The organism is Anaerolineae bacterium (genome assembly GCA_025062375.1).
In the GTDB taxonomy this organism is placed as follows: Bacteria; Chloroflexota; Anaerolineae; order SpSt-600; family SpSt-600; genus SpSt-600.
In genome coordinates this window covers 1-48,245 of the sequence record JANXAG010000009.1, presented here as the reverse complement: position 1 = coordinate 48,245, position 48,245 = coordinate 1, and the positions used below count along the sequence as shown (strand labels likewise).

59 protein-coding genes, 1 tRNA gene and 2 pseudogenes are annotated in these 48,245 nt (G+C 52.9%); 9 read left to right on the top strand and 53 right to left on the bottom strand.

Going from position 1 to position 48,245, the window contains the following annotated elements; translation table 11 throughout:
- The 12 genes from NZ653_04270 to NZ653_04215 form a co-directional block, all read right to left on the bottom strand.
- Positions 1-249 (bottom strand): hydrogenase iron-sulfur subunit (locus tag NZ653_04270; protein ID MCS7286332.1); only part of this gene is annotated, 249 nt, incomplete at its 3' end.
- An 8-nt stretch (positions 250-257) separates the two neighbouring features.
- Positions 258-902: a CBS and ACT domain-containing protein gene (locus NZ653_04265; GenBank protein MCS7286331.1), complete on the bottom strand. Its 645-nt coding sequence runs from the start codon at positions 900-902 to the stop codon at positions 258-260.
- A gap of 15 nt (positions 903-917) precedes the next feature.
- Positions 918-1,553, bottom strand: coding sequence for a CBS and ACT domain-containing protein (locus tag NZ653_04260; protein ID MCS7286330.1), 636 nt, complete (start codon positions 1,551-1,553; stop codon positions 918-920).
- Between the two features lie 17 nt (positions 1,554-1,570).
- Entirely contained in the window at positions 1,571-4,552 is a 2,982-nt protein-coding gene (locus NZ653_04255) for an FAD-dependent oxidoreductase (GenBank protein MCS7286329.1), read from the bottom strand.
- A gap of 17 nt (positions 4,553-4,569) precedes the next feature.
- Positions 4,570-4,995, bottom strand: coding sequence for a HEPN domain-containing protein (locus tag NZ653_04250; GenBank protein MCS7286328.1), 426 nt, complete (start codon positions 4,993-4,995; stop codon positions 4,570-4,572).
- Positions 4,992-5,438 (bottom strand): nucleotidyltransferase domain-containing protein, encoded by a 447-nt coding sequence (locus NZ653_04245; GenBank protein MCS7286327.1) that lies wholly within the window; start codon positions 5,436-5,438, stop codon positions 4,992-4,994. The genes NZ653_04250 and NZ653_04245 overlap by 4 nt, the downstream gene beginning before the upstream one ends.
- Before the next feature lie 63 nt (positions 5,439-5,501).
- Complete coding sequence (locus tag NZ653_04240) at positions 5,502-7,694, bottom strand: glycosyltransferase family 39 protein (GenBank protein ID MCS7286326.1); 2,193 nt, start codon at positions 7,692-7,694, stop codon at positions 5,502-5,504.
- Positions 7,695-7,702: 8 nt separating this feature from the next.
- Positions 7,703-9,394: a CoB--CoM heterodisulfide reductase iron-sulfur subunit A family protein gene (locus NZ653_04235; protein ID MCS7286325.1), complete on the bottom strand. Its 1,692-nt coding sequence runs from the start codon at positions 9,392-9,394 to the stop codon at positions 7,703-7,705.
- A gap of 11 nt (positions 9,395-9,405) precedes the next feature.
- Entirely contained in the window at positions 9,406-10,707 is a 1,302-nt protein-coding gene (locus NZ653_04230) for a CoB--CoM heterodisulfide reductase iron-sulfur subunit A family protein (protein MCS7286324.1), read from the bottom strand.
- Positions 10,697-11,620 (bottom strand): cation diffusion facilitator family transporter, encoded by a 924-nt coding sequence (locus NZ653_04225; GenBank protein MCS7286323.1) that lies wholly within the window; start codon positions 11,618-11,620, stop codon positions 10,697-10,699. The genes NZ653_04230 and NZ653_04225 overlap by 11 nt, the downstream gene beginning before the upstream one ends.
- On the bottom strand, positions 11,607-12,488 hold the full coding sequence (locus NZ653_04220; GenBank protein ID MCS7286322.1) for a CoB--CoM heterodisulfide reductase iron-sulfur subunit B family protein: 882 nt from the start codon (positions 12,486-12,488) through the stop codon (positions 11,607-11,609). Before NZ653_04220 ends, NZ653_04225 begins: the two co-directional genes overlap by 14 nt.
- A gap of 84 nt (positions 12,489-12,572) precedes the next feature.
- Positions 12,573-12,983, bottom strand: a complete 411-nt coding sequence (locus tag NZ653_04215; protein ID MCS7286321.1) for a 4Fe-4S dicluster domain-containing protein — start codon at positions 12,981-12,983, stop codon at positions 12,573-12,575.
- Positions 12,984-13,149: 166 nt separating this feature from the next.
- Between NZ653_04215 and NZ653_04210 the strand changes: the two genes are divergently transcribed.
- Together NZ653_04210 and pbpC are read left to right on the top strand one after the other, a co-directional pair.
- A complete protein-coding gene (locus NZ653_04210) occupies positions 13,150-13,923 on the top strand; it encodes a type III pantothenate kinase (GenBank protein MCS7286320.1) in 774 nt (257 codons plus the stop codon).
- On the top strand, positions 13,920-16,331 hold the full coding sequence (gene pbpC / locus NZ653_04205) for a penicillin-binding protein 1C (GenBank protein MCS7286319.1): 2,412 nt from the start codon (positions 13,920-13,922) through the stop codon (positions 16,329-16,331). Before NZ653_04210 ends, pbpC begins: the two co-directional genes overlap by 4 nt.
- Here the strand turns inward: pbpC and NZ653_04200 are convergent.
- Positions 16,303-17,373, bottom strand: a complete 1,071-nt coding sequence (locus tag NZ653_04200; GenBank protein MCS7286318.1) for a dipeptidase — start codon at positions 17,371-17,373, stop codon at positions 16,303-16,305. The two genes, pbpC and NZ653_04200, sit on opposite strands and share 29 nt — an antisense overlap.
- Positions 17,374-17,779: 406 nt before the next feature.
- On the opposite strand from NZ653_04200, the gene NZ653_04195 reads away from it, so the two are divergent.
- The 6 genes and pseudogenes from NZ653_04195 to NZ653_04170 all read left to right on the top strand — a co-directional run bounded on the left by NZ653_04195 (position 17,780) and on the right by NZ653_04170 (position 23,068).
- Positions 17,780-18,895, top strand: coding sequence for a hydrogenase small subunit (locus tag NZ653_04195; protein ID MCS7286317.1), 1,116 nt, complete (start codon positions 17,780-17,782; stop codon positions 18,893-18,895).
- A pseudogene (locus tag NZ653_04190) lies at positions 18,873-20,591 on the top strand (nickel-dependent hydrogenase large subunit). Before NZ653_04195 ends, NZ653_04190 begins: the two are co-directional and overlap by 23 nt.
- The gene (locus NZ653_04185) at positions 20,588-21,073 is read left to right on the top strand and encodes a HyaD/HybD family hydrogenase maturation endopeptidase (GenBank protein ID MCS7286316.1); all 486 of its coding nucleotides are present in this window, start codon (positions 20,588-20,590) and stop codon (positions 21,071-21,073) included. The pseudogene NZ653_04190 and the gene NZ653_04185 overlap by 4 nt, the downstream one beginning before the upstream one ends.
- 8 nt (positions 21,074-21,081) lie before the next feature.
- Positions 21,082-21,960: a 4Fe-4S dicluster domain-containing protein gene (locus NZ653_04180; GenBank protein ID MCS7286315.1), complete on the top strand. Its 879-nt coding sequence runs from the start codon at positions 21,082-21,084 to the stop codon at positions 21,958-21,960.
- The gene (locus tag NZ653_04175) at positions 21,957-22,670 is read left to right on the top strand and encodes a cytochrome b/b6 domain-containing protein (protein MCS7286314.1); all 714 of its coding nucleotides are present in this window, start codon (positions 21,957-21,959) and stop codon (positions 22,668-22,670) included. Before NZ653_04180 ends, NZ653_04175 begins: the two co-directional genes overlap by 4 nt.
- A 20-nt stretch (positions 22,671-22,690) precedes the next feature.
- Positions 22,691-23,068 (top strand): response regulator, encoded by a 378-nt coding sequence (locus NZ653_04170; protein ID MCS7286313.1) that lies wholly within the window; start codon positions 22,691-22,693, stop codon positions 23,066-23,068.
- A gap of 79 nt (positions 23,069-23,147) precedes the next feature.
- On the opposite strand, the gene NZ653_04165 is transcribed toward NZ653_04170, so the two are convergent.
- From NZ653_04165 to NZ653_04140, 6 genes and pseudogenes are all read right to left on the bottom strand, one after another.
- Complete coding sequence (locus NZ653_04165; GenBank protein MCS7286312.1) at positions 23,148-24,287, bottom strand: hybrid sensor histidine kinase/response regulator; 1,140 nt, start codon at positions 24,285-24,287, stop codon at positions 23,148-23,150.
- Between the two features lie 11 nt (positions 24,288-24,298).
- Entirely contained in the window at positions 24,299-26,275 is a 1,977-nt protein-coding gene (locus NZ653_04160; GenBank protein MCS7286311.1) for a cache domain-containing protein, read from the bottom strand.
- Between the two features lie 27 nt (positions 26,276-26,302).
- Positions 26,303-27,469: a hybrid sensor histidine kinase/response regulator gene (locus NZ653_04155; protein MCS7286310.1), complete on the bottom strand. Its 1,167-nt coding sequence runs from the start codon at positions 27,467-27,469 to the stop codon at positions 26,303-26,305.
- Between the two features lie 75 nt (positions 27,470-27,544).
- Positions 27,545-27,910, bottom strand: coding sequence for a response regulator (locus NZ653_04150; GenBank protein ID MCS7286309.1), 366 nt, complete (start codon positions 27,908-27,910; stop codon positions 27,545-27,547).
- Positions 27,911-27,958: 48 nt separating this feature from the next.
- A pseudogene (focA, locus tag NZ653_04145) lies at positions 27,959-28,804 on the bottom strand (formate transporter FocA).
- 48 nt (positions 28,805-28,852) lie between these two features.
- Positions 28,853-30,886, bottom strand: a complete 2,034-nt coding sequence (locus NZ653_04140; GenBank protein MCS7286308.1) for a heterodisulfide reductase-related iron-sulfur binding cluster — start codon at positions 30,884-30,886, stop codon at positions 28,853-28,855.
- A 209-nt stretch (positions 30,887-31,095) separates the two neighbouring features.
- On the opposite strand from NZ653_04140, the gene NZ653_04135 reads away from it, so the two are divergent.
- Positions 31,096-31,169 (top strand) — tRNA-Val (locus tag NZ653_04135).
- A gap of 78 nt (positions 31,170-31,247) precedes the next feature.
- On the opposite strand, the gene rpsI is transcribed toward NZ653_04135, so the two are convergent.
- The 34 genes from rpsI to NZ653_03965 form a co-directional block, all read right to left on the bottom strand.
- Complete coding sequence (rpsI, locus tag NZ653_04130) at positions 31,248-31,649, bottom strand: 30S ribosomal protein S9 (GenBank protein ID MCS7286307.1); 402 nt, start codon at positions 31,647-31,649, stop codon at positions 31,248-31,250.
- Between the two features lie 14 nt (positions 31,650-31,663).
- Entirely contained in the window at positions 31,664-32,098 is a 435-nt protein-coding gene (gene rplM / locus NZ653_04125) for a 50S ribosomal protein L13 (protein MCS7286306.1), read from the bottom strand.
- A 2-nt stretch (positions 32,099-32,100) separates the two neighbouring features.
- Complete coding sequence (gene truA, locus NZ653_04120) at positions 32,101-32,886, bottom strand: tRNA pseudouridine(38-40) synthase TruA (protein MCS7286305.1); 786 nt, start codon at positions 32,884-32,886, stop codon at positions 32,101-32,103.
- On the bottom strand, positions 32,849-33,202 hold the full coding sequence (gene rplQ / locus NZ653_04115; protein MCS7286304.1) for a 50S ribosomal protein L17: 354 nt from the start codon (positions 33,200-33,202) through the stop codon (positions 32,849-32,851). The genes truA and rplQ overlap by 38 nt, the downstream gene beginning before the upstream one ends.
- A 1-nt stretch (position 33,203) precedes the next feature.
- On the bottom strand, positions 33,204-34,139 hold the full coding sequence (locus NZ653_04110) for a DNA-directed RNA polymerase subunit alpha (GenBank protein MCS7286303.1): 936 nt from the start codon (positions 34,137-34,139) through the stop codon (positions 33,204-33,206).
- 31 nt (positions 34,140-34,170) lie between these two features.
- Positions 34,171-34,806, bottom strand: coding sequence for a 30S ribosomal protein S4 (rpsD, locus tag NZ653_04105; GenBank protein ID MCS7286302.1), 636 nt, complete (start codon positions 34,804-34,806; stop codon positions 34,171-34,173).
- A complete protein-coding gene (gene rpsK, locus NZ653_04100) occupies positions 34,806-35,198 on the bottom strand; it encodes a 30S ribosomal protein S11 (GenBank protein MCS7286301.1) in 393 nt (130 codons plus the stop codon). The genes rpsD and rpsK overlap by 1 nt, the downstream gene beginning before the upstream one ends.
- Positions 35,199-35,348: 150 nt before the next feature.
- The gene (gene rpsM / locus NZ653_04095; GenBank protein MCS7286300.1) at positions 35,349-35,738 is read right to left on the bottom strand and encodes a 30S ribosomal protein S13; all 390 of its coding nucleotides are present in this window, start codon (positions 35,736-35,738) and stop codon (positions 35,349-35,351) included.
- Positions 35,739-35,750: 12 nt separating this feature from the next.
- Positions 35,751-35,867, bottom strand: a complete 117-nt coding sequence (rpmJ, locus tag NZ653_04090) for a 50S ribosomal protein L36 (GenBank protein MCS7286299.1) — start codon at positions 35,865-35,867, stop codon at positions 35,751-35,753.
- 14 nt (positions 35,868-35,881) lie between these two features.
- The gene (gene map / locus NZ653_04085; GenBank protein ID MCS7286298.1) at positions 35,882-36,631 is read right to left on the bottom strand and encodes a type I methionyl aminopeptidase; all 750 of its coding nucleotides are present in this window, start codon (positions 36,629-36,631) and stop codon (positions 35,882-35,884) included.
- Complete coding sequence (locus NZ653_04080; GenBank protein MCS7286297.1) at positions 36,618-37,307, bottom strand: adenylate kinase; 690 nt, start codon at positions 37,305-37,307, stop codon at positions 36,618-36,620. The genes map and NZ653_04080 overlap by 14 nt, the downstream gene beginning before the upstream one ends.
- Positions 37,308-37,311: 4 nt before the next feature.
- Positions 37,312-38,613: a preprotein translocase subunit SecY gene (gene secY, locus NZ653_04075; protein MCS7286296.1), complete on the bottom strand. Its 1,302-nt coding sequence runs from the start codon at positions 38,611-38,613 to the stop codon at positions 37,312-37,314.
- A 3-nt stretch (positions 38,614-38,616) separates the two neighbouring features.
- Positions 38,617-39,075 carry a 50S ribosomal protein L15 gene (gene rplO, locus NZ653_04070; GenBank protein MCS7286295.1) on the bottom strand — a complete coding sequence of 153 codons (459 nt, stop codon included), beginning with the start codon at positions 39,073-39,075 and terminating at the stop codon, positions 38,617-38,619.
- Positions 39,072-39,266, bottom strand: a complete 195-nt coding sequence (gene rpmD / locus NZ653_04065; protein ID MCS7286294.1) for a 50S ribosomal protein L30 — start codon at positions 39,264-39,266, stop codon at positions 39,072-39,074. Before rpmD ends, rplO begins: the two co-directional genes overlap by 4 nt.
- On the bottom strand, positions 39,247-39,798 hold the full coding sequence (gene rpsE, locus NZ653_04060) for a 30S ribosomal protein S5 (GenBank protein ID MCS7286293.1): 552 nt from the start codon (positions 39,796-39,798) through the stop codon (positions 39,247-39,249). The genes rpmD and rpsE overlap by 20 nt, the downstream gene beginning before the upstream one ends.
- Positions 39,799-39,813: 15 nt before the next feature.
- On the bottom strand, positions 39,814-40,182 hold the full coding sequence (gene rplR / locus NZ653_04055) for a 50S ribosomal protein L18 (GenBank protein MCS7286292.1): 369 nt from the start codon (positions 40,180-40,182) through the stop codon (positions 39,814-39,816).
- Positions 40,179-40,739, bottom strand: coding sequence for a 50S ribosomal protein L6 (gene rplF / locus NZ653_04050; protein ID MCS7286291.1), 561 nt, complete (start codon positions 40,737-40,739; stop codon positions 40,179-40,181). Before rplF ends, rplR begins: the two co-directional genes overlap by 4 nt.
- 10 nt (positions 40,740-40,749) lie before the next feature.
- Positions 40,750-41,148 carry a 30S ribosomal protein S8 gene (gene rpsH, locus NZ653_04045; GenBank protein MCS7286290.1) on the bottom strand — a complete coding sequence of 133 codons (399 nt, stop codon included), beginning with the start codon at positions 41,146-41,148 and terminating at the stop codon, positions 40,750-40,752.
- A 15-nt stretch (positions 41,149-41,163) separates the two neighbouring features.
- Positions 41,164-41,346 (bottom strand): type Z 30S ribosomal protein S14, encoded by a 183-nt coding sequence (locus tag NZ653_04040; GenBank protein ID MCS7286289.1) that lies wholly within the window; start codon positions 41,344-41,346, stop codon positions 41,164-41,166.
- A 24-nt stretch (positions 41,347-41,370) separates the two neighbouring features.
- A complete protein-coding gene (gene rplE / locus NZ653_04035) occupies positions 41,371-41,910 on the bottom strand; it encodes a 50S ribosomal protein L5 (GenBank protein MCS7286288.1) in 540 nt (179 codons plus the stop codon).
- Between the two features lie 28 nt (positions 41,911-41,938).
- The gene (rplX, locus tag NZ653_04030; GenBank protein ID MCS7286287.1) at positions 41,939-42,295 is read right to left on the bottom strand and encodes a 50S ribosomal protein L24; all 357 of its coding nucleotides are present in this window, start codon (positions 42,293-42,295) and stop codon (positions 41,939-41,941) included.
- Positions 42,296-42,302: 7 nt separating this feature from the next.
- On the bottom strand, positions 42,303-42,671 hold the full coding sequence (gene rplN / locus NZ653_04025; protein MCS7286286.1) for a 50S ribosomal protein L14: 369 nt from the start codon (positions 42,669-42,671) through the stop codon (positions 42,303-42,305).
- A 14-nt stretch (positions 42,672-42,685) separates the two neighbouring features.
- A complete protein-coding gene (gene rpsQ, locus NZ653_04020) occupies positions 42,686-42,940 on the bottom strand; it encodes a 30S ribosomal protein S17 (protein MCS7286285.1) in 255 nt (84 codons plus the stop codon).
- Positions 42,941-43,153 carry a 50S ribosomal protein L29 gene (rpmC, locus tag NZ653_04015; protein MCS7286284.1) on the bottom strand — a complete coding sequence of 71 codons (213 nt, stop codon included), beginning with the start codon at positions 43,151-43,153 and terminating at the stop codon, positions 42,941-42,943.
- A gap of 3 nt (positions 43,154-43,156) precedes the next feature.
- The gene (gene rplP, locus NZ653_04010) at positions 43,157-43,582 is read right to left on the bottom strand and encodes a 50S ribosomal protein L16 (protein ID MCS7286283.1); all 426 of its coding nucleotides are present in this window, start codon (positions 43,580-43,582) and stop codon (positions 43,157-43,159) included.
- Between the two features lie 17 nt (positions 43,583-43,599).
- Positions 43,600-44,283: a 30S ribosomal protein S3 gene (gene rpsC, locus NZ653_04005; protein MCS7286282.1), complete on the bottom strand. Its 684-nt coding sequence runs from the start codon at positions 44,281-44,283 to the stop codon at positions 43,600-43,602.
- A gap of 11 nt (positions 44,284-44,294) precedes the next feature.
- On the bottom strand, positions 44,295-44,642 hold the full coding sequence (rplV, locus tag NZ653_04000) for a 50S ribosomal protein L22 (GenBank protein MCS7286281.1): 348 nt from the start codon (positions 44,640-44,642) through the stop codon (positions 44,295-44,297).
- 13 nt (positions 44,643-44,655) lie between these two features.
- A complete protein-coding gene (rpsS, locus tag NZ653_03995) occupies positions 44,656-44,943 on the bottom strand; it encodes a 30S ribosomal protein S19 (GenBank protein ID MCS7286280.1) in 288 nt (95 codons plus the stop codon).
- A 19-nt stretch (positions 44,944-44,962) separates the two neighbouring features.
- Complete coding sequence (rplB, locus tag NZ653_03990; GenBank protein ID MCS7286279.1) at positions 44,963-45,787, bottom strand: 50S ribosomal protein L2; 825 nt, start codon at positions 45,785-45,787, stop codon at positions 44,963-44,965.
- A gap of 2 nt (positions 45,788-45,789) precedes the next feature.
- Entirely contained in the window at positions 45,790-46,077 is a 288-nt protein-coding gene (rplW, locus tag NZ653_03985; protein ID MCS7286278.1) for a 50S ribosomal protein L23, read from the bottom strand.
- Positions 46,078-46,089: 12 nt separating this feature from the next.
- The gene (rplD, locus tag NZ653_03980) at positions 46,090-46,716 is read right to left on the bottom strand and encodes a 50S ribosomal protein L4 (GenBank protein ID MCS7286277.1); all 627 of its coding nucleotides are present in this window, start codon (positions 46,714-46,716) and stop codon (positions 46,090-46,092) included.
- 13 nt (positions 46,717-46,729) lie between these two features.
- Positions 46,730-47,383, bottom strand: a complete 654-nt coding sequence (rplC, locus tag NZ653_03975; GenBank protein MCS7286276.1) for a 50S ribosomal protein L3 — start codon at positions 47,381-47,383, stop codon at positions 46,730-46,732.
- 24 nt (positions 47,384-47,407) lie between these two features.
- Positions 47,408-47,716, bottom strand: a complete 309-nt coding sequence (gene rpsJ / locus NZ653_03970; GenBank protein MCS7286275.1) for a 30S ribosomal protein S10 — start codon at positions 47,714-47,716, stop codon at positions 47,408-47,410.
- Between the two features lie 32 nt (positions 47,717-47,748).
- The coding region (locus NZ653_03965) for an EF-Tu/IF-2/RF-3 family GTPase (protein ID MCS7286274.1) at positions 47,749-48,245 on the bottom strand (497 nt) is incomplete at its 5' end.

The following is a 48,245-nucleotide window of genomic DNA, read 5'->3' as shown; positions in this document are numbered from 1 at the left end:
GCGACGGCGGGCTTTGTAATTGCCGTTCAGGTAGTGGCAATCGCCTGGATGGCACCCAGCGATAAGGATACCATCGGCTCCTTCCAGGAAAGCCCTCAAGACATAGATGGGGTCCAGTGCTCCCGTGCACATGAGCCTTATTATCCTTATGTTGGGTGGATACTGAATCCTGGAAGTCCCAGCCAGGTCGGCCCCGGCGTAAGCACACCAGTTGCAGAGAAACCCAACGATGCGAGGCTCAAACTCCATGAGCTTCCTCAGAGTTCTCTGACGTCCAGAACTTCCAGAATCTGGCTGCGAATGGCGTTCAGGAGTTTGTCCTTGTTTACGTCTTCAACTTTAATGGTGACGATCCGGTTTGTGGGGTCCTCGCCCTTAAAGGTGCCCAGCGCTATGATGTTCCCCCCAAGCTCAGCGATGGTTCCAGTGAGGGAGGCCAGGACCCCCTTAGCTTCGGGGACCAACAGGGTAAGGCGCAGCCCCCTTTCGCGAGCTCCCAGAAGCTCCAGGAAAACTTTGAAGATGTCGGTTTCCGTGATGATTCCTACAAGCTGTTCCCCTCTCATTACCGGGAGCGCCCCAATTTTGTTGTCCACCATTATCCTGGCAGCCTCTTCTAAGGGCGTAAATTCGGTAACGGTTATAACGTTGCGGGTCATCACATCGCCGACGGTGAGTTTTGCCAGGAGGTATTGGAGTTCGTAGACGTTGAGGGCTTTAGCCGAAGAGGGGGAAGCGTAAAGCAGGTCCTTTTCCGCCACAATGCCCACCAGCCGGTCGTTCTCGTCAAGGACCGGAAGGCGGCGTATTTTCTCCCTCCGCATTATCTGCAGAGCCTCATGGATTGTAACATCGGGCCTGATGGTTATTGGATGACGGCTCATTCGGTCGCGAACCAGCATGTAACACCTCCTTCCTTAGCGTATATCCAGAACTTTTATCCCTTCCTGAGAGACAGCCTCTTCCAGGGCCTCTTTTGAAATGCCTGAGACCTTAATTGTTACGGTGCGGGTGGTAAGGTCCTCTCCCCAGAATTGCCCCAGGCTTACAATGTTACCCCCTCTGGCCGCAATGGCTTTCGTTATAGAGGCCAGAACCCCTTTCCTTTCCGGAACCATGAGGGTTATGCGAAGCCCTTCCTCTCTGGCAGCCATCATTTCGGTGAAAACTTTGAAGATGTCCGATTCTGTGATTATCCCCACCAGCTCTCCACCCCTGGTCACAGGAAGCCCTCCGATTTTGTTGTCGGCCATGAGGCGGGCAGCTTCCTCTATAGGTGCGTTCTCATCTATGGTGATGACGGGGGATCTCATGATCTCCCGGACCTTGAGTTTGGAAAGCATGTAGTGCATCTCCTGAATGGAAAGGGTCGTGGCCGGGGAGGGCGAAGCATAGAGAAGGTCCCGCTCGGTAACTATACCCACAAGCTTCTTGCCTTCCACCACCGGGAGACGACGGATTCTGTTTTCCCGCATGATGCGGAGGGCATCCTGAATGGAGGTTTCAGGGCCTATGGTTATCACTGGCTTGTTCATCCTTTCCTTTACAAGCATGGGTTTACCTCCTTGAATTAGCTTGCTAAGGCCGCATCCACCACGGCCATCAGCGCTCTTTTGTCAAAAGCTCTCATCTGGGTAGCTCCGTTGGGGCAAACCATAGCACATATTCCGCAACCCCGGCAGAGTTCTTCCTGAACTCTGGCTACTCTCACCTCGTAATCCATAAATCTGGCCTTATAGGGACAGGCTAAAACGCATATCTCACATGCACTGCACAGCCTTTCATTAACGGTAGCAATGGTCTCAGGAAGGCCACGCATCTGGCGGAGGTAAAGGGCGGCTTTGAGAGCCACTCCCCTGGCCTGCCCAATGGTCTCTTCCATAAGGTGGGGCCCCTGGGCAAGCCCGCAGACGAAAATGCCCGGCTCTGAAAGTTCAAGGGGGCGCATTTTGGTGTGCTCTTCAGCGAAGAAACCGAACTCATCAAGTTTGACCCCCAGCTTCTCCGCCAGCGAGGCGTTGTCACCAGGTTCTATCCCCACACTGAGGACCAGCCAGTCCACTTCCAGCTTTATTTCCCCGGCAGTGGGCTCCTTGAGGCTCACCAGAAGCTTATCTTCACCCTCGGGCTTTACCTCTGGTTTATTGTCAGGAGTGTAAGGGATGAAGATGACCCCCTTTTCCCTGGCTCTGGTGTAAAGTTCCTCGTATTGTCCGAAGGTCACAACATCGCGGTAGAAGACGCAAATTTCAGCATCAGGGTTGGCCTCTTTGAGGATAAGAGCGTTCTTCACAGCATTGTAACAGCACACACGGCTGCAGTAGGGGTGGGAATCATCCCGGGAGCCCACACATTGAATCATGGCCACACGCCCGAAGGAAGTGGTGGATTCTTTAAGGAGTTTTTCCAGCTCAAGCTGGGTAATGACCTTCGGGTGGGAACCCCTCAGGTATTGAGTGGTTTGAGCTTCCTTGCCACCCGTGGCCACCACTATGGCTCCACAGAGGATTGTCTCAGAGCTGGGGGAAAGTTCCACAAGGTAGCTGTTCCCGGCCTTCACCGCCCGCGCCACCTCAGAATTCAGGTGCAGGGTTATAAGGGGATTGGATTTCACCTTTTCCACCAGAGTTTCAAGGGTCGCGGCGGGGTCAATACCGTCCAGCACAACCCTCGGAAGCCGCAGGAGGCCTCCCGGCTCCGCTTCCTTCTCCACCAGGTCTACCCTGTATCCGAGCTGGGCCAGGGAAAGAGCAGCGGTCATACCCGCAAGCCCCGCTCCAACAACTACCACTCTCTCTTCGGGAGCGAAGGAGTTAAGGGAAACTTTGGACAGAAGCCGGGGGTAGAGGTAAAGGAGCCTGGCGAGAGCCATCCCAATGATAGCTTTGGCCCGGCGGGTGGCGTTTTCTCTATCTCCTCGAAGGGGAGCCACTGCTTCCTCAAAGAGGGGGACAATCTCATATGGGCCAAGGGTTCCGAGCTTCTGGTGCACTTCCAGGGTGGGGCGAAGGCCACATGGGGCTACTACTATACGGTTCAGGCCTTCGGCCCTGGCTCTCTCTATTAATCTCTCCCAGCCATTAGAGGAGCTTTCCAGAACATGCAGAGAGGCTCCATAGGTAGAATAGGCAAAGGCTCTGAGGGCTTCAAGGTCCAGCTCATCACCCAGTTCGGGGCAAGAGAAGATGAAAACTCCAGGGCGCGGTTCTGCTTCAATGAGGTCGGGATAAGATGGGAGAATGGGGTAAGGTGACGAGATGGGCTGAGAGAAGAGAGAGCGGGCGTGGAAAGCTGCCGCAGCTGCATCCACCACGGTATCGGGTATGTCCATCGGGCGACGGGCTGCTCCGGCCACAAAGACACCCTCACGGCTGGTCTTTAAGGGTTCATCGGGCCGGGTCAGCGGGAACCCCCACCTATCCAGCTTAATTCCCAGCCTGTCAAGCCCTCTGGGAGCCTCAAATCCCACCGCCAGGACCACCAGGTCAAAGGTTTCCTCTCGGATTTTTCCGTCCTCGGCCACATAGCGGATGAGGAGGTCCTTCTCGGGGTGGCGCTCAAATACCCCCGAGATCATGCTCCGGATGTAGCGAACTCCTGGGGTTTCCTGAACCCGGCGGATATACTGGTCGTAGACCTTGCCGATGGGCCTTATGTCCATGTAGAAGACAGCGATTTCAAGGTTGGGGTTGCGCCTCCTGGCCAGAGTGACCTGCTTGGCTGTATACATGCAGCAGACCGAAGAACAATAACCATTGCCGATAGCGGGGTCACGGGAGCCCACACAGTGGATGAAAGCGATTTTCCTGGCAGGTTTCCCATCGGAAGGACGCACTACCTGGCCGTGGGTGGAGCCGGAGAAACTGACCATTCGCTCGAACTCAAGGCTGGTAAGCACATTGGGGAAAATCCCGTGGCCGAATTCAGCCCTCCTCTGGGGGTCAAAGGGTTCGTAACCAGCAGCTATGACCACTGAGGCAACGCTAAGTTCCGAAGTTCTGGGCTTCATGTCAAGGTCAATGGCTGCGGTGGGGCAAACCTCAACGCACCTCCCGCAGCGGGTGCAATAGTTCATGTCTATGACGTAAGTGGGAGGAATTGCCCTGAGGTGGGGTCTGTATATGGCCTTCAGAGGTGAAATTCTTCCCTCGTATGGATGAGGTCGCTCCTCGGGGCAAACTTCAGCGCAGCGGTTGCAGAGGATGCACTTTTCTTCGTAGACATAGCGAGGTTTGTGGAGGATTCTGGCGGTGAAAGCCCCAGCCTGGCCCTCAAGGGCTTCTACTTCGGCATAGGGTATAAGGTGTATGTTGGGGTGCCTGGCGCTTTCAAAAGTGGGGCAGAACCGTGGGGACAAATATGGTTCAAGGTAGCAAAGGCCGCAGGAATCCGTTGGGAACGTGTAATCCAGGAGGTGGAGGGAGCCTCCTATTCCTGGCTCCTTATCCAGGAGGTAAACCTCAACCCCCGTTTCAGCCAGAAGCAGAGCTGTCTCCATGCCGGCTATCCCGGCTCCGATAACGAGAACCCTGTTGTGGTTTACCGCGCTCATGACCTCCTCCATTGCTGTTATGTGGTGAACTCTTCAAGCAAGCGCTTTGAATGCTCTAAAACGAATTGGGCATTTTTAAGGGCTTCTTCCGCATCAAATTTTGAAAAAATCAAATCAGGCGGCAAAGCCATCTCTTCGTCCCTGTAGAGGCTGAGCTCCCGATCTTTGCGCAGCCCACGGGATATGTAAGAAAGCTTATCAGTCTGGACCTGAAACCAGCTGGGAAATCGGCTCCGATGCTCCATCAGGAAGAAGCTTACATCATGAACCCGCAGGACTTCCAATCCCAGAAGGCGTAGAACTCCCTTTAAGGCCGGCTCAACGCTTTCCTGAGACCTGCGAACTGCTAAATGCCACAGCCCATCATCGTAAGCCAAGCGGGCCTGTTTAAGGGAATGTTCCGCTGTTCTAATGTAGCTCTGGGCCATCTCCTTCGTGGTCATAATTCCAGAGTTTCTCCCCATTTCAGGTCCGGCTTTAGCTCCCAATACCAGACCTTATCTTTCCAAATTCTCCAGGCTCCCAGTTCTTTCAGTCTGCTGCAAAGGCGTTCCAGCACTCCTTCAAAGAACCCCCCTTTTTCAAGGTATAGAGGGGAAAATCTGAGAGCCTCCTCAGGAGTTTTGATCCTGGTGGAATGCCGATGCAGAGCTGCCAGGGTGGATGAGAACTCTTTCTCTTCAATTTCTACAAGGATGCGGTTGCGTTCCCGCCGCGATTCGGGCAAGCTCTCTGCAATGATGAGCAAATCAATATCGGAGTTGGTGGTATGGTTCCCGCGAGCTACGGAACCGTAAAGCACCACAGAGACCAGTCGCTCTCCAAAGTAGCGCTGGAGGGCCTCTGCATATTGCCTAGCGAGCTCCAAAGGGTTGAAATCTATCATTTTCAGCCGCTTTTGTGCGCTACTATTGTAATAACAAAAGGTCTGGCCGTCAACAATTACCACTCAATACACTTCTCCCAGAGGCACTGCACGGTCCAAAAGTTCAACGCCTTCCTTGCTCCTGACCTTTAGCCTTTCCATAGTCTCAAGGGAGTATAGCCCCACCAGAAGCTTGATTTTACCCTCATAGTCCTGTGGTACTGTTAATGGATGCGAATCAACTATTATCTCCTTCGGTGACCAGACGGAAGTTGGATACAGACCTGAACGGGGCGGGCTATCATGCTGGGCTATCAATTCCCCTTTCTCGTTCAAAGCGTGAACGAAAACGTGATAGTTAAATTCCACAGGTTTCTCCGCCTTCCAGTAAAGGGTTACAGTAATAGTTCCCCCTGCCCTGACAGGCTCACCATGAAGGGTGTAGCCTAACAATCGGATCATTTCATCGCCGAAAACGGCTTCCAGCTTTCTTTCAGGCTCATCCGTGGGTCCCCTTCGGGTCCCCACCGTTATCCAGGTAATTTCAGCCTTGTTTTCTCTGGAACCCTCCGGCCTGTCAAGTCTCGGCACAGGTTGAGCATTGTGTCCCTGAAGCACAAAGAGGGTGAGCGGAGCTGTTACTTGCTCTACATCCTCTTCTATGTGCAGGCGGTATTCGTCTTTCACAATCATCCCATGTTTCCATAGGGGCACAGGATAGCGCCTGAATAGGAACGATTCTGCCGTAGGAATGACGCATTCACCGGTAAAAGTATAGGCCGTAACTTTGACCCGGTAAGCTACTGACGAGGGGACATCAAGTTTCCAGTAAAGGGTAAGCTTCAAAGAATCCCCTGGTTTAAACTTTTTCAACGGGAGCTCGTAGCCGATGAGGCGCAAGCCACCCTCAAACGGTATATCAATTCGGTTCCGAAGGCTAATATCTGCGGGTAAAAATTGAGGGGGCAAGTAAACCGGTAAGATCAAAGCCACAAGGGCGTAAATGGTTAAAGACGTCCCTGCACCGGTAACCAGCAGGGAAAGAACCTGGTCTCTTTTACTTAACCAGTAACGCCAACCAGCTATGAAGGCCACGGCCACAACCGAAACGGCTGGGAAAAGAAAACGCCCTTGCCAACCTGATGAATTCGCGATCCTGTTGTAGTTGAGGAAAGAGACCAGCAATCCCGCCCACGATAACCCAATTATCCAGGCTTCTGGTTTGTTCAGCAAGCCCTTGAGCTTCATTATTATCCCTGCAGCGGCTACTACATGCGCAATAAAAATGGCGAGGAAAATCCAGTCGAGCATAGGCAAAGTTAGCCATCCAAAGTAACCCCAACTGCTTTTGAAGGTTTGCTCAAACATGGGACGCAACAGCCGGATAAGCTCTGAGATTCCCAAGGGGCTTTCGTAGTAATTACGGGCAAGGGTTACCCTTAGCATGTTGAGCCCGGTTAAATCCCCATAGAGTTTCAGGTTCCGCACAAACCACCACCCGCTCAGAAGCGCGGGGACTGAAATTAAAATAGCCAGAATCTGCATTCTGGATCGTGCGGAAAGGCGACGCCAGCTCAAGATGAAAGCGAGGATAAGGGCAGGGAGCATGGCCACAGCTGTGAGTTTGGCAAGAACAGCCAGAGATATAGCAATAGCTGAGAAAAGGGCATTAATAACCGTGGGTCTATGGTAAAAGTTCAAAGCAGAAAAAACCAGCAGTGTTCCTGCCAGGGTAGCAAGGACATCATTGGTAACATAGCTGTGCAGGTAAATGAACTGCGGATTTAACCCCACATAAGCTACGCAGGCCACTGCCGCCCATTCGGAGCCCAAAAGTCTACGTCCTGCAAGGTAAATTATTCTCAGGCTGACCAAACCCAGCGCCAGAGAAATAAACCTCGCAACATGCCAGGCTAAATGGTCGCCGCGCCATGGAAACGAATGTTCCGGCCCTTTGATAAAATGTGTGGCTTTCCACCCCCAGTCAAATAAAGGGTTACGGTAAAGGCGCAGATTGCCATCTATGAAGGGACTTGTTAAAGCTGCTACAAGGACGTAGTAAGCGGGGGGATGATGTGCAGCAACCGTCTCATTTTCTTCATACTTTGGCTTGAGGACGGGGAGTTTCTGTTCGAGAGCCACGTAGCGAACATAAGTGAAATGCCCCGGTTCATCAGGGGCTTCTCCCAGGGGGAAAATCACAGCAAAAGTAACTCCCATTACGAGGTATAACGTTAGAACGAAAACCAAAAGTTTCTTCGGAGTGATTGGCCCCATTGTTAGCTCTACCCCACCACTTTTTCCACCATCGCCAGATACTGGACTGGCGTGAAGTTGCGCACACGAGAAGCTTTGTTAGGACATACCATGGCACAAGCTCCACAGCCCTGGCAGAGAGCAACGTTCACTGTAGCGATGCCTCTCCAGGGATGGAGAGCTCGGGCTCCATACGGGCAGGCTTCCACGCACAGGCTGCAACCTGAACAAAGGTCCTCTATTACGTAAGCCACCGTTGGCTCCTGCACCAGCTCCCGCTGAGCGAAAAGCCCCAACACCTTGGCGGCTGCACCAGAAGCCTGGGCCACCGTTTCCGGAATATCCTTGGGGAACTGGGCAGCCCCGGCAATGAAAACTCCTGCCGTCAAGCTTTCCACCGGACGAAGCTTCGGGTGAGCTTCCTGGAAAAAGCCGAAGGCATCAGTGGAGACCTTTAGTTTCTTCGCCAGCTCCTCCGCCCCCGGCGAAGCCACCGCTGCGCTGGCCAGAATGGCCAGATCCACCTCTGCCTCCACTGGCCTCCCCGAAAGGGTATCCACACCCCGCACAAAAACCCTGCCACCTTCCTGGTAAACCCTAGCCACTTTACCCCGAATGTAAAGCACACCATAGTCCATTATGGCTCTCTGGACAAACTCTTCATAGTTTTTCCCCTGGGAGCGAATGTCTATGTAGAAAACCAGAGCCTGCCCATCGGGAACCCTCTGTTTGAAGAGAGAGGCCTGCTTGGCAACATACATGCAACATATCTTGGAACAGTAAGGCCTGTGGCGCTGGGGGTCCCGAGAGCCCGCACACTGAACGAAAGCCACGCTCTTTACTTCTCTCCCATCAGAAGGACGATGCAGTCCATCCTTCAGCATCCGTTCAAACTCCAGGGCGCTGATCACATCAGGATAGCGGCCTCCACCGTATTCCCCAAGAGCCTGAAGGGGATAGAGGTCAAAGCCCGTAGCCACCACTATTGCCCCCACATCAAAGGCCCTTTCCCCGGAAGGGGTATCCACCTTGACAGTGAAGTTCCCCACATATCCCCCAACCTCTTTCACTTCCGATTGAGTCAAGAGGGTGATACCGGGGTGCTCAGTTGCGGCCTTAACCTTCTGCTCCAGAAAGCCATCGGGAGCTTCAAAGTTTATGTATAAACCCGAAAGGCGGCGCATCTTCCCCCCGAGCTCCTTTTCCCGCTCCACCAGCACCACCGGATACCCGGCGTTAGCAATGTCTAAGGCGGCTGTGATGCCGGCGATACCTCCACCGATGACCAGAGCCTTTTTGATAACGGGAATGCCAAGAGGAACAAGGGCTTCGTCGTAACGAACTTTTTCAATAATGGTGCGGATGATTTCAATTGCTTTGCGGGTAGCTTCCTTCGGATAATCCCTGTGGGGCCAGCTTACCTGCTCCCGGATGTTAGCTATTTCAGTGCGATATGGATTGACCCCCGCCGAAGCCGCCGCCCTGCGGAAGGTAACTTCGTGCATGGATGGAGAACAGGCGGCTACTACAATCCCATCCAGTTTGTATTCTTCAGCCGCTTTCTGAATCAGATTCTGGCCCGGATCAGAGCACATGTATTTGTAATCGGTGACGAAAACCACTTCCGGAAGCCTGCCAATTTCCTCCGCTACTTGCTTTACATCAACCACTCCGGCTATGTTAAACCCGCAGTGGCAGATGAAAACCCCTATGCGAGCCATCTTTCTCTACCTCAACTCCATTGTGAAAAGAGAGCCAGCACTTTGCCTGCCGCCCCACTGGCCTGGGATACGGTCTCCGGTATATCCTTGGGGCCTGTGCCAGCCCCAGCCAGGAAAATCCCTGGGCGGCCACTTTCCAGCGGGGCAAGGTTTCCATCGGCTTCTACCAGAAAGCCATGCTGGTCCACCTTTATCCCCAGTTTCTCAGCTAATTCCGTGGTGGTAGGGCGTGGGATCATAGCCACAGCCAGAACTACTAAATCGGCAGCTACTTCCACCTGCCTGCCCGAGAGGGTATCCGCACCCCGCACTATGATTTTATCGTTTTCGCGGTAGATGCGAGCTACCTTCCCCCGAATGTAAAGGACTTGGTCCTCCATCACCGCCCGGTGGATGAACTCCTCATAGCCTTTCCCTGCCGAGCGTATATCTATGTAGAAGACAATGGCTTGACCATCGTGGACCCGGTGTTTGAAGAGCATGGCGTGCTTTGCGGTGTACATGCAGCATATCTTAGAGCAATAAGGCTTATGGCGCTCGGGATCGCGGGAGCCGGCGCATTGGACAAAAACCACCACCTTTGGCTCTTTCCCGTCAGAAGGGCGCACAACTTTTCCCCCCGTGGGGCCTGATGCTGAGAGAAGCCTCTCAAAGGCCAGAGAATCTATTACGTCCGGTATGGTCCCGGCCCCGTATTCCCCGAGCTCCGAAAGGGGTAAAAGCTCGTAACCGGTGGCTATGACTATAGCCCCTGCTTCTTCTTCAAAAGTTTTCTCCTTCTGGCTATAATCAATGGCCCCGACGGGGCAAAAGCGCTCGCACACCCGACACTTGCCCTGAGTGAAATAAAGGCAATTTTCAGCGTCTATAACCGGCTTATTGGGGACAGCCTGAGGGGACAGGGTGTAGATGGCCTTGCGTTTGCCTATTCCCCTCTCAAAATCGGTGGAAACCACCCTTTTGGGGCACTTCTCCTGACACACCCCACAACCGGTGCAGAGGTCCCAGTCCACATAAGCCGGATAACGGCGGATGCGCACTTTGAAATTCCCGAGCTCGCCTTCAATTGATTCAACCTCTGAGTAAGTGTACAACTTAATCCTGGGGTGGCGACCCACTTCCACAGTGCGAGGGGTGAGGATGCACTGGGAGCAGTCCAGCGTGGGAAAAGTTTCGGAAAGCTGAAGCATATGTCCCCCAATGGACGGGAGCCTTTCCACCAGGATTACTTCATAACCAGCATTGGCAATGTCCAGGGCAGCCTGTATCCCAGCTATGCCTGCTCCTACTATCAAAGCCCGCTTAATGGGCATGGTTTGATTCTCCCTTTTCTCTTGACCAGGGCGACATCCCTACAACGCAAACAGACGTTCCCTGTCCGCAGCTTTGGCATTCAAATTGAATCGTTGTATGCTCAATCCCGAACCTGGCGGTCAGAAGGTGTTTCAGTTCCTCCATAATGCTCTGAGCCTGGCTGAGGGCCTGGTCAGCCAGGACCACATGAGCGCTTAGGGCCACGAACCCGGGACTGATGGTCCAAACATGTAGATCGTGCACCTCCTGCACTCCCTCCACTTGAAGCATAGCCTCGGCCACCTGGGAAGCTCTGATGCCCGCCGGCATCCCTTCAATAAGGATTGGCACTGTTTCTTTCAGCAGCCTTCCAGATCCTGCCAGGATGATCAACACAATGAACACACTGATGAGGGGATCCACCCAGAACCACCTGGTGAAGAAAATGATCGCTCCAGCGGCGATAACACCAATAGAGGAAAGGGTATCGCCCAGGACGTGAAGGAAAGCGCTGCGGACGTTAAGGTCGTGGTGGTCGTGGCGCCGAAGGATGAGGATTACCAGAAGGTTAATGCCAAAACCTATCAATGCCACCACAAGCATGGGGCCTGCCAGTATATTCTCCGGATGGAGGAACCGTTCCCAGGCTTCGCGCAAAATACCGAAGGCCACCAGGACCAGGGTGGCTCCGTTTACCAGTGCGGCCAGCACCTGCACCCGGTGAAACCCATAAGTGTAACGGTCGTCAGGAGGCAGTGAAGCCAATCGCAGGGCGAGGTAGCTGAAACCCAGTGCCAGAATATCAAAAAAGACATGAGCAGCATCGGAAAGCAAAGCCAGGCTTCTGGTCCACAGCCCTCCTGCAACCTCAGTGGCCAGAATCACGCTGGTCAGGATAAGGGCCCAGGCAAGGCGCTGTTTAGCCTGATTCATTCCACAACCCCTTTGCCCTGAGCAGGGGCCTTGGGTCAACGTAATGCTTATCCAGTTCATAATGGTTGGGGTCAAGGCCAAGGGCTAAAGCCAAAAGCTGGGTGAAATAAAGCACAGGCATGGGCCTGAAGCCCCCCCTAGTTACCATCAGGTCCTTTTGCCACCGATCCAGGTTAAATTGACACAGCGGGCAATTGGTTGCAATAACCTCGGCCCCTGCCCGGAAGGCAGAAGATATAATCCTGTAACTCATCTCCATAGCCACTTCAGGCTTGATAGCCACCAGATAATTACCACAGCATTCCACTTTCCCGCCCCACAGGATAGGCTCAGCTCCCAAGGAAGCCATGAGGTCGTCAAGGGCATGAGGGTTTTCGGGGTCATCGTAGGCTACTTCGGCCGGAGGGCGAAGGACCATGCACCCATAATAACAGGCCACCCTCAAACCTGCGAGGCCCTTCTTTACTTCCCACTTTACTCTTTCAAATCCAACCTCATCTCTGATGATTTGAAGCACATCCAGCACTTCCACCTGGCCCTGGTAATCGGCTTCAAGGAAATAATTGAGCCTCTCCCGCTTCTCCTGGTCCAGGCGAAGCACCCGGTTTGTCCGCTTAAGGACGTTGTAACAGGTGGTGCAAGCGGTGGTGAGTTTCTCCCCCCGGGCAGAAGCAGCTACGAGGATTCTGGCCGGGCCTGCCAGATCCAGCAAATTGTCCACAAGGAGGGGAAAAGAGGCCCCACAACAGTTCCAATCGGGAAGCTCCTCCAGTTCAACCCCCAGGACAGCCATCGCCTCGCGGACTGAGCGGTCAAACCCTTTGCCCTTGGTGTTAAGGGTGCATCCCGGAAAATAGCTGACTTTCACGAACCCTCCTCCATTTGCGCGGTTTCGGGAGCAAACTCCAGAAGGGTTCTGCGCCGGTTCTAAGGACAGTCATCGGGAAAACTCCTAAAGGGTATATTTTCTGAAGCCCGCGATTATTGCCTGCTGAGGAAAAGAATCCAGTTCTTCTTCGGGAATTTGATTGTATTTGAGGCGTTCTCCATCCCTTTCCATCGCCAGTTCCCTCAGGGCTTCCATAATCCTTGATAGGTCCACCCCTTTGGGACAACGGGCGTAACAGGCCTGGCAAGCCGCGCAGAACCAGATAGTGGCCGATTTAAGGACATCTTCAACCTGGCCCAGCTGGAGAAGACGAATAACCTGACTTGGCAGGAGATCCATGGCGAAAGCAGCAGGGCACCCGGCTGAACATTCTCCGCACTGATAACAGGCCAGAAGATCCTGGCCGCTCAGCTCCTCAACCCTCCTGGCCAGTGGATTGAGGAAAATTTTCTCCAGAGAAATTACCGCTCCCATATCCTCAACCTCAAAGAAACCTCCTCCTGGCGCGCTACCAAATATTACCTCAGCTCAGTTTTTTTGTCAACGGTTTTTGAAGGTTCTGCAGGCTCATTTGCGGGTTTGCCTTTTTCCAGAAGTTGCCCTATCATTCAATCAGTGCAAACTGTTGAGGAAAGGCGCTATGGGCGCGCTCCTGGCGATAGACATAGGCAATACCAAGATAACTGTCGGCCTGTGGGAAGGGGAGAAACTGGCCTCTCATTGGTGCATATCCACTCAGCATCACCGAACCGCAGATGAATACGCCATCCTTATCCTCTCCCTCTTCTCCCAGGCTGGTCGCTCCCCCCAAGAGGTGGAAGGTCTGGTCATTTCCAGTGTGGTCCCGCCCATAACTTCAACTTTTGAAGAGATAAGTCGCCGTTATTTCAACCTCACTCCTCTGGTAGTGCGAGCAGGGGTTAAAACAGGGGTTCGGATCCGCTACGAAAACCCCAGAGAAGTGGGAGCTGACCGGGTGGCCAATGCTGCTGCTGTCTTCCGTCTTTACGGTGGCCCTGCCTGCGTGGTGGATTTCAGCACTGCTACCATCTTTGACGCTATTTCCAAAGAAGGGGATTATCTGGGAGGCGCTATTGCTCCCGGTATCGCCATAGCCGCGGAAGCCCTTTTCCTCCACGCAGCTAAATTGCCCAGAGTTGAGCTGGAACGCCCCCCAAAAGCCATAGGCACTAACACCACCCACAGCATCCAGTCGGGCTTAATTTTCGGGTATGCGGGGCTTGTGGAAGGAATGGTAGCCCGCTTCCGGGAAGAACTGGGGCCTGATATGAAGGTTATTGCCACCGGTTCTCACGCGCCCCTGATCGCCCGGGAGACCAAGGTTATCCAGGTAGTAGACCCGTGGCTTACCCTGAAAGGGCTTCGGATTATCTATGAGTTGAATCGGAAATGAAGCGCTGGCTCTCTTTAGTTTTTCTGATCCTTTTGCTGGGTTTTCTCGCCTGGCTCCTCAAAGGTTTACCAGCTCCCACCCTCCCCTCAGAAGTTCCCGGCCTTTCCAGCGTGAGGTTTTACGACCGGAAAGGACGGCTCCTTTACGAAGCCCCCGGGCCTTATAGTGGTAAATACTCACCTTTGCCTCTGGAAGAAATACCCCTTTTCATCCGCCAGGCCACCATCGCTACTGAAGACGCATCTTTTTACTCCAATCCTGGCTTTGACCCCAAAGGAGTGCTGAGGGCTATCATCGCCAACATAAGAGGGCGGGATATTATAATGGGGGGAAGCACTATTACCCAGCAGGTGGTGCGAAACTTCATCTTGACTCCCGAAGAAAGATACGAAAGGACCCTCCGCCGTAAGCTCCGGGAGGTATTCCTGGCCTGGCTTTTAACCAGGCGTTATGCCAAGGATGAGATCCTTTCCTACTACCTCAACCACGTTTATTACGGTAACTTTGCTTATGGAATCCAGGCCGCCGCTGAAGCCTACTTTGGCAAAAAGGTTAGAGAGCTCTCTCTGGCGGAGGGAGCGTTGCTGGCAGGCTTACCGCAGTGCCCATCGGCCTGTAATCCTCTGCAGAATCCGGAGGGGGCAAAAGCCAGGCTCAAAGTCGTGCTGGATTTGATGGTGAAAAACGGATTCATTACCCGGGAAGAAGCTCAGCTCGCCCTGAACGAAGAATTGCGATTTGCTCCAGTCCCTTTCCCAATCCAGGCTCCCCATTTTGTCTTCTTCGTTCAGGAAAAACTGGAGCATCTGCCTCTTCCTCCTACCTCCGGAACCCTCCATGTGTATACCACCCTTGACCTGGATCTCCAGCGCGAGGCAGAGGAAGTTATCAGAAGGCACCTGGAACGCCTGACCGATGAAAGACCTCCTCATAACGTTAAGAACGCCGCGCTCGTGACCCTTGACCCCTTTACCGGTGAAATTCTGGCGATGGTTGGGAGTCCGAACTTCTTTGATTCTTCCATAAGCGGTGCAGTGAACATGGCTCTCGTTCCGCGTCAGCCAGGTTCAGCCTTTAAGCCTTTCACCTATGCTGTAGCTTTAGCCGAAGGTTACACTCCTGCCACCATGCTTCTGGATGTCCCCACAACTTTCCTCACTGCTGAAGGCAGGCCTTACACGCCTGTAAACTACGACCGTCAGTTTCACGGCCCCGTTTCCCTGAGAGAAGCTCTCGGCTCATCCCTCAACGTGCCAGCCGTCCGGGTCATCCACGAGATAGGGGTGGAAAAGGTTTTGAAGTTAGCAAGAGAGCTGGGCATCACCACCTTAAAGGATGCAGAGCGATATGGCTTATCCTTAACTCTGGGCGGAGGAGAAGTTTCCCTGCTGGAGCTTACCGCCGCCTATGCCGCTTTTGCCAACGGTGGCTACAGGGTTATGCCTTTCGCTCTTGTCAGAATAGAAGACTCCACGGGCAAAACCCTTTGGGAAGCTGAACCCCGCCCAGGCCTTCGCGTTTTAGATGAAAGGATAGCCTATCTTATAACACACATCCTTTCAGACGATGAAGCCCGGGCCATAGGCTTCGGCCGGGGAAGCGTTCTTAACCTTAGCCACCCCGCCGCCGTAAAGACCGGCACCACGACCGATTGGCGCGATAACTGGACCATAGGCTACACCACAAGGCTGGTAACGGGGGTGTGGGTGGGCAATGCGGATCATTCCCCTATGTATGAAGTCAGCGGAATAACGGGAGCTGCGCCCATATGGCACGATTTCATGGAAAAAGTTCACCGAAACATTCCTTCCCGGAATTTTCCGAGGCCCCATGGGATAGTGGAGGTGGAAGTCTGTTCTCTTTCAGGAAAGCGGCCATCCTCTCACTGTCCCCATCGCCGCAAAGAGCTTTTTATCTCCGGGACTGAACCCACTGAAACCTGCTCTTTACACCAGCTCGTGCGGATTGATCTCCTTACAGGCCTTCCTGCTTTGCCTTCCACACCACCGGAGAGGGTGATGGAAAAAGTGGTAATCGTTTTTCCTCCCGAGGCCCATGCCTGGGCAAGGGAGCAGGGGCTTCCTGTATTCCACCAAAAGTCAGCAGAAGAGGGGCCCATCTTAATCGTGAATCCGCGACCCAATTCCCGCTATCGTCTGGTAAGCTCAGTTCCTGTGGAAGAGCAGAGGGCTGAGATCCTCGTGGAAACAGCGCTCCTGCTGGATAAAGTTGAGATAGTAATTGATGGGGTAAGGGTTGCCTCTCTCGAAAGCCCGCCGTATCGCTTTATGTGGCCCCTGCAAGAGGGGAAACACCGGCTCTGGGCCCTGGGGTATCTGGGGGGTAAGGTTCTAAAGAGCCAGGAAATAGAGTTTGAAGTTATCCCACCACCTCCTCGAAAACCCTGAGGAAATTGCCCCCCATGATTTTTTCCACCTGGTCTTCACTGTAACCTCTTTTCAGAAGGCCATCGGCAATGCGGGGAAAACAGGTGGCATCCTCAAGCCCCTTGGGGGGAGGATCGGTGAAACCATCAAAATCTGAACCTAATCCTGCGCAGTCTACCCCCCCAACTTTAACGATATGTTCAATGTGGTCCAAGACGTCTTCAAGGGTGGCTTTTTCAGGCCTCGGGGTAAGGAAACGAGGCACAAAATTTATTCCTATCACCCCACCTTTTTCAGCAATGGCCCTAATCTGAGCATCGGTCAGGTTGCGGTGGTGAGGGCAGAGGGCATAAGCGTTAGAGTGCGATGCCACCACAGGGTGCTTGCTCAATTTAAGGACTTGGGCTACCCCTTTGGGAGCAAGATGACTCACATCGATGACTATGCCCAGACGGTTTAGCTCTCTTACCAGCTCCACGCCGTAGGGGGTAAGCCCTTCATCAAGTCCCTCCTCGGTAACTCCATCGGCAGCCTTGTTGCGGCGGCTCCAGGCAATCCCCAACATCCTTAACCCGAGACGATATAGCATCTTTAACACGGAAAAATCCTCTTCCAGACCTTCAGCTCCTTCCATGGAGAGGATAATGGTGAGCTTCCCCTCCTCTTTCGCCCTCTTTATGTCCGCCGCTTTAGTGGCCAGAATAACCTGTCCGTTGCTTTCTTCTATGGATTTGAACAATATATCCATGAGGTGAAGGGTGTAACGCAGGGGCCCTGAAGAGAGCTCATCGGTTGGAATGAAGAGGGCCAGAACCTGAGCGCTCACTCCCCCCTCCATAAGCCTCGGAATGTCTGAATGGCCCTTGTTGCTCCTTTTGAGGATATTGATGGAGCTCACGAAAGCCCTGTGGAGGAGGTCATTGTGGGCATCAAAAATCAAAAACCCTTTTCCCACGCTTCCACCCTCAAACCGCAAATCGTAACACAGGATAACACAACCCCTTGGTTTCCGCAAAACTTCCAAATTCAGGAGCAAATTCCAGAGGATGGACAACCAAGACACGCGGGAGTTCACCGACCTGGGGGATAACTTGACGGTTTTTGTTATATTTGATATAATGCTATCAAGCCGGGCGAGGCATAGACGGGGCTAAAATGGCAGAGGCCCACGCGTTAAAGGTAAAGCTACATCGTTGTATAGCCGAGCGAGTGAATACAAAGGAAATAGCCTTACTCAGTTGGGCTATCCTCCTGATGTGTGCGTCTGAGGGAACCCAAATTTTCCCCCTGGCCCTTTCGTGGAAAGGGATAAGAAACCCCCCAGCATTAGTTAAAGATCCCGCGCTGAATTTCAACCTTTGCTCTTTTCCTCCTGCCGATGCGTGGGATGGGCGGGTTTTGATTTGGCAATTCAGAAATTATATTGCATAATAGTGGCAGTTTAGCGACTTTTACAAAGGAGGGCTTCTATGAGTTCCAGAGTTAACATCGCCGATGAACTGGCTGCTCGGGGCATTACTCGCCGCGAATTTATGAAGTTCTGCACGGTTATGGCTGGAATATTAGCTCTCCCGGCAGACCAGGCCCCTAAGATTGCCCAGGCATTAGAAAGTGCCCGCCGACCATCTGTTATCTGGCTGGAATTTCAAGATTGTGCGGGCTGCACTGAGTCCCTCCTGCGCGCTAACCGACCCACCGTCGCTGAACTGGTGCTGGATATTATCTCCCTGAACTACCATGAAACGGTCATGGCTCCCTCAGGCCACGCCGCTGAAAAGTCCCTCCACGATACTATTCGGGAAGGCGGATACATTACGGTCGTGGAAGGCTCCATCCCAGTCAAAGATGACGGGGTATACTGCTGCATTGCCGGGCGATCAGCGCTGGAAATTCTAAAAGAAGCAGCAGCAAACACAGCAGCTATCATCACCGTAGGAGCCTGCGCTTTCTACGGCGGCTGGCCAGCGACACCTCCTAATCCCACCGGAGCTAAGGGTGTAAAAGACATCATTTCCGGAGTGCCCATCGTCAACTTGCCGGGGTGCCCTATGAACGCGGATAACCTGACGGCTACAATAGTTCACTATTTGACCTTCAAAGAACTGCCTGCTTTGGACGATTTGGGACGGCCTCTCTTCGCCTATGGCCGCCGCATCCACGATAACTGCGAGCGACGCGGCCACTTTGATGCTGGAGAATTTGTAGAAGCTTGGGGCGATGAGGGCCACCGCAACGGCTGGTGCCTCTACAAGATGGGCTGCAAAGGGCCTGTAGCTTTCCAGAACTGTCCTTCCATCCGGTGGAATGAAGGAACCAGCTGGCCGGTGGGCGCAGGCCACGGCTGTATTGCCTGTGCTGCTCCTAACTTCTGGGAGATGCCTGCCTACGAGCCCGTTCCTATCCACGTCCTGACGCCACCGACAGCCTATCCTGAAGTAAAGCCTGTCGTAGAAATATCCCCAACTGCGGCAGGAGCTATTGGTGCTGCCGTGGGAGTAGCGGCCGGCGTGGCCGGAACTGTTGCACTCTACCAGCTGACAAAGAAGAAAGAGGAGGAGTCCCATGGCTCAGAAAATAGTGATTGATCCTATCACCCGTATTGAAGGCCACCTGCGCATTGAGGCTCGCGTGGAAGACGGCCGCGTCACCGAAGCATGGGCTTCCGGCACAATGTTCCGGGGACTGGAAATCATTATGAAAGGCCGTGACCCACGCGAAGCCTGGCTGATGGCTCAACGGATATGAGGGGTCTGAACGACGGTGCACGCCCTCGCTTCCGTGCGAAGCGTAGAAAATGCCCTTGGAATATGGATTCCGGATAACGCCCGCATTATCCGGAACCTGATCGCTGGAATTCAGTATGTTCAGGACCACGTCATTCACTTTTACCATCTCCATGCCCTGGATTGGGTGGATATTACCAGCGCCCTCAAAGCTGATCCAGACAAGACAGCCCAGCTGGCACAGTCCATTTCTGATTGGCCCAACTCCAGCCCCGACTATTTCCGAACAATCAAAGAAAAGCTGGATGCTTTTGTGCGAAGCGGCCAGCTGGGTCTCTTCGCCAACGGTTACTGGGGCCACCCCGCTTACCGTCTGCCGCCCGAAGCCAACCTGATGGCTGTGGCCCATTACCTGGAAGCACTGGACTGGCAGCGGGACGTTATCCGGGCCCATGCTATACTGGGAGGAAAGAACCCCCATCCGCAAACTTACCTGGTGGGCGGCATGGCAATCCCGGTGGACCCCGACAGCGAAACTGCACTGAATGCCGATAAATTGGCTTTTCTGAAGAAACTCTTCACCAAAGCCCTCACCTTCGTCCAGCAGGTCTATATCCCCGACCTCCTGGCTATCGCTTCTTTCTACAAGGACGAATGGACGAAACTCGGTGAAGGGTTGGGCAACTTCCTGTCCTACGGCGAGTATCCCGACAGAGCAGGGAACTTCTTCCTCCCTTCAGGCGTTATCCTCAACCGGGATCTGAGCAGGGTCTACCCGCTGGACCAGCAGAAGGTCGCCGAATATGTGACGCACTCCTGGTATCAGTACACCGAAGGGGACACTGTCGCCAAACATCCCTGGGAGGGGGAGACCATCCCCAACTACACTGGTCCCAAGCCGCCTTACGAATACCTCAACACCGACGGCAAATACTCCTGGCTCAAGGCCCCACGGTATGATGGAAAAGCTATGGAAGTTGGCCCGCTGGCCCGAATGCTGATCGCTTACGCCTCTGGCCACAAGCGCGTAAAGGAACTGGTGGACAGTGTCCTTACGCAACTGGGGGTAGGGCCTGAGGCTCTCTTCTCCACCCTGGGCCGGACAGCGGCGCGCGGCATTGAAACTCTAGTTATCGCTGAGCAATTAAATGCGTGGGTTGACGAACTCGCCGATAACATCAGCCGGGGTGACCTTCAGATCCACAACGGGGAAAAGTGGGATCCTGCCACCTGGCCTAAGGAAGCGCAGGGGTGGGGGCCTCACGAGGCGCCGCGCGGATCCCTGGGCCACTGGGTGCGCATCGTAAACGGCAAGATAGCCAATTACCAGGCAGTCGTGCCTTCTACCTGGAACGCATCCCCACGAGACGCCCAAGGGCAGCCTGGGGCTTATGAAGCCTCACTGGTGGGAACCCCCGTAGTTGACCCGGAGCGGCCCATAGAGATTCTGCGCACCATCCATTCCTTTGACCCGTGCATGGCCTGCGCCGTCCACGTGACGGATGCCCAGGGCCGGGAGGTAACCCGGATCCGCCTGAATGACTGGGCCTGTCCATGAAGACTCTGGTCTTAGGTTTAGGTAACCTCCTCCTGAGCGACGACGGGTTCGGGGTTCACGTAGTCCACCTCTTGCGGGAACGGTATCAGTTCCCGCAGGAGGTGGAAATCCTGGATGGCGGAACGCTGGCGTTGGACCTTTTACCTTACGTGGAAAAAGCGGACCGATTACTTATCGTGGATGCTGTTCAGATAGGAGCTCCCCCGGGCACAGTGGTTCGTTTGGAAGGAGAAGAAATTCCAGCTGTTCTAAGCCTGAAGTACTCTTCACACCAGATGGGATTGAGCGACCTCCTGGCAACGGCTCGTTTCCTGGATCGCTATCCTTCCGAACTGGTCCTCTGGGGAGTTCAGCCCGCTTCCCTGGAAGTAGGGCTGGAACTCACCCCGATCGTCGCCGCTCAGATGGAAACGGTGATCCGGAACATTTTGGCCGAGTTAGAACGCTGGGGAATTCAACCCGCTGAGGGAGGTGAAAAATGAGCGGAACCATGACCCGTCGGGAATTCTTGGGCCTCTCAGCTCTGGGTCTGGGTGCCTTGCTAACAAATCCACGCTCCGAGACGGTATCAACTTCAGCGGTCTCTCCCGAGCGCTTAGCAATTCTCTTTGATCCATTGAAATGCGTCGGCTGCCGGGCTTGCCAAATGGCCTGCAAACGGTGGAACAAGCTCCCCCCAGAAAGCACAGACCCCATGAGGATTTATGAGTCCCCTTTGGGCCTTTCAGCTATCACCTGGAATATCATCAAATTAAAGCGGACAGAAAAAGGGTGGCACTTTTTCAATTATCAGTGCATGCATTGCACTAACGCCGCATGCGTAATCGTTTGCCCAACAAGTGCGCTCTCACATGACCCGCTGGGATTTGTTTCCTTAGATCGGGATAAGTGCAACGGTTGTGGCTACTGCACTCAGTTCTGCCCCTATGGTGTTCCGCATCTTCAGGTTGTAAATGTATTCACCGGAAGAGCAAAATCCGCCAAATGCACTTTCTGTCAGGACCGTATCTGGAGGGGCATTGGTGGGCCATCCTGTGCGGAAATTTGCCCGGTGGGCGCCCTGAACTGGGGCAAACGGGTAGAATTGCTGGAAAAAGCTCGGGCACGGGTGGCCGAGTTACAGGCTCAGGGGATAAATGCCCGCCTCTACGGGGAAAAAGAGGCAGGTGGGCTGCACCGGCTTAGCATTCTGCTGGATGAACCAGAACAATATGGATTGCCCTCTGTTCCACGCACACCGGAGCTTGCCTCCATCTGGCAGAAGCTGATCCAGCCCCTGGGAGAAGTAGCCTTTGGAGCCGCCATTTTGGGGATAGTGGTCGTTTTCCTCATTGCCCGCCGTTATATCCGAATGGAGGAAGTGAAATGAGCGTTCAAATCAAAGGTAAGCCCGATATTATCACCATTCAGTGGATTCCCAAATACACCCTTATGGAGAGAATAGTCCACTGGGTTCACACCGCAGCCTTTGTACCCCTGGCCATTACCGGGATGATCATGTATTTTCCCTTCCTCCAGCCACTGGCTCAGGGAGAAGCAGGCATATTTATTCGCCTCGTCCACAGAATTGCGGCGGTCTTTTTTGGCCTCGTGCCCATTGTCTATGCTATCTTGCAGCCCCGCCGCTTCATAATGCTTGTCCGGGACTTCTTACCAGAAAAAGAGGACATAGGCTGGCTGAAGGGAGCTATACCTTATTATCTTTTCGGCAGGCATGAGGCCATGCCCCCTCAGGGCCGATTCAACGCCGGCGAGAAACTCTTCGGGCTGGTGACAATGATAACATGGGCAATATTTGGGGTAACCGGTTTGACGATGTGGTTTGGGAAAGGGTTTGTTTCTCCCAGCATCTTCCAGTTGGCAGTGGTGCTTCATGACCTGGCAATGATTTTATCCGTGAGCATGTTGATGGTTCACCTTTATCTGGCAGTAGCACATCCTTTGATGTGGGGTGCTTTGGTAAGCATGCGCTTTGGGGTAACCTCAGCAGATTACGCTGCTGAACACCATGCCAAGTGGTTCTATGGACCCAGGCGAGCGATGGAAATCTGGGAAGCTAAGAAACGGGGTAAGCATTAATAGGGGAAGGAGGATTAAAAATGGCCAGGATTCTGGTAGTGGACGATGATCCGGACTTTATAAAGCTGACGCAACGGATTCTAAAATCCAAGGGCCATGAAGTCCTTACGGCTGCCAGCGGAAGAGAGGCGCTCCGGGTGATGCGGAGGGAAAAACCAGACTTGGTCCTCCTTGACATCATGATGTCTTACATCCTGGACGGGCTTGACGTCAGCCGTGAGATGGCCAAAGACCCAGAGTTAAAAGATATTCCGGTTATTATGGTAACATCGCTCACCGGAGCGCGTGCTCAGGGGGTGGTCCCTGCGGGCGAGTACGCCCCAGCGGATGAGTGGATCCACAAACCAATTGACCCGGATAAATTGCTGGCGTTGATAGAGGAAAAGCTGAAAAAGTAGCCCTATCTGGTGTTCTGGTGAACGCAAAGAGCGCCAGGCATCACCTGAAGCTTGGCGCTCTTTTAATGGCCAAAATTTCTCAGCTCTCGGAGGCAGGTAGCCGGAACACGAAACTGCTGCCGCGTCCCAATTCCGAGTTCACTGTAATATTTCCGCCATGCGCTTCTACAATGGACTTGACCAACGGGAGCCCCAATCCTGTCCCGCGAGGTGCAATTTTCTTAGCCTGAGGGGTACGGTAAAATTCCTCAAAAATGCGATCCAGATCTTGAGGTGCAATGCCGATACCAGTGTCTTCCACTGTTCCAATAGCCCACCCATCCCGCTCTTCCAGTATTACTCGTATCTGCCCTCCAGGCAACGTGTATTTTACTGCGTTAGATATGAGGTTACTCCAAACCTGAGCCATCTGGTCTGGATCAGCTTGGACTATCGGACGCTGGCGGATTTCCAGAACGCACTTAATACCTTTGGCCTCAGCCTCAGCTTTGAAGAGAGGGAATACTTTCTCCAGGACTTCTGCCAGAGAGACCGACTCCCGTTTTTCTAACCCTTTTTCGCTTTTCGCTGCCGCCAACTTGAGTAAATCATCCACCAGATTTAGCAAGTCCTGCGTCCTCTGGACAGCACGTTCCAGCACTTCTTTCCACTCATCAGGTGGGATGTATCCTTTGATAATGGCTAAAAGGAAACTCTGGAGAGCATTTAAGGGCGCCCGAAGCTCATGGGCCACTGTAAACATAAACATGGTTTTGAAACGGTCCAACCGCTCAAGCTCCTCTTTAGCTCGCGCCAGTTCACGCGCCTCCTCTTCAAGTTTCCGCAGGCGCTTTGCCTCCAGAGAAAGCCGGCGCCGCTCCAGGCCCTGGGCTACCGTTAACCGCAGCACATCACCGGAAAAGGGCTTGGAGAGAAAATCATAAGCTCCAGCCTTGATAGCATGGACCGCCAGTTCTATAGTAGCATACCCGGTGATGATTATGCATATAACGTCGGGGTCCTTTTCCAGCATAGGCTTTAAAAGGTCAATGCCACGCATATCAGGCAGGAATATATCAATTAAGACCAGATCAAAACTGCCCTCTAAGAAACGTCGTAGCCCTTCCTGGCCTGTAGCGGCGGTCTCTACGATGTAACCTTCTGGTTCCAGAGCTCTCTGACAGCCTGCCCGAATGCCCTCCTCATCGTCTATAACCAGAATACGCGGAGGCTCATTCATCTTTCATCACCTTAACCGATGATCTCCTCTGAAGCCGGGATAGCGCGTTCCATTTTACCCATCCACTTTTCTGGCAAAGTAATGGTAAAAGTCGTCCCCTTGCCCACCTGGCTCTGGACAGAAATTTGCCCACGATGCATTTTAATTATGCCATAAACTATGGAAAGGCCTAAACCCGTGCCTTTTCCTGGAGGCTTTGTGGTGAAGAAAGGGGTGAAAAGCTTGCTCATGTTTTCTTCAGGGATGCCGCATCCGGTATCAGAAATAGAAATTTCTACCTGTCCGTCTAATGCTCGCGTAGTGATAGTGATGGTGCCCGGCCCATTTATGGCCTCTGCAGCGTTTGTAAGGAGGTTAATGAACACTTGCTGCAGTTGAGCGGGATCTGCCTGAATAATGCGGACTTTTGGATCGTAGCACCGGACTATTTCTACTTCGGCAAAAATGGGCTGGTGCCGGAGATTCTCCACCACCTGGTCCAGAAGAGCATGCAAGTTAGTGTCCTGAGCTAAGATTTCCTGCTGGCGAGCGAAGTTAAGAAGGCCGGCAACTATTTTTTTAGCCCTGTCAGCCTCTTGCAAAATCATCTTCACATCTTCCTGATGGTGGTCATCGGGCGGAAGCTCCCGTTGAAGTGCATCGGCAAAGAGCATAATGGTGCCCAGAGGGTTATTTAACTCATGAGCCACGCCAGCGGCCAGTTGACCCATAGAAGCCAACTTCTCTTTGTGGAGCAATTCCTGCTGGGTGCGGTGGAGTGTTTCAGCCATAACATTGAACGAATGACCCAATGCCGCTAATTCGCCATTTCCGTGGATCTTAACCCGGACAGACATATCCCCTGACGCCAGACGGCGGTGCGCTACTACTAATTCAGTAATTGGCAAAGTAAAGAGGTAACTGATAGGGAAGGCTATAACTACCGCCAGCAGGATACAAATGATGGCTATCAGCGCAACCCGCTGGTTAAATTTTTGCACCAGCGCCTGAAAGTTAGCCTCTCGCGCGCCCACATACAGACTACCAACCACATTGCCCATATGGTCCCGCAGTGGTTCATAACGAGTTATATACCATTCTTTCACAACAAAGGCACGCCCAACGTACTCCCGTCCTTCCTCCAAAACAACTTTACGGACAGCTTGAGAAATACGGGTGCCAATAGCACGTCGCCCCTCTTCATCAGTCACATTGGTAGAAACCCGCAGGTCACCCAAAAAGATAGTGACAGTATCTATCCCGGCAACCTCTTTGATCCGGTCCACCAAAGTATAGTCGTTATTGAACATGTAAGCCGAAAGAATTGCGCCAATGAGTTGCCCCGACTTGTCTCTGAGCGGAGAAATTCCCACCAGGGCCAATCCCGCTGTTCCTTCGCGAGGGTCAAAGGGCTCCGGGGCGGCTAATGGGGTTTCCAGCAATGGTATATAAGCCTGCTTATCTAATCCTACCTGAGCCAGGACTTCCGCAGGAATAATCTCAGTAGAAGCCAGAGGCTTGCCTTTTTCCAGCACAGTGCGGACTATAGGAAGGTCACCAAAGTAGCCATCAGTCAGAGGGGGAGAGATCTCTCCATCAGGCCAGAGGACTTTCCCGGTCACCAGGTTTCCCTTGGTATCCAGGATGGCAATAAGATGAGTGCCACCCAGAGCCAGCACTATGATTTTATTGGTAATCTGCCGGTCAATGATCTGGATCGCTTCAGGATCTCCTTTAGCTGCAGCTGCGAAGTTTTCCACCACCCAAGGGTCCAGCGCCAGTCGGTGGCTGATAGCAGCAATCTCGTCCAGTTTGAGCTGATATAGAGTCTCGGCCAATTTCATATCCCGTGCTATCCTTTCCGCCTCAGCAGAGACCAAATACTCATGGATCACCCAGGAAACAACCAGGGCGTTCAATCCTACCGTCAACGCCGCCACGAGCGCAAAGGAAATAGTCAAAGTTGTCCGCAACCGTCCACCTAAGAGCCGCAAGAAAATTTCCCTCATTTTCCACCCCTTTCTGCCAAAAAACCTTTAAGCAAGCTTAATTTCATCCTGATCCTCTACCAGAGGAAGCATAAAGCGAAAGGTGCTCCCCCGGCTCACTTCCGATTCCACCTCAATGGTTCCGCCGTACAGTTCCAGCACCTGCCGGACAATTGGCAGACCCAGGCCCGTGCCCGTTTCTCGCATGCGTTTTGCCTCCTGAGCCCGATAAAATTCTTCAAATATACGGGGAATTTCGTCTGCTGGGATGCCAATTCCGGTATCAGAGACAGCTCCAATGGCCAGGCCCCGCTCCTTGTCCGCCCACAAGGAGATGGTTATATGACCACCAGAAGGGGTGTAACGGATCGCATTATCTATAAGGTGTTTCCACAGGGCTCTGATATGAGCCGGATTAGCCCGCACCTTTGGGGAATCCTGCACATCCACCTTCATGGTCAACCTCTGGCGATCAGCGTTGGGCTTCAAGCTGACTAAAACCTCGTTCAGGACCTCCGCCAGGGAAGTTATCTCTGTTTGGCTCAGGCCAATTCTTTCTTTGAGGTGGGCCAGGAGCAATAAATCATCCAGTGTTTCCAGCAACTCTCCTGCCCTAATTTCAAGCCGTTCCAGAGTCTCCGGTATTTCCTCTGGCGGTATGTAACCCTTTCGGATAAGCTGGAGCGTATTTTGGATAACAGCCACGGGAGCTCTCAGTATATGGACTAGAGAGACCATAAAACGGCTTTCCACTGCTTCCAGCTTCTGAAGTTCCGCCTTGGTGCGAGCCAGTTCTCGGGCTTCCTCTTCAAGAGCTTTAAGCTTCTCTGCTTCTTTGCGCAGAGCTCGGCGTTCCAGCTCCCGGTTAATTACCTGCAATAGATGATCAGCGGAAAAAGGCTTGGCAATAAAGTCATGAGCACCCTCACGAATCGCTTGAACTGCCAACTCTACAGTGGCATAGCCAGTAATAACAATGCATATGAGCTCGGGGTCTATCTGACGAGCCTGGTGGAGGACTTCCATGCCACTCATGCCAGGCATTATTATATCCAACAAAAGGACATCATAGCGGGATTCTCTGAGTTTCCGGAGGCCCACAGGGCCATTTTCCGCTACATCTACTTCAAACCCCCGGGGACCAAGAACCCGCCGACATCCTTCACGGATACCAATTTCATCATCTACAACTAAAACACGCACCGGAGCATTCATCTATTAGCTCCAAAAAGAATTTTACAACTTGACGGAAGAAAGCGCCAGGCACCTTAAGGCGCCTGGCGCCCCCCTTTATCGGCCCTTTACGAAGCGACGGACAGTGCGCAAAAGATGGTCCGGATCTATAGGCTTGCTGATCCAGGCATCCACCGGTATGTGCACATCATCGGGAAGAAGGCTCGCATACTGGCTGCTATCAATGCTGGAAACGATGACCACGGGGAGTGTCTTAAGGTTAGGATCGGAAGCAATTTCCCGCGCCACTGCCACGCCTTCAAGAGGTGTTGCCATCATTATGTCCAGCAACACCAGATCTGGCCGCTCATTCCGCATCATCTGCAGGGCTTGCTGTCCGTCGCTGGCTGCACTGACCTGGTATCCCTCCTTTGTGAGGATCATGCGGCACAGGTCCACAAAGTCTGCGTCGTCATCAACCACCAGAATTCTCGGTGCTACTCCTGGCACAAGCTCCACCTTCTTCTTCGGGCGCAGGTAGACAAACCAGTAGGTTAGTCCTACGAAACCAGAGCCTCCGATAATGTTCCCAATGGTGACAGGCAACAGGTTTTTGAGGAAGAAAGCCGCCCAAGTAAGATGGACAAAGTCTGCAGGGGTCTTACCGATGGCTTCCCAAAAAGCAGGAGGCGCCCAAGATTTGATAAAGAGGCCAATGGAGATAAGATACATGTTGGCGATGCTGTGCTCAAATCCGGCGGCGACGAAGGCGGTGATGGGGAAGATTATGGAGAGTATCTTATCAGTGGTGGACCGAGCCGAAGCGCATAGCCAGACAGCCAGGCACACCAGAGCATTGCACATAATGCCCAGCGCAATAGCCTGGATGAACCCCAGGTTGCACTTGGCATCGGCAATGGAAAGGGCATTCAATCCGAGCGCACCAGAAGCAAACATGTATTGACCCGTCAGGAACATTACCAGAGCGGTAAGGATAGAGCCGACGAAGTTCCCCGCATACACAATAACCCAGTTGCGCAGAAGCTGAGCGGTTGTTACCCGGCCACTGGCATATGCCATTATGATGAGGTTATTGCCAGTGAATAGCTCCGCTCCGGCTACAGAGACCGCAATCAGGCCGAGGCAGAAAACCAGGCCCCCTATCAAACGAACCAGGCCAAAAGGCACACCAGCCGCACTCAATCCGGTTGTTACCGTGGTGAGGAATATGCCCCCCGTGCCAATGAACGCCCCCGCCAGAATAGCAAGGGCGAACATGGTCCAGAAATCCATGTTGGCTTTGGTAACCCCAACTTCTTCCATGCGGCTGGCCATTTTAGCCGGTGGATAGGCATCAATCTGCAATTCGTTACTCATGGCTCCCTCCTGATTTCTTTGATTTTAGGGCAAATTAATGCCCCAGTGCTATAAAACCTGTTGTGCCACAAGCTCCACCACGTCCATCACCCGGATGCGGACTTTTTCCTGGCGAGCCGCGGCGGTCAGAGTGCGCTTGCACTGCTGGCAGGCTGAAAGAATTATTCTGGCGCCTGCCGTCTGAGCCTCCTTCAGGCGCCGCCGCGCTACCGCAGTCACCAGCTCCTTGTCCGCCATCTCCACATCACCACCTCCGCCGCAACAGAGAGAATATTGGTGGTGGTGCTCCATCTCCACCAGTGTGATCCCTGGAATGGCCCGGATGACCTGACGTGGTGCTTCGTATACCCCACTCGTTCGCCCCAGATCACAGGGATCATGGTAGGTAACTGTTTCCTCCAAGGGGCGAAGCGGAAGATGTCCCCCCTCGAGCAACTCTACTAATAGCTCCGTCAGATGCAACACCTCAAAACCCAGGGGTTCTCCTGAAATACGAGGATAATCGTGCTTCCAGGTGTGATAGCAGGATGGACACCCCGTAACCAGCCGCTTTGCCCCTGTCCGACGTATGGCTTCCAGATTATGGCGCACGGTCTCTACCACCGCCTCACCCATTCCAGCGATGATCAGGGGAAAACCGCAGCACCACTCCTCATCCCCCAGCGTCATGTAATCCACTCCAGCCCTATCCAGAAGCTGCACCGCGTTCTGAGGGATGGAATAACACTGGGGGTAAAATGAGGCAACGCACCCGACAAAATATACCACCTCAGCCCGGTCCTTCCTGATAACACCTTCCGGGATCCCGGGCAGGTTCTGGCTCCATATGAGCCGATTAGCGTTATCATCACCTGAAATGTTGTGAGATGTCAGGAAAGTCTCCCGAAGCCGGTCAAAGATGGCCGGATAAACACCCTGCTTAACCAGGTCTTCACGCATAGCAATCCACAGAGGACGAGTCTGGATGTAAGCCGGGCAAACCACAGCACAGCGCCCGCAAAGGGTGCAATCATATGTTCCACTCGAATGAACCCTGAGTTCCTCCGGCCCGGGCGGACGAGGCCCCAGGAAACGCGCGATAAGGCCATACTGCCGCCGCACAAACCGCCGGACCGTTTCAATCTTACGCAGAGGAGTAATTGCATCCAGCTCTGGCTTTTCGGCGAAAGTGGGACACCACCGCACGCACTCCCCACACCGGGTGCACGCATCCAGGGCCACCAGTTGCTGAAAAGTAAACGTAACAGGGCTATCTGCAGCGTGGCCCCTTGCCGTTTCCTGCTGAACTCCATCCCACGTAGCCATTAGAGCCGTGGCAACAGCGTGGAAGAATTTGGAATAGGGAATTGTGACAATGACAACGGAAACAAATAGGCCATGAGCCAGAAAGAGCCACTCAAAGAGACTCTTCCAGGGAAGATTCAGCCCGGAGACCAGGCGGGAAAGCGGGTAGCTAATGAAAGCCAGATATGGGGCAGTCCCTTCGTATCCAGCGTTCAGACGAACGATCTCCGTTATCCAGCCGGTGAGGAGGATAACCCCAAGAGCGACTACCATCCAGGTATCCATAGGGCCGGTGCGGAGTTGCGGGGGGCGAACCACGTAGCGGCGGATGGTGTAAAAAAGCAGTCCCACTGTCATCATTATCCCCCCGATTTCGTTCAAGAACGCTATAAGCGGGTGGTCGGCAGTGTACCACATGGAAATCCACGGGATGTGCCCAAGGTGGAATAAATGGTAGAGGACTTTTTCCGAAAGAGCTGCCAGAGCTGAAAGAGCTGTCAAGAGGAGGAAGCCATTGAGGAGAAGGAAATGGTTAAGCCAGCGCCAGCGGCTGGTCTGCCAGAGGCGACGGTTAAACCAGGCTTCTGTTATAAACGCTTTCAGGAAAAGGAGAAAGCGGCGGCTGAAAATGGTTTTAATTGCCCGGCCCAGCAGGGTGATGAACTTCCTTTTAACCGGAAGATCCCCAACACCCTCTACCCTACCCCGAAGCCAGACTCCTACGACATCGGCCAGGCCGATCAGGAAAAGAACCATAAGCGGTATGTGAATTGCCCAAAACAAAGCTTCGGTTTTCATAGGACCTCTCTTTTTAAAGCACCATAGGGCTTACCCTGAATTTTGTACTTTTTTTCACAAATATTTTACCTCCTGAGGCCCTCTGTTGTCAACTTTTACCCCTTTTGGTTTTCGGGCCCTGCTTGTGGGCGAATACACAGAGATTTATAGAGACTACGGCTGTGGAGCCTGCGGTTTGAAAAATTTTTGTATTGTGCTATAATTTTTATGGGCGGTTAGCTCAGCTGGTCAGAGCGCCTCCCTTACAAGGAGGAGGTCACAGGTTCAACTCCTGTACCGCCCACTTGAGGAAAAAACGGGGCTTGTCTTGGAAGAGACAGCCCCCTTATTTTTTGAATTATGCTGGTTTTTGTCTTAATCTTTAACGCTTGCTGTAGCGGGGAGCCTTGCGAGCACGCTTGAGGCCCACTTTCTTGCGTTCTTTCTCTCTGGGATCCCGGGTAAGGAGGCCATATTGCTTAAGGGCAGGCTTTAATTGAGGGTTATAAAGGATTAAAGCCCTTGCTATCCCAAGCTTTATGGCATCGGCTTGCCCTGAAACCCCTCCGCCCTCTACTTTCACTGTTATGTCAAATTTGCCCTCCAGGCCAGTGATTTTCAGGGGGCTCAAAACGTTCAATATATTTCTTTCCAGCGGGAAGTATTCCTCCAGGGGTTTCTCATTTACGATTATTTTGCCGGTTCCGCCTGGATAAAGGCGAACCTGAGCTGACGCTTCTTTCCTCCGCCCGCGAGCGTAATAGTAACGTAACTGTTGCTCCATTTCCTTCTCCCTCCTTATATTTCCAGTTTCTTGGGCTGTTGAGCTTGATGGGGATGATTCTCCCCGGCGTAAACCTTGAGCTTTTTTATCATTTTCCGCCCAAGCCTGTTCTGGGGAAGCATCCTCTTAACCGCCAGCTCTATAACTCTTTCGGGATGTTCTTCTAACATCCTCCACAGGGGAATTTCCTTAAGGCCACCCATGTAGCCCGAATGCCGATAGTAAATCTTATCGGTAAGCTTCTTGCCGGTAACCTTGATTTTCGCTGCGTTTATGACCACCACATAATCGCCGCAGTCCAGGTGCGGGGTGTAGATGGGCTTGTGCTTCCCTCTAAGGATTTTAGCTATTTCGGAGGCAAGACGCCCCAAGGTCTTGCCCGCAGCGTCTACAAGATACCACTCTCGCTTTATCTCCTCAGGTTTAGCCCTGTAAGTCCTCTGCCTCAATTTCACCCTCCCTCAGGATAGTTTACTCTCACAAGGCACAGGCCACGGGCCGGGACTGCAGGGCCAGAAAGGCTTATATCCCGCGCTTCCAGGATAGCTTTTACCTCCTCCGGAGGGATCTTACCTTCTCCTACTCGGAGAAGAGTCCCCACCATGAGCCGGACCATACGCTTGAGAAAAGCATTGGCTTCTATTTCAAAGTGCAGGAAATCTCCCTCCTTCCGCCACTCAGCCCGATAAACATGACGAACCGTATTTTCCCCCTTCGGGGGAGTCCCAAAGGAAGCAAAGTCGTGCTCCCCCACAAAGTAGGAGGCCGCTTTCTGCATGGCCTCAAGGTCCAGCTTGCCCGGGAAATGATAGGCAAACCTCCCCCGCAGGGGCGATGGCCAGGGCGTATTCAAAATTGTGTAGCGATATTCCCGGCTCAAAGCGCTAAAGCGCGGGTGAAAGCCTTCGGGGGCCAGGGTCAGTTCCCTCACCACAATATCCTCGGGCAAAAGGGCGTTTAACCCCCTGTGCAAATCCTCTAAAGAGTGCTTCCATTCCACCCGAAAGGCTATCACCTGCCCCATCGAATGAACCCCGGCATCAGTCCGGCCAGCGGCCTTTATCCTCACCTTCTGGCCTGTGAGTTTGTAAAGAGCAAGCTCAATTTCCCCCTGAATAGTAGGCCCATGGGGTTGAAGCTGAAACCCAAGGTATCTTGTGCCATCGTATTCCAGAACGGCTTTAAAGTAAAGGGCCATTTCATTCCACAAGCTCCAGAATGGCCATCTCCGCTCCATCGCCCTGGCGGAAGCCAAGCTTCAGGATGCGAGTGTAACCCCCGGGCCTGTTTTTATATTTGGGAGCGATCTCCCGGAAAAGCTCCGTTGCCACTTTCTTATCCCAGAGGTAAGCGGCTATCAGGCGACGGGAGTGGAGATCTCCCTGGCGAGCTATAGTTATGAGCTTTTCCGCCAGGGGCTGCACCGCTTTGGCTTTAGCCAGGGTTGTCTCTATCCTTTTGTGCCGGAAAAGAGCTGTGAGCAGGCTTCTGTAAAGAGCCCGACGATGTCCCACGCTTCTACCCAATTTTTTCTTGACAACTCTGTGCCTCATTTTAGCTTACCACCCCTGGAATTTCTTTCAGAAAACCTTTTTCCTCAAGAGTTTTAACAAGCTCTTCATAGGCCTTGGGGCCAAAGTTCCTTATATCATTGAAACCTTCTTTGCCCTGGGAAAGCCTCTCCAGTATCTCCCCCAGGGTGAAAATGCCAGCCCTGCGAAGGGCATTGTAAACCCGGGTGCTCAGCCCAAGATCATCAAGGCTAATCTCATAGAGCTGACGAGAAATTACCTCTTCAGGCTTCTCTTCCACCTCCACTTTGGGGACAGGCTTTGTTTCAGCTAAAAAGGAAAAATGTTGCACCAGTATGCTGGCTGCTGTCCTCAAAGCCTCTTCAGGAGTTATAGTCCCGTCGGTCCATATCTCCATGATAAGGCGCTCCAGCTTGCTGAGGTGCCCCGCCTGTGCACTCTGAACCTCAAAGCTAACCCTTCTTACCGGGTTAAAGATAGCATCAACTGCTATCTCTCCCACTGAAAGCCTCTTGCGCTCTTCGGCAGGGGAATACCCTTTGCCCCTTTGAACCGTCATCTCTATATCCAGGTCAACTTCATCGGAGTCAGCCGTCAGGAGATACTGTTCAGGGTTAACTATCTCCACATAGGGAGGGCATTCCAGGTCGCCAGCTGTGATTTCACCAGCTCTGGTGACCTGGATCCTCAGCCTGGCGGAATCCTCGCCGTGGAGTTTGAGCCTTATTTTCTTTACATTGAGGATGAATTCCAGCATCGTCTCCTTGCAATGTGGGAGAGGCGCAAACTCATGGTAGATCCCACTAACCCTTACAGATGTAACAGCCGCGCCCGGGATGGAAGAAAGAAGCACTCTTCGCAGGGCGTTGCCCACGGTTGTTCCAAATCCCCTTTCCAGATAGCCTATGGAGAATTTAGCGTAGTTTCTCGCTTCAGCTAAGCATTCAATTTTAGGCAAAAACCTCTCCAATTTACCCCCTCCGTCTTTACTACCGGGAATAGAATTCCACCACCAGCTGCTCTTTGATCTGGATATCGGTTATGTCCTCACGTCTGGGAAGCTCCAGCACCTTCCCGCTCATAGTCAATGGATCAAGGCTCAACCAAGAAGGAACACTCGTCTGGGCCAGAGTTTCTGCCAGAGCTTTGAAGTAGGGTTTATCTCGACTTTCTTCCTTTACAGCTATGAGATCGCCAGGCTTAACCAGATATGAAGGGATATCAACCCTGCGGCCGTTAACGGTGAAATGACCGTGCGCGACCAGCTGGCGAGCCTGAGGCCTGGAAGAAGCAAACCCAAGCCGGTAAACGACGTTGTCAAGGCGCCTTTCCAGGATGGTAATGAGAGTAGGCCCTGTCATCCCCTTGGCCTTAGAGGCCATTTCAAAGTAACGCCGGAACTGGCGCTCCGCAACCCCATAAATCCGGCGAAGCCTCTGCTTTTCCCTAAGCCTGATCCCATAGTCAGAAAGCTTAACTCTGCGCCTCTCAGGGCCATGCATGCCAGGGGGATATGGCCTCCTCTCCATAGCACATTTTGATGTATAGCAACGCTCCCCTTTCAAATAAAGTTTTATCCCTTCTCTCCGACAAATTCTGCAGGTCGGACCAGTATACCTCGCCATTACACCCTCCTCCGCTTCGGCGGTCTACATCCATTATGAGGTATGGGAGTTACATCGGCTATAGACCGGATTTTGAGGCCTACAGTCTGGAAAGCCCTTATAGCTGCCTCCCGACCAGGCCCCGGTCCTTTAATGAGAACATCTACTTCCCTTATGCCCAGCTGTTTGGCCTGCTCGGCCACCTTCTGGGCAGCCATCTGCGCCGCATATGGGGTGCTCTTCTTAGAACCCTTGTAGCCCAGAGTGCCACAACTTCCCCACACTATCGTGTTACCCTGATGGTCCGTTATGGTGATGATGGTGTTGTTGAAAGAAGCCTGGACGTGAGCCTGAGCTACAGGCGGAATTTTTCTTTCTTTCCTTTTAGTTCGCTTTGCCTTTTTCTGAGCCATACCTCCTCCTCACAAAGTTTAATTTTCTAACATAACCACCTTCCCTATGCAACCGGGAAAGCGTTTTGCTTCGCTCGCAATAACCGCGCCCCATTGCAATAGCGAAGCAAGCCCCCAAAAGCGGGCGAGCAGTTACGCCAGGGTTTCCCATTACTTCTTCTTGGCACCGCGCTTGCGCCCGCGGCCAGCCACAGTCTTGCGAGGACCACGCTTGGTGCGAGCGTTGGTCCTGGTGCGTTGACCGCGCACCGGAAGGTTGCGCTTGTGGCGTATACCCCGATAACAACCAATGTCTATCAGACGCTTTATGTTCATCGCTACCTCTCGGCGGAGGTCTCCCTCCACTTTGAGGTTTTTCTCAATATATTCGCGGATGCGGCTTATCTCTTCTTCCGTAAGTTCCTTAACCCTGGTGCTGGGGTTTACGCCAGTTTCCAGCAATATTCTCTGACTGGTGGGGAGACCTATGCCGTAAATGTAGGTTAAGGCCACCTCCACACGCTTATCCTTGGGCAAATCAACGCCAGCAATACGGGCCATGACTTTAACCTCCTATTTGCCTTGCCTTTGTTTATGTTTAGGGTTCTCGCAGATCACCCTAACAACCCCACGGCGCCTTATGATCTTGCATTTGGCGCAACGACGCTTCGCCGAAGGACGCACTTTCATCTCTGCCCCCTCCTTTAGAGCCTTGTAAGGATTTCAGCTTCCCCATCAGTTATGGCGATGGTGTGTTCAAAATGTGCTGCCAGACTTTTGTCTTTTGTCACTACGGTCCAGCCATCCGGGAGGACTTCCACTTCCCAGGAGCCAGCTACCACCATGGGCTCCAGAGCCAAGGTCATACCGGGCCTCAGGAGCACCCCCTTACCAGGTACCCCAACATTTGGAACCTGGGGGTCTTCATGCATGTGACGCCCTATACCGTGGCCCGTATATTCTCTTACCACATTGAAACCGTTGCTTTCAGCATAGCTCTGGATGGCCCAAGATATATCACCAAGGCGGTTCCCCGCCCTGGCCGCAGCGATAGCTGAATTCAAAGCCCCCTTAGCTACTTCTATGAGCTCTCGCGCTCTTTCTGTTATCTGACCAATCCCAAGGGTCACAGCCGCATCACCGTGGTAGCCTTTGTATATGACCCCTACATCTATACTTACCACATCGCCTTCTCTGATAACACGCCTCCGATCAGGAATTCCGTGCACAACCTCCTCGTTGACAGATACGCATATGGAAGCGGGGAAACCCCTGTATCCCTTGAAAGACGGAACCGCCCTGTTTTTCCGAATTACCTCTTCGGCCCACTCCTCCAGCTGGGCTGTTGTCACCCCCTCCCTGATCTTTTCAGCCAGGGTTGCCAACGTAAGGGCTACTATCCTTCCGGCCTCCCGCATAAGCTCTATTTCCCTCGGCGATTTAAGGATTATCATCCCCCCCTCGCCTCTGGACCTCGGATAAAAGGGCTACAAGCTCACGATGTATTTCCTCTATCCCCCTTTCCCCATCTATCTCCCGAAGGATACCAGCCTTACGGTAGTGCTCTATAAGGGGGGCCGTCTGGGCGAAATAGACCTCCAGACGGCGACGGGCCGTCTCCGGCTTATCATCTTCACGCTGGTAAAGTTCCCCGCCGCACAAATCGCACTTTAAGTCTTCCTTGGGCGGGTTATAGACCAGATGGTAAACAGCCTGACAATTACGGCAAATCCATCTGCCTGCAAGCCTTTCCAGGAGTTTCTCCATTGAAACTTTTATGTAAGGGACCAAGGATATAAATTTCCCCTCTTTAGCCAGCGCCTCTTCCAGCGCCCTCGCCTGCTCCGGAGTTCGGGGGAAACCGTCCAACAAGGCTCCTCTTTGACAGTCAGGCATGGAAAGGCGCTCCAGCACCACTTTGACCATCACATCGTCGGGGACAAGCTCTCCCCGATCCATGTAACTTTTGGCCAGGCGACCAAGTTCTGTCCCCTTAGCCACCGCCTCCCTTAGCATGTCTCCCGAAGAGATGTGAGGGATACCCAACTCCTTTTCCAACAGGGCAGCCTGAGTGCCCTTACCCGCCCCCGGGGCTCCTATGAGAACGACGTAGAGGGGTCTTTGGACCATTTTACTACCTTCTCAGGAATCCTTCGTAATGGCGCATGATAAGCTGGGCCTCAAGCTGCCGCATGGTATCTATGACAACCCCCACGACGATCAGAAGACCAGCACTGGTAAGAAGCATGACCTGGGTTTCGGTGACGTCCCTCACAATCCAGGGGAGAATAGCTACTAAACCAAGGAAAACGGCGCCAGCGAAAGTAATGCGCTGCAACACTTTGTTAAGATAGTCCTCAGTGCTCTTTCCTGGCCTGATCCCCGGTATGAAGCCTCCCTGCTTCTGGAGGAACTCGGCCAGATTCTGTTGCTTGAAGATGACGTCGGTATAGAAATAGGTGAAGGCCACTACCAGGAAAAAGTAGGCTATCCAGTAAAAGTTGCTCCTGGGGTCAAAGGCCTGACTCATTCCAGCCGCTATGCTGGACACCACTTTGTTGGGAGCATAAACCAGATAGCTTGAGATGGTGGCAGGCAGAAGAAGGAAGCTCTGGGCAAAGATGAGAGGGATCATCCCCGCCGAGTTAACTCTCAGAGGGATGTGAGTTCCCTGCCCCCCCACTACCAGGACCCTGTTGCCTCTTATTGCCCTGACCCGGCGCCCGTACTGGACCGGTATTCTCCTCTGAGCTTCCTGGATATAGACTATGGCTCCAACCGTTATGGCCGTTATGATGAGGAAGAGGATAAGGTCAAGAGGCCTGCTCATCAGTATCCTTCCCACCCTTAAAGGCACCTGTGCCACTATACCGCTGAAGATTATGAGGGAGATGCCGTTTCCTATGCCCTTTTCATCAATGAGTTGGCCAAGCCACATGGCGAACATGGTCCCGGCCGTGAGGGTGATTACGGTAGCAATAGTGGGAAGCAAAGTGTCAGGAGCCAAGCCAAAGTTAGCCAGGACCCCCTCTCTTGCCAACAAAATCCCCTGGCCGAAAGCTTCAAGCGCCGCCAGTGGAACTGTAAGCCAGTGGGTGTAACGCTCTATTTTCCGCCTCCCCTCTTCCCCTCCCTCTTTAACAAGCTTTTCCAGCCGGGGTATAAGAGGGATCAGAAGTTGCATCACGATGGAAGCAGTTATGTAGGGATAAACACCCATGGCGATAATGGAAAAGCTGGACATAGCCCCGCCTGAGAACATGTCTAGAAAGCCCAGGAGATGGCTGGCCTCAAAAAGCTTTTTAATGGCCACAGGGTCCACCCCTGGCACAGGGATATGGGCCACCAGCCTGTAAAGGGCTATTATCCCCAGGGTGAAAAGTATCCTTTTGCGCAGATCAGGGAAACGAAAAGCACTCTTTAGCGCCTGAATCATCTTTTACCTCCCTTTGAGGGGAAGAACCTCCACAGTACCCCCCGCTGCGAGGATTTTCTCTTTGGCTTTCTGGGAAAAGCGATGGGCCTTCACCACCAGAGGCCGATCTATTTCCCCTCTGGCCAAAATGACTATAGGCTCATTTTTGGATTTTATAATGCCAGCCTCGGCTAAAACAGAAGGATTAACCTCAGCCCCAGCCGGAAATTCGTTCAGTTTTTCCAGATTGACTGGGGTATAATAAACCTTGAAGATGTTAGTAAATCCCCGCTTATGGGGAAGCCTCCGGACCAGAGGAAGCTGACCTCCTTCAAAGTAAGGAGGCATCTTCCCACCAGAGCGAGCATTTTGCCCCTTTATCCCTCTCCCACAGTAAGTTCCATGGCCTGAGGCGTTGCCCCGACCCACCCTTTTCCGTCTGTGTTTTGCCCCTTTGGGAGGGCGCAAATCCTGAAGCTTCATGACACCTCCTCCACCTTAACCAGATGAGAAACCTTATTCACCATCCCCAAAATCGCAGGGCTTTTCTCCTTTTCCACCGTCTGCCAGAGCCTTCTGAGCCCCAAGGCCTTGAGGGTATCCTTTTGTTCTTTGGAGTAGCCTATAGGGCTCTTTACCAGGGTTATACGAATTTTACCGTTCCCGGCCTTCATTTTCGCGCCTCCTCATCCAGAAGGGAAGAACTTCCTCCAGAGGCTTGTTCCTCTTTCTCGCCTCCTCCGCTGGATCCTTGAGTTGCATTAAGGCGGCCAGAGTGGCCTTGACCAGGTTCACAGGCTGGGTGCTCCCGAAAGCCTTACTCAGCACATCCTTTATCCCCGCTGCCTCCAGAACAGCCCGAACAGGCCCGCCAGCTATGACCCCAGTGCCCGGAGTAGCGGGTCTGAGGAGAACTTTGCTGGCAGCAAACTTGGCCACAACGGGATGGGGTATGGTATTGCCCAGGATGTTAACTTTTACCATATTGCGCCTGGCTTTTTCCAGCCCCTTGCGGATGGCTTCAGGGACTTCAGTGGCCTTTCCCATCCCTATGCCCACATGGCCTTTGTTATCGCCCACTACCACCAGGGCACGGAAGTGGAAGCGACGGCCACCCTTCATCATCTTAGCCGTGCGCTTTATTTCTATCACCCTTTCATCAAGCTCCTCAGCCTCAAATAGCCTGGACTCTTCCATAAAATCCATCTTTGGTCCCTCCTGTTAGAATTCCAGCCCACTTTCACGAGCACCATCGGCCAGAGCCTTGACCCGACCGTGATATTTGTATCCACCTCTATCGAAGGCAACCCTGGTTATCCCTCTGGCCAGAGCCCTCTGGGCCAGAAGGCGCCCCACTTCCCTGGCCTGTTCGGTCTTGGTTTTACCCTTTATCTTCTCCCTGATAGCGGGGTCAAGGGTTGAAGCCGCTACCATGGTATGGCCTATGGTATCATCAATAATCTGAGCGTATATGTGCTTAAGGCTTCGGAAAACGTTAAGGCGTGGGCGCTCGGGTGTGCCAAAGACTTTTTTGCGCACACGCCTGTGGCGCCTCTTGCGAGCCTCAGCTCTATCCTTCTCCCAGCTCACTTCTTGCCTCCTTTGCCTATCTTTCCAGCCTTTCCTTGCTTGCGGCGGATTTGTTCTCCGGCATACCTTATCCCTTTGCCTTTGTAAGGCTCAGGAGGACGAACCCTGCGAATGATGGCCGCCATCTCTCCAACTTTTTCTTTATCTATGCCCTGAACTGTAATTTCGCGGCCGCTTTTATCCACCACAAAACTTATCCCGGGCAGGGGTTGAATCCTGACAGGGTGGGAAAACCCCACCCAGAGCACCAGGTCTTTCCCCTGCAACTCAGCCTTGTATCCTACACCTTCTATCTCCAGCTTCTTCTCAAACCCTCTGGTTACCCCTTCCACCATGTTAGCCAAAAGGGCTCTGGTTAGGCCGTGAAAGGCTCTGTGACGGCGGTCATCGCTGAGCCTTCCGACCACAATCTGGCCGTTCTGAACAGCCACTGTAACTCCCTCAGGAAAAGTCCTGGTCAACTCACCTTTAGGGCCTTTCACGGTAACGGTGAGACCGTTTACTTTTACATCCACCCCTGGTGGGATGGGTATCGGTTTTCGGCCTATCCTGGACACGGCTGACCTCCTACCAAACGTAACATATCACTTCGCCCCCAACTTTGAGCCTGCGGGCCTGCTTATCCGTTATTACCCCCTTGGGAGTGGAGAGGATAGCAATCCCCATCCCACTCAATACCCTGGGGATCTCCTTCCTCCCCACGTATATCCTTCTGCCGGGCTTGCTTATCCTCTTAAGACCCATTATGACAGGCTTGCCTTTCTCATCGTATTTAAGGGTTATGACTATCATGGGCTGGGGTTTGTCCCTGGTAACCTTGAAGTCCTCAATGTAGCCCTCATCTTTGAGGATGCGAGCTATGGCCACTTTCATTTTTGAGCTGGGTATCTTGACTTCCCTGTGCTTAGCCATAAGGGCGTTTCTTATGCGAGCAAGCATATCGGCGATAGGGTCTGTCATGGTCATGATGCTAACACCTCCTCACCAACTGGCCTTGATTACACCCGGGATTAAGCCTTCAAGGGCCAGCTTGCGGAAACAAATGCGACAAAGCTTGAAACGCCGCATATAACCCCTCGGCCTCCCACACAGTTCACAGCGATTTCTCACTCTGACAGCGTATTTTCTGCGCATTTCCCGGTATTTCATGCATTTCCTGGCCACTATTTCCTCCCTTGCCACAAAAGTTTACCTTCTGAAAGGCATCCCTAGGAGCTCCAGGAGCCTCTTAGCTTCCTGATCGGTTTTAGCAGTGGTCACGATGGTTATCTCCATACCCCTGACTTTGTCAATCTTGGTGTAATCGATCTCGGGCCAGACCAGCTGCTCCCTCAGCCCCAGGGTGTAATTCCCGCGCCCGTCAAAGGAATCGGGAGGCACTCCCTTAAAATCCCTCTGCCGAGGTAAAGCCACATTGAAGAGTCTGTCCAGAAAATAATACATCCTGTTGCCCCTTAAGGTAACTTTAACCCCAATGGGAGTGCCAGCCCTCAGCTTGAAAGCCGCTATGGACTTCCTGGCCTTGCGGACGATGGGCTTCTGGCCAGTAATGATGGCCAGGTCCTGCATCGCCGCATCTATGGCTTTCGGGTTCTGGACCGCTTCCCCCACTCCAACATTTACCACCACCTTAACCAGACGTGGCACCTGCATTACGTTTTTATAACCAAACTCTTGCATCATGGTCGGGATGACATAGTTTATGTAACGCTCCTTCAACCTCGGCATAACCCTGGCCATAGCGTTTTCTGCCTCCTCAGTCAATAAGTTCGCCACAGCGCTTGCAGAAGCGGGATTTAGTTCCGTCTTCAAAGACTTTGAAACCCACCCTTGTGGGCTTATCGCACTTCGGGCAGACCAGAGCCACGTTGGAAATGTGAATTGGCGCTTCAATGTCAATTATCCCATACTGAGTTCGGCCCCGCCCCCCGGGAAGGCGACGCTGATGCTTCTTCACCAGGTTGACCCCCGATACTATGACCCGTACATCGTTGGGGTCACGGGAGCCATCCCTTCTCTTGCCAATGATAACTTTCTGAACAGACCCTCGCTTGCCCTTTTCGTCGCCACTTATGACTTCAACGGTATCGCCTTTCTTTATTTTTCTCATAATTCCTCCTTTAGACCACCTCGGGCGCCAGGGAGATAATCTTCATAAAGCCTTTGCTCCGGAGCTCTCTGGCCACCGGGCCAAAAATCCTGGTCCCCTTCGGGTTGCCGTTTTCGTCTATTATTACCGCCGCATTATCGTCAAAGCGGATGTAAGAACCATCAGGCCTCCGGTATTCCTTAGCGGTCCTAACGATTACTGCTCTTACCACATCCCCCTTTTCCACCTGAGCATCGGGAGTCGCCTCTTTTACTGAAGCGATGATAATATCCCCTATTCGGCCGTATTTCTTGGCCGAACCGCCAAGGACCCGGATACAAAGGATCTCTTTGGCGCCTGTGTTATCGGCTACAACGAGGCGGGTTTCCTGCTGGATCATCTCTTAACCCTCCATCAAGCCTGCGCCCGCTCCAGGATTTCTACAACTACCCAGCGCTTCCTCCGGCTTATGGGTCTTGATTCAATTATGCGCACCAGATCCCCCACACGGCATTCGTTATTGGGATCATGGGCCATAAATTTCTTGCTGACAGTTATAACTTTGCCGTAGAGGGGATGGCGTTTGGTGCGCTCTACTTTAACTACTACGGTCTTATCCATTTTATCGCTCACCACTCTCCCTACGAGCTTCTTACGCCGTTCTCTCATTTAACCCTCCTTGGGGGGATAGATGCCTAACTCCCTTTCCCTCAAGATGGTCTTGAGGCGCGCTATATCCCTGCGCACTTCTTTGAAGCGAGCAGTGTTCTTGGCCTGCCCTATAGCCTTCTGGAAGCGCAGGTTGAAAAGTTCCCGATAAAGTTCCTCAATTTTCGCCCTGATTTCCTCATCAGTCATTTCCCTTATATCCTGAGGCTTCATGGCCTAAACCTCCTTAACCAATTCTGCTCGCTTTACTATCTGTGTTTTAATGGGGAGTTTGTGAGCAGCGAGGCGGAAAGCCTCCTCCGCATCCTCCTCTTTTACACCTGCCAGCTCAAAGATAATGCGGCCGGGCTTCACTACCGCCACCCACTGATCAACGTTCCCTTTACCGCTGCCCATCCGGGTTTCAGCGGGTTTGCGGGTTATGGGCTTATCCGGAAAAACCCGAATCCAGAGTTTGCCAGTCCGGCGCACGAAACGGATAATAGCCCGGCGGGCAGCCTCTATCTGACGGGCCGTAAGCCAGCAGGGCTCAAGAGCTTGAAGGCCATAATCCCCAAATTCCAAAGTATTACCCCTGGAGGCTTTCCCCTTCAAACGCCCCCTTTGCTGCTTGCGATACTTAACCCTTTTAGGCATCAACATGGCTCTTTACCCCCAATTCATTCTGACGCAGTAGCTTCTTCAGCGATCAGGAAAGCTTCAAATTCGGGCTTCTTGGGCAAAATGTCACCCTTGTATATCCACACCTTAACCCCTATCTTACCCAGAGTGGTAAGGGCTTCTGCCAAAGCATAGTCAATATCAGCCTTAAGGGTGTTGCGAGGGATTCTCCCCTCTTTCACCGTCTCCTTCCGGGCCATCTCCGCGCCAGCTAACCTCCCCTTGCACTGAATCATTACACCCTTAGCACCAGCTTTCATGACCCTTGCTGCAGCCTGTTTCATAGCCCGGCGGTAGGAAACCCTTTTCTCTATCTGTTCGGCGATGCTCCTGGCGACTAAAACAGCATCCAGCTCAGGCTTCTTTATTTCTTCAACTTTTATGTTAACCTTCTGACCAGTAAGGTCCTCAATTTCCTGCCGGATTTTGTTAATTGCAGCTCCTTTGCGGCCTATAACCAGGCCCGGTTTAGCCGAGTGAATCGTTATGTTAATCTGCCTGGGGAAGCGTTCTATCTTTACCCTGGAAACCGCTGCTTCCGCCAGCTCTTTATCAATGAGCTGACGAATTTTAAGGTCCTGGTGAAGGACTTCAGCATATTCTTTGCCCTCGGCATACCAGACCGAGAACCACTCTTTATTATAGCCAAGCCTGAATCCGATAGGGTGAACTTTCCGGCCCAAGCTTACCTCCTTTAAGATGTTTTCTCCGCTACAACAACGGTCAAATGAGAATAGCGCCGGCGTATAAGGCGCACTCGCCCTCTGGCGGCAAAACGCCTCCATCGCCGCGTTGGCCCCTGATCAGCAAAGAGGCCCACGATGTAAAGGTCTTCCCTGGAAAGCCCATAGTTTTCTACAGCGTTAGCTACGGCTGATTTTATGGCCTTGGATACAATTCTGGCGGCTTTCTGGGGCATGAACTCCAGAAGGGCCAAAGCTTCGTCCACCTGTTTGCCCCGGAGCTGTCCCAAAATCCTGCGAACCTTTTGAGGCGATATCCTGACGTAACGGGCTATGGCTCTAACCTGAAAGGCTTCCATCTTTCACCACCCTTTATTTCTTCTTAACCTGGGTCCTTTTCTCTTTAACGGTATGCCCCCTGAAGGTCCTGGTAGGAGCAAACTCCCCCAGCCGATGGCCCACCATCTGCTCAGTAATATATATAGGCACATGACGACGGCCATCATGAACGGCAATGGTGTGGCCCACCATCTGGGGAACTATTACCGAAGCCCTGGACCAGGTCTTTATGACCTTTTTCTCCCCAGTTCTGTTCATTTCTTCAATTCTTCTAAGAAGCTTGGGGTCTACATAAGGCCCCTTCTTTAGAGAGCGGCTCATCTTTTCACCTCCGCCTCTTTTACTTCCTGCGCTTGATTATGAACTTATCGGTAAATTTGTTGCGACGGGTTTTCTTGCCCAGAGCACACTTCCCCCAGGGAGTTTTGGGGTGAGGAAGGCCTATCGGTGCTCTACCCTCCCCTCCGCCGTGGGGGTGATCCCTCGGGCTCATGGCCGAACCCCGGACAGTGGGACGCCACCCAAGCCACCGTTTCCTTCCAGCTTTGCCCAGCCTTATGTTGGCATGGTCCACATTTCCCACCTGGCCTATGGTGGCCATGCACCTCAAATGGATAAGCCTTATTTCCCCCGACGGAAGCCGAACCTGAGCGTAATCCCCCTCTTTGGCCAGGAGCTGGGCGGCTGTTCCTGCGGCCCTTACCAGTTGCCCCCCTCTGCCGGGATAGAGCTCAATGTTGTGGATAAAGGTCCCCACAGGAATGTTGGCCAGAGGAAGAGCATTTCCCACCTTTATCTCAGCCTCAGGCCCCGACATGACCGTATCACCTACTTTGAGGCCCAGGGGAGCGATAATGTAACGCTTCTCCCCATCAGCATACTGGACAAGAGCGATCCGGGCCGAACGGTTGGGGTCATATTCAATAGCTATAACTTTGCCCGGGATCCCAATTTTATCCCTCTTGAAATCAATAATGCGATAGAGCCGCTTGTGGCCTCCCCCGCGATGGCGGACAGTTATCCTCCCCTGATGGTTCCGCCCCGAATGCTTCTCCAGAGGGACCACAAGGGATTTTTCGGGCTCTTTCTTGGTTATTTCCTCAAAGGTGGAAACGCTCATCCCCCTTCTTCCAGGGGAAGTAGGCTTGTAAACCTTAATCCCCATCACTACACTCCTTCAAAGATCTGGATTTTTTCACCAGGAGCCAACTTCACCACGGCTTTCTTTCTGGCCGGCTTCCTTACAACAATCCGATAACCCCGACGGGCCTTCTTGGCCGGGAGATTAATTATACGCACTTCTTCCACCTTTACGTTGTAGATTTTCTCCACCGCTTGTTTCACCTGGATTTTGTTGGCCCGCGGGTCCACTTCAAAAACATACTGTCCCTGCTCCGCCAGAATCCTCGTTTTCTCCGTGTCAATTGGCCTGCGGATGATTTCATAAAGGTGCATGGCTACCCCCCTTCAGTTACCCAGGATTGACTCAATGATCTCCACCGATTTCCTGGGCATAACCAGGTAATCGTACCCCAGAAGGTCCTTTATGTTCAGGTAATTGGCCAGGATCGTTTTAACGTTGGGCAGATTGTTCGCAGACTTCTGGATATTTTCATCCTTGGAAGGCAGAAGGATAAGAACGCTCCCATTCACAGGCAATTTGGCCAGAAGTTCCCTCATAGCCTTGGTTCTGGGAGTATCAAAATGCAGTTCGTCCAAGATAACGATCTGGTCCTGCCTGGCCTTGACGGAAAGGGCGGACTTGTAAGCCAGGCGGCGCATCTTTTTGGGCATCTTCTGATAGTAGCTCCTGGGTTTGGGGCCAAACACAATGCCACCCCCTACCCACTGAGGAGCTCTTATGGAACCCTGGCGAGCTCTACCTGTGTGCTTCTGAGGCCAGGGTTTCCTTCCGCCACCACTTACCTCACCCCTCGTTTTGGTGCTGTGAGTCCCCAGGCGAGCATTGGCCAACTGCCTCACCAACGCCTGGTGCATCACCGCTACATGAGGCTCTATGCCAAATATATCGTCTCTGAGGTTAATTTCCCCTACCACCTGGCCTTCCATGTTGTAAACGGGAACCTGCGGCATAAGCTCCTCCAGCTTATACATACTTCTTCCTTTTTTCCTCGGTTTTCCTGGCCTGCTTTATTATGAGCAGGCTATTCCTCGCCCCCGGCACTGCTCCCTTAACTCCAAGGAGGTTGCGCTGAGGATCTACAAACACTACTTCCAGATTCTGAATAGTCTTCCTCTCATTGCCCATTCTCCCAGCCATCCGCAACCCCTTTATAACTCGACCAGGGTCAGTACCAGCGCCTATAGATCCAGGAGCCCTGGTGCGGTCTGATTGGCCGTGAGTTTTGGGGCCACCACTAAACCCCCAGCGCTTCATCACTCCCGCAAATCCGCGCCCTTTAGTCCAGCCTGTAACGTCCACCTTCTCCCCTACCTCAAAGATGCTCACGGTTATCTTCTGCCCCACATGGTAATCTTCTGGATTATCAACCCTTATCTCCCTAAGGTAACGTAGGGGCGGAAGATGGTTCTTCTTCAACCTCATGACTTCAGGCCGGGTCAGGCTTTTGGGCTTAACCTCTTCAAACCCCAGCTGGATGGCCTTGTAGCCATCTTTTTCCTCAGTTTTCACCTGAGTTACAAAGCAAGGCCCAGCCTGAATCACCGTTACAGGCACGACTTCTCCCTTTTCGTTAAATATACGGGTCATGCCGAGCTTTTTACCAATGATCCCTTTCATCTTTAGACTCCGCTTGAATTGAGGTTAAAGTTTAATCTCTATGTCAACGCCCGCAGGAAGGTTCAGCCTCATTAAAGTGTCAATGGTCTTGGAAGTAGGGTCTATCACGTCAATGAGGCGCTTGTGGGTCCTTATTTCAAATTGCTCCATTGAGCGCTTATCAATGAAAGGGGAGCGGATTACGGAAAAGCGTTCAATTTTGGTAGGCAGGGGCACAGGACCTATAACCCTGGCCCCTGTCCGCTCCGCCGCTTCCACTATTTGTCTTGCTGATTCATCAAGGACTCTGTGGTCGTAAGCCTTTAGACGTATCCTGATCTTCTGCCTGGCCATATAGGCCTCACCTCCTCAGGGAATCCCCCAAACTACTCAATTATCTTGGTGATTACGCCTGCTCCTACGGTTTTACCTCCCTCACGGATGGCGAACCTTGAACCAGGCTCCAAAGCCACAGGAACTATAAGCTTCACCCTGAGCCTCAGGTTATCCCCAGGCATCGCCATCTCCACACCCTCAGGCAGCCTCACTTCCCCCGTCACATCCATCGTCCGAATGTAAAACTGAGGACGATACCCACTGAAAAACGGAGTATGCCTACCACCTTCCTCCTTCCTCAATACGTAAACCTCCGCCTCAAACTCCGTATGGGGCTTTATCGTCCCAGGCGCCGCCAAAACCATACCCCTCCTTACATCCTTCTTCTCCACACCCCTCAGCAAACAACCTATGTTGTCACCAGCCTGCCCATAGTCCAGAACCTTGCGAAACATCTCCACACCCGTCACCACCGTCCTTATCGGCTCAGCACGATAACCCACTACCTCCACCTCATCTCCCACCTTAACCGTACCCCTCTCTACCC

What these genes read in the sequence shown, in the direction of transcription:
- rplV (MCS7286281.1), bottom strand. Translation starts at nt 44,642, where the DNA reads ATGGAAGCCTTTCAGGTTAGAGCCATAGCCCGTTACGTCAGGATATCG.
- rplQ (MCS7286304.1), bottom strand. Translation starts at nt 33,202, where the DNA reads ATGAGGCACAGAGTTGTCAAGAAAAAATTGGGTAGAAGCGTGGGACAT.
- rpsJ (MCS7286275.1), bottom strand. Translation starts at nt 47,716, where the DNA reads ATGGCCAGGCAGAAGATCAGGATACGTCTAAAGGCTTACGACCACAGA.
- NZ653_04175 (MCS7286314.1), top strand. Translation starts at nt 21,957, where the DNA reads ATGAGCGTTCAAATCAAAGGTAAGCCCGATATTATCACCATTCAGTGG.
- rplN (MCS7286286.1), bottom strand. Translation starts at nt 42,671, where the DNA reads ATGATCCAGCAGGAAACCCGCCTCGTTGTAGCCGATAACACAGGCGCC.
- map (MCS7286298.1), bottom strand. Translation starts at nt 36,631, where the DNA reads ATGATAATCCTTAAATCGCCGAGGGAAATAGAGCTTATGCGGGAGGCC.
- rpsS (MCS7286280.1), bottom strand. Translation starts at nt 44,943, where the DNA reads ATGAGCCGCTCTCTAAAGAAGGGGCCTTATGTAGACCCCAAGCTTCTT.
- NZ653_04230 (MCS7286324.1), bottom strand. Translation starts at nt 10,707, where the DNA reads ATGCCCATTAAGCGGGCTTTGATAGTAGGAGCAGGCATAGCTGGGATA.
- NZ653_04155 (MCS7286310.1), bottom strand. Translation starts at nt 27,469, where the DNA reads ATGAATGCTCCGGTGCGTGTTTTAGTTGTAGATGATGAAATTGGTATC.
- pbpC (MCS7286319.1), top strand. Translation starts at nt 13,920, where the DNA reads ATGAAGCGCTGGCTCTCTTTAGTTTTTCTGATCCTTTTGCTGGGTTTT.
- NZ653_04260 (MCS7286330.1), bottom strand. Translation starts at nt 1,553, where the DNA reads ATGCTTGTAAAGGAAAGGATGAACAAGCCAGTGATAACCATAGGCCCT.
- rpsI (MCS7286307.1), bottom strand. Translation starts at nt 31,649, where the DNA reads ATGGAGCAACAGTTACGTTACTATTACGCTCGCGGGCGGAGGAAAGAA.
- rplC (MCS7286276.1), bottom strand. Translation starts at nt 47,383, where the DNA reads ATGAAAGGGATCATTGGTAAAAAGCTCGGCATGACCCGTATATTTAAC.
- rpmD (MCS7286294.1), bottom strand. Translation starts at nt 39,266, where the DNA reads ATGAAGGCCGGGAACGGTAAAATTCGTATAACCCTGGTAAAGAGCCCT.
- rplW (MCS7286278.1), bottom strand. Translation starts at nt 46,077, where the DNA reads ATGCACCTTTATGAAATCATCCGCAGGCCAATTGACACGGAGAAAACG.
- NZ653_04240 (MCS7286326.1), bottom strand. Translation starts at nt 7,694, where the DNA reads ATGGGGCCAATCACTCCGAAGAAACTTTTGGTTTTCGTTCTAACGTTA.
- NZ653_04160 (MCS7286311.1), bottom strand. Translation starts at nt 26,275, where the DNA reads ATGAGGGAAATTTTCTTGCGGCTCTTAGGTGGACGGTTGCGGACAACT.
- NZ653_04165 (MCS7286312.1), bottom strand. Translation starts at nt 24,287, where the DNA reads ATGAATGAGCCTCCGCGTATTCTGGTTATAGACGATGAGGAGGGCATT.
- rplD (MCS7286277.1), bottom strand. Translation starts at nt 46,716, where the DNA reads ATGCCGCAGGTTCCCGTTTACAACATGGAAGGCCAGGTGGTAGGGGAA.
- NZ653_04235 (MCS7286325.1), bottom strand. Translation starts at nt 9,394, where the DNA reads ATGGCTCGCATAGGGGTTTTCATCTGCCACTGCGGGTTTAACATAGCC.
- rpsQ (MCS7286285.1), bottom strand. Translation starts at nt 42,940, where the DNA reads ATGAGAGAACGGCGTAAGAAGCTCGTAGGGAGAGTGGTGAGCGATAAA.
- rpmJ (MCS7286299.1), bottom strand. Translation starts at nt 35,867, where the DNA reads ATGAAAGTGCGTCCTTCGGCGAAGCGTCGTTGCGCCAAATGCAAGATC.
- rpmC (MCS7286284.1), bottom strand. Translation starts at nt 43,153, where the DNA reads ATGAAGCCTCAGGATATAAGGGAAATGACTGATGAGGAAATCAGGGCG.
- NZ653_04140 (MCS7286308.1), bottom strand. Translation starts at nt 30,886, where the DNA reads ATGAAAACCGAAGCTTTGTTTTGGGCAATTCACATACCGCTTATGGTT.
- rpsK (MCS7286301.1), bottom strand. Translation starts at nt 35,198, where the DNA reads ATGGCTCAGAAAAAGGCAAAGCGAACTAAAAGGAAAGAAAGAAAAATT.
- rplE (MCS7286288.1), bottom strand. Translation starts at nt 41,910, where the DNA reads ATGCCGAGGTTGAAGGAGCGTTACATAAACTATGTCATCCCGACCATG.
- NZ653_04225 (MCS7286323.1), bottom strand. Translation starts at nt 11,620, where the DNA reads ATGAATCAGGCTAAACAGCGCCTTGCCTGGGCCCTTATCCTGACCAGC.
- NZ653_04265 (MCS7286331.1), bottom strand. Translation starts at nt 902, where the DNA reads ATGCTGGTTCGCGACCGAATGAGCCGTCATCCAATAACCATCAGGCCC.
- NZ653_04180 (MCS7286315.1), top strand. Translation starts at nt 21,082, where the DNA reads ATGACCCGTCGGGAATTCTTGGGCCTCTCAGCTCTGGGTCTGGGTGCC.
- rplB (MCS7286279.1), bottom strand. Translation starts at nt 45,787, where the DNA reads ATGGGGATTAAGGTTTACAAGCCTACTTCCCCTGGAAGAAGGGGGATG.
- NZ653_04170 (MCS7286313.1), top strand. Translation starts at nt 22,691, where the DNA reads ATGGCCAGGATTCTGGTAGTGGACGATGATCCGGACTTTATAAAGCTG.
- NZ653_04185 (MCS7286316.1), top strand. Translation starts at nt 20,588, where the DNA reads ATGAAGACTCTGGTCTTAGGTTTAGGTAACCTCCTCCTGAGCGACGAC.
- rplP (MCS7286283.1), bottom strand. Translation starts at nt 43,582, where the DNA reads ATGTTGATGCCTAAAAGGGTTAAGTATCGCAAGCAGCAAAGGGGGCGT.
- rpsH (MCS7286290.1), bottom strand. Translation starts at nt 41,148, where the DNA reads ATGACCATGACAGACCCTATCGCCGATATGCTTGCTCGCATAAGAAAC.
- NZ653_04195 (MCS7286317.1), top strand. Translation starts at nt 17,780, where the DNA reads ATGAGTTCCAGAGTTAACATCGCCGATGAACTGGCTGCTCGGGGCATT.
- rpsD (MCS7286302.1), bottom strand. Translation starts at nt 34,806, where the DNA reads ATGGCGAGGTATACTGGTCCGACCTGCAGAATTTGTCGGAGAGAAGGG.
- NZ653_04215 (MCS7286321.1), bottom strand. Translation starts at nt 12,983, where the DNA reads ATGGGAGCGGTAATTTCTCTGGAGAAAATTTTCCTCAATCCACTGGCC.
- truA (MCS7286305.1), bottom strand. Translation starts at nt 32,886, where the DNA reads ATGGAGCGGAGATGGCCATTCTGGAGCTTGTGGAATGAAATGGCCCTT.
- NZ653_04245 (MCS7286327.1), bottom strand. Translation starts at nt 5,438, where the DNA reads ATGATAGATTTCAACCCTTTGGAGCTCGCTAGGCAATATGCAGAGGCC.
- NZ653_04250 (MCS7286328.1), bottom strand. Translation starts at nt 4,995, where the DNA reads ATGACCACGAAGGAGATGGCCCAGAGCTACATTAGAACAGCGGAACAT.
- secY (MCS7286296.1), bottom strand. Translation starts at nt 38,613, where the DNA reads ATGATTCAGGCGCTAAAGAGTGCTTTTCGTTTCCCTGATCTGCGCAAA.
- NZ653_04255 (MCS7286329.1), bottom strand. Translation starts at nt 4,552, where the DNA reads ATGAGCGCGGTAAACCACAACAGGGTTCTCGTTATCGGAGCCGGGATA.
- rplO (MCS7286295.1), bottom strand. Translation starts at nt 39,075, where the DNA reads ATGAAGCTTCAGGATTTGCGCCCTCCCAAAGGGGCAAAACACAGACGG.
- rpsE (MCS7286293.1), bottom strand. Translation starts at nt 39,798, where the DNA reads ATGGATTTTATGGAAGAGTCCAGGCTATTTGAGGCTGAGGAGCTTGAT.
- rpsM (MCS7286300.1), bottom strand. Translation starts at nt 35,738, where the DNA reads ATGGCCCGTATTGCTGGCGTTGATTTGCCCAAGGATAAGCGTGTGGAG.
- NZ653_04080 (MCS7286297.1), bottom strand. Translation starts at nt 37,307, where the DNA reads ATGGTCCAAAGACCCCTCTACGTCGTTCTCATAGGAGCCCCGGGGGCG.
- NZ653_04210 (MCS7286320.1), top strand. Translation starts at nt 13,150, where the DNA reads ATGGGCGCGCTCCTGGCGATAGACATAGGCAATACCAAGATAACTGTC.